Genomic DNA, 57,671 nt, shown 5'->3' with positions numbered 1-57,671 from the left:
CTATACAAAAACAAAAAAATTACAGATAAAAAGGACTTCGGCATCTTCATTTGCCGAAGTCCTTTCTTTAGCTAGGGTTTTGTCCCAGCCTCTTCTTTTTTATATTATTGAAAATTAATTTGCTGGCAAAATTCATAACCTCTGCGAGCGGCAATTTTAATATCTTTTTGGAAGTAATCAATTGATTTAGTTTTCGTTGGTATTGCACCTTCAGTAAATGCTACTGCTAAATCAATCATCATAACTAAACCTTTATTTGGTCCATCGGAAGAAATAGATTTTAAACTTCTTGTTCTAGCTTGGTTGTGAATAACACCTTTTGCAATTAAGTTTCCTAATAAGGATTCTTGTTTACGAGGACAAACAAAGTAGAAATTAATAGGTACATATTTTTCTTTCGTTGAAGATTCTGTTTCTACTTTTTTATTTCTTTTCTTTAAAGCAGCGACAATTTTTTCTAAAGTATCAAAATTATCTTCTGATAATTTTGATTTAGTTAATAAAGAGCCAGTAACAATTCTATCGATAGCTGAAGATATATCGCTAAATCTTATTTTATACACTTTTGATTGTGTTTCTGGTTGAGATGCAGCAAATTCTTTCAAGTTTTCATAAGATTGATGAAGAATTTCAAAAAACCTTCTTGGTAAACCGTGAGCAGCATAAGTAGCTAATAAAAGTGCTTTATCATCCTCAAAATAATCAAGAATTTGAGTATTGCTACTAACATTAATTTTGTCCATTTTTTTTATAAATAATCGTTTGAAAAAATCTTCATATACAGTAGATTGAATATCTAATTCTAGATACTCTATTGAACAGTCATCTCCAGGTTCAAAATCAAAAGAATCACCATTTACTTTAGAAGGATATTCTGTTGCTTGAGGGGGATATACTGCTCCAATGAAATAAACAGAATTACGAGAATTATCTACTCGAGTACCGCCTCTTAATAGTTTAAAAAACTTAAAAATCTCTTTTTGAGCTTCTTTTGGAAGATCTGAACATTCATCAATTAACAGTACAGTATGTTCCAGACTAAATAATTCATATAAATGATTGTAAAAATTTGTGATAAATTGTGATGCATTCATATGACTTAATTGAACCGTGAGATATTCTACATTTGTTGCAGTAGCTTCAGTTAAATTACTACCTAAATTAGCTACGGGTGTTTTTAGTTGCCCATTAACTCCAGCGGTTTTAGTTATATTTTCCGTTAATTTACTTTTATTATTTAGAACATTATCATGTAACTCATTTGCGTATTGTTCAATTTCATCAATTAATTTGTTTATATCAGTTTGCTCTTTCAACCTGAATAAATTAATCAATTTGTCAAAAAAACTTATTGAAGTATTTTCGATAATGTATTTATTTCGTTTAATTGTTGAGATAGTTTCAAGAATAAGTTTACTATAGACATGCATTCTAAATAAATCTTCGTCTTTTGAAACAAACTCAGATACTTCTGCCATTGATATGTATACAGGTAAAATTCTTAATTCTTTGAAATTTTCTAAAAGTCTAGTGCTAATCATTTTTAATATATGAGTTTTACCAGTACCTCTAATGCCTTCAATTAGCACATTGGACCCTTCTTTAACTATATATTTGTTAATATCAAAGCCAGGGTCAATATGAACATCAGGGTCAAATTTAGATTGAGCATCATGTTGGAAGAAACTGTTAGGTATATTTACTACTGTCAATTAATTAACCTCCCTTTAAATTCTTAATAATATAATACCATATTTTACTTTATTACTTATAAAGAGGGATAAAGGTAATTAATATAAAAATAAACGTACGAAGAGGATATCATCACAATTTGGCGACGTTAATCATTAAAGATATAAAGTTGAATGAAAAACGTGAAGTCGATAGCATTCAAATACAATTCAATAATACGGTATTAGATTACTTAACAGAACAAGGAGCGGATAGGTCATTAGCAGATGACTTGTCTGCTCCTTTTTTAATTACAATAAATGTATAATGAAGTGGGAGGTGTTGAAATGAAAAAGACTATAACTATACTTATAGTTTTTATACTGGGATATCTTTTAGGTGAGATAGATGTTAAGCTAATTTTAAAGGATTTAGAGAATGAATTTATTGAGCTTAATACCATTTCAATAATAGGTTTAACTTCATCTGTTACGACTCTATTAGTATTTTTAATGTATTTAATAGGTAAAGTTTATGCCATCAAGAAAGCTGAAATGTTTCTTACAGAATCATTCTTTGTAAGACATAATAACAATAATGATGATTTAAATATTGGTAAAGAAATAACTTTAGATAAAGATTTGGAAGAATGTGAAATAATATATTTAGTTCCTAATGATCCAATTAGGGAGATAAAATTTTATACTTATGATGGGGATTATCATAAGGAAGGGCAATTAATTGAAAGTGTTGGGTCATTAAAAGCTGGAGAAACCCTTCGTATCAATACTTATCTTCCATGTGGAATGCCTAATTATATAATTAAGTATGAACGCTTTGATTATGTTATTGGAACATTAGTACTTCAAGAGGATGGTCGAGGTCTTACAAATTTCAGAACACCTGAAATTAAACATACATGGAGAAGTTATTTTTATCATTTAGTAAAAGCATAATAACCGTACTTACATCATTTACGGTGAACCGTATCATAAATAAGTGCGGTTACTAGTAAAGGCACATAAAACAAGCTATTTCCTGTTTTATGTGCCTTTTTATATTATTTAAATTCTATATCAATCACAGTAGAAGTTGCGTTTAAATACAACTAATAGTTTCTTCTTTTAAGTAAGAGAAGTCATCAATATTAGCAGATAAGAGAAGGTCACCAATCGATATGTCGTAGCGACCTTCACCTCTAGCGCTAGGTTCAAAGTAATGAATTTCGCAATTCCCTTCAGCTATAGAGAAATTCCCCTGATGGAAGTTGAAAATATCGATGACGCTAATAGTAAATAAATAGAATGCTAGCAACAAGAACGCGGAGCATGAAATTACTACAAAATAAAAATCTTTATGAGAACGTTTTTTCTTTAAAAAATGATATATAGTAGGAATTAAAATGATTAACCCAACGATAGAGTAACCAAAAGTAATATAAATATCAGACATATTAAAACCTCCTTCCGATAATTAATTTACAGTATAAAACGGTAAAAGGTTTCATGGAAAATCTAAGAGTCATTAGACCAATAATCTACATAAGCACTAAACAAAACCCCTCCCCGTTCACCAACAGGGAGGGGTTTTCAATTCAACGATATTGTTGGCCTTTACCTAGCTTATTTTCCTTCACCCAACCCTTATATTTCATCCACTCAATCAGCAGCGTAGAGAACACAACAGCAATAGACGGTACCAAATAATGAATGGGCGCTGCGATAAATAATCTAATCAGCCATACGCCAGCAACAATCGACAGCCAATACAGTAAAATCCACTTTATACGTGAACGAAGGTATTGTTTCGTAGTCATAGATTATCTTCCCGTTTCGGCATCAGTACATAGGCTAGCATTTTCGTTTCAGCATCATACGTAAGGAAAACCTTTTTTTCACTTGAATAAAAGTTAACTGCTTCAATATGAAGAATATGCTTGTCCCAATGTTTAAATTGGATGTAATCTACCTCGCCATTAAGCGTGCTAGAAATGGATTGTACTACGTTATATACCTCGCCTTCTATGTCACATAAGGGCTTTTCTAGTATGTAAATTTGATAGTAACTTGCAATGAGCAATGTGCCTTCAGGTGTCAGTGTAATATCACGCATTGTCCCACCAAAGGAGTAATAGTCACAGATAGCATAGCTGTCAGGATTTTGACGATTGATTTCGTAGAGCAGGATATCTGTTAGCACATAGCAGTAATCGTTATTTGGTGATAGAGCTGTCGCAACTGGTTTTCCTCTAAACTGACCATAGGTATCATGATAAAATTCATCCTCAAATTTTACCCATGTCCATGTATCATTTTCGTGCGGACCCTCATAAACTTTTTCCTCATACATCCCTGCTAGGGGCATCTCTGTTAGTTGCGCTGTTTGAATCATTATCCATGCTCCTTTTTCAATCTAGTGACCTCCATTATATAGAATAATAGGCGTGCTTTCGAATTTCCGTTATAATCCTAGTAACAAAGGGAGGAGAATTTCATGACTACACTTGCACTAATCGGTACCGGCGTCGTAGGGGAGCGCATTATTAATCAGGCACTGAAGCTCGGTACATATGACATCGTCGGGATTTTTGATGAAAATACAGCGCGTATGGAGAAGCTTGCGGCAACGTATAATTTACCAATAGCAGCGTCACTTGAAGCACTACTTGATCTCACACCGGACTGGGTTTATATCGGCACACCACCAGTAAGCCATGCACCGCTCGCGGAGAAAATCGCTGCGCGTGGGCTGCATGTTTTATCAGAAAAGCCGCTTGCACATGATGCATCAGACGGTGAAAAAATGGTTGCGGCAGTTCAAGAAGCAGGCGTAAAATCTGCGATGAATTTTCCGCTTATGTACGGCGCGGCTGTTCAAAAGCTACGTGATATTTTAGCGGCACAGGAGCTTGGTGAAGTTACGCGTATTGAGCTTCATACGCATTTCCCGCACTGGCCACGTCCTTGGCAGCAAAATCCATGGATTGCGACGCGTGAGCAGGGTGGCTTTATTCGTGAGATTTTTCCGCATTATCTACAGCTGACAAACCACTTATTCGGTGGCATCAACATCATTGTGCATGATACGACTTATCCAGAGGACAGCACACGTTGTGAGACAAGTGTTGCAGCTTTTGCGAAAACGGATGCCGGGATTCCAGTTATCATCAATGGCATGTCGGGTGCAGCGCAAATTGAGCGCATTGATTATAAAATCTTTGGTACGAAAAAAATGCTGTCATTACGTAACTGGGGCGATGTATTGGTAAGTGAGGCAGATGCGCCTGAAGTACAGCTTGAGCTTGGTGCCGAAAAGCAGTTACTAGAAGCAGTCGCAAATGACGGCTTTGTGGTGACCTTTGAAGAGGGCTTAAAAGTGCAGCAGTGGATTGATGAATTACTCAAATAGGTGTACGCTAGAATGGTTCAACCAAGGAGGTATAGAACATGAAATACGATGCACATCAGATGAATCAATTAGTAAAGAAACACCCTGAATTACAAAAAGAATTAAAATCATTGATGAAAGATATGGGATTAGAACGTCATCTTGCGGTAAAAGCACTTTACCACTCACAAGTATCAGATGGCGGTACGTACCAAACTCAATATCAAGATTTAAATAAATAATCGTTTTGGAGTCCACTTCGGGGGACTCTTTTTTAATGCGCAAAAACGGGTATAGATACATATGAAAAAATGGATAGTCCTTATTGCCGTATGTTTTTTAGTCGCGTGCCAACAACAGAAGGGAGACAATAAAATGTCACTTATTGAAGCAGTAGAACAGCAAAATGAACAGCAAGTACAGGAGCTCTTAGCGCAATCTACCGAGGTTGATATCCAAAATGATAAGGGAGAAACACCACTCCTTATTGCGACGCATCAAAATAATGTCGCCATCGCGAAGGCACTCATCGATGCCGGCGCAGATATTAATAAGCAAGATGCCATTCAGGATAGCCCGTATTTATACGCAGGCGCACAGGGCAAGACCGAGATTTTGGCGTATATGCTAGCGCATCGTGAGCCAGATCAAACGGTTGTCAATCGCTATGGTGGCAATGCACTTATCCCTGCTGCTGAGAAGGGACATCTTGAGAATGTGAAGCAATTACTTGAGGATGGACGTGCCGATATTAACCATCAAAATAACTTTGGCTATACAGCACTCATTGAAGCAGTAGCGCTGACAGATGGCTCCCCGCTTTATCAAGATATTGTCGCAGAGCTGTTAAAACATGATGCCAATACCGAGCTACGTGATAATAACGACAAAACGGCACTCGATTATGCGAAGGAAAAAGGCTATACAGAAATCGAAGCCATGCTTAAAAAGTAACATTGTCTAATATCTTGATGTTATGATAAGAATAATTATGATATCGAGAAGAGGGACATATATGAATTTGACGACGATTAAAACCCAGCTTCAACAGACTCAGCCGGCATTTATTGGGGAAGACTCAGCCTTTCGCTCAGCCGTTGTCGTGCCACTCGTTGAAGTGAATGACGAGCTGCATGTATTGTTTGAGGTACGCTCACTCACTATGCGTAAGCAACCGGGGGATATTAGCTTTCCAGGTGGTAAAATCGACCCGACGGATGCCAATCCACAAGAGGCGGCACTGCGTGAATTATATGAGGAATTAAGTGTACCGCCATCATCGGTAGACGTATTATCAGAGCTTAGCCCACTCATTATTTCGCCAACCTTTGTCATTTATCCATTTGTTGCGAAGGTGGATATACGTGAAGTGAATACATTCAATCGAGATGAGGTCGCAGAAGTTTTCACCGTGCCACTTAATTGGCTACTTGAATGTGACCCAGAGCTTCACCATGTGATGATGAAACCAACGCCAAGTGAGGGATTCCCCTTTGATAAAATCATGAAGGGCGAAGACTACGAATGGCGTGCTCGTGCGATTGATGAATGGTTTTTTGAATACAATGATTATGTTATTTGGGGTCTTACGGCGCGTATTTTAAAATATTTCTTAGAGCGTATCGAAGCATAAAAAACAGCGGACTTTTTAGCAGTTCGCTGTTTTTAATCATGGCTGTAGCAGAAGACGCCCACCTCAAGGAGCGAAGTGAGTAGGTGGGCGATGCATGCTATGCTTTTGGCGAACAGCGCGTTTCAAGAGATGCTCGTTAAAATACTCGTTAATAGGGTCTGTTACTGATCAAAAAAGGGTATGGAAAGACTAGAACTGTTTTGCTCTAAAAACGCCTGTCGGATCTCTACTGGCGGTATTTCAATCGAAACGATTAAAAACTAACGAGCGGAAGAGGTGAATGTCATGTCACAAAATAAAGCCTACAAATTTAGATTATATCCAAATAAGGAGCAGCAAGCACGCATCCATCAAACGCATGGTCATTGTCGTTTTGTCTACAATCATTTCCTTGAACTTTGGAACACTTCCTATAAAGAAGAAGGTAAAGGGCTCAATCGCTCATTGATGTCTAAAGTCCTCACCAAAATGAAAAAACAAGATGAAACGGCTTGGCTGCGCAATGTAGACAGTGTGGCATTACAAGCCTCCTACGAACACTTATTAGCTGCTTTTGATCGTTTCTTTAAGAAACAAAATAACTATCCTCGTTTCAAAAGTAAAAAAAATCCCGTACAAAGCTATACAACCAAAAATACAAATAACAATATCGCGATTGTCGGTAACCACATCAAACTACCGAAACTTGGGCTTGTGAAGTTCAAACAAACTTGTGTAGTAGAAGGACGCATTATGCGCGCAACCATTAAATACAATGCAAGTGGTCATTTTTACGTATCGATTACATGTGAAGTGCCTAATTTTAAGACGTTACCGAAAACCAACAAAGCGATTGGGGTTGATTTAGGCATCACCGATTTTGCGATTCTGTCTGATGGACGTAAAGTGGATAACCAACGTTTTACGGTGAAGATGGAGAAGAAGCTCAAGCGTGAACAACGGAAATTATCACGTCGCTACGAACAAGCAAAAAAAGAAAACCGCGATGTACGTGCCTGTATGAATTACCAAAAGCAACGCATGAAAGTTGCGCGCTTGCGTGAACGTGTTGCGTTTCAGCGGGAAGACTTTTTGAATAAGTTATCAACGGAACTCATTCGCCAATATGACGTTATTTGTCTAGAAGACTTGAATACAAAAGGATTACTAAAGAATCATAAACTAGCAAAAGCGATTAGTGACGTTTCGTGGTCTTCGTTTGTGCAAAAACTGATGTATAAAGCGAAGTGGTATGGCCGAAAAATCGTAAAGATTTCACGCTTCTATCCATCAAGCCAACTTTGTCATGTCTGTGGGCATCGAGATGGCAAGAAGTCCCTCGACATTCGCAAGTGGGTTTGCCCATCTTGCGGCACAGTACTCGACCGAGACCTCAACGCAAGTCGGAATATTTTAGCCGAAGGGCTCACGCTGTTAACCCAACAACCGTAGGAACTACGGGGCTCGCCTACTCAAGAAGTGAAGCCACTGTTCGAGCTGTCGGAACAAGCAAGCACTGTTCGTAGGAATCCCCCACTTCAAGCGCATTCAAAGAACGGCTAAGTGGGGGTAGTTCAAATGTACGGTAAGCAAACACTAAGCTTTTTGTGCCACTTCAACATCGACTTAAGCTATAATAGATAGAAAGCGCTTTAATTTTAACGTTCTAGTTAAATAAAGTGTTGGATAGATTGTCATCTCTTTACGTAATAGATTAGGGGATTTGGTCATTTAATAGGTAGAAATCGTACGTATTAAATGATTAACTGTTTTTAGAAAGTACGAAAAATGCACGAATTTCTCACTTTTTGCTAGATTAAATAGTGTATAAACCGGGTATCGTACAATTTATTTTAATCAATAAATAATTATGATACACTGTAGTAAGGTAAATTATTGATACAGAAATGGTGTGTGACTGAGTCGCGCTTTGGCTAGCTTGTTGCGGTAACATGGATAGCTCGCCAACATCCTTTCTGCAAATCTTATGGTATAAGGAAGGTAAACATGAGTAACAAACAAACTACAACAGACGTTATCTTAGTTGGTGCTGGTATCATGAGTGCGACATTAGGTACTCTTCTTAAAGAATTAGCACCTGATTGGAAAATCAAAGTATTTGAAAAGTTAGACAAACCAGGTCTTGAAAGCTCAAACGAATGGAACAACGCGGGTACAGGTCACTCAGCTTTATGTGAACTTAACTACACTCCTGAAAAAGACGGTGTAATTGATACAACAAAAGCAATCAATGTAAACGAACAATTCCAACTTTCTCGTCAATTCTGGTCTTATTTAGTAGATCAAGGTCGTATTGCTGACCCAACAGAATTCATCATGCCAATCCCACACATCAGTATGGTACAAGGCGCTGATAAAGTTGAATTCTTGAAAAAACGTTTCGCTGCTCTTAAAGACAACCACCTATTTGAAGGTATGGAGTTCTCTGAAGACCCAGAAACATTAAAAGAATGGTTCCCATTAATTATGAATGGCCGTACTAGCCAAAGCCCAATCGCTGCAACTCGCATCGAATCAGGTACTGACGTAAACTTCGGTTCATTAACTCGTATTTTAATGGATAGCTTCGAAAAACAACCAGGCGTTGAAGCAACTTATAACGCTACAGTTCAAGACGTTAAGCAAAATGCTGATGGTCTTTGGGAAGTTAAAGTAAAAACTGCAGATGGTAAACTAGAATATGTAACATCTAAATTCGTATTCTTAGGCGCTGGTGGCGGTAGCTTACACCTATTACAAAAAACAGGTATTCCTGAAAGCAAACATGTTGGTGGTTTCCCAGTAAGTGGTCTTTGGTTAGTATGTAACAACCAAGAAGTTATCGATCAACATCATGGTAAAGTTTACAGCACAGCTGAAGTAGGTGCTCCTCCAATGTCAGTACCTCACTTAGATACTCGTTACATCGACGGTAAAAAATCGTTACTATTCGGACCTTTCGGTGGATTCTCACCTAAGTTCTTAAAAACAGGTTCTAACATGGATTTAATTAACTCAGTTAAACCAAATAATATCTTAACTTTACTTGCTTGTGGCGCGAAAGAAATGGGCTTAACTAAATATTTAGTACAACAAGTTATGTTAAACAAAGAACAACGCGTAGATGAATTACGTAAATTCGTTCCAGAAGCAAAAGATTCTGAATGGGAAATCGTAGTTGCAGGTCAACGTGTACAAGTAATTAAAGATACTGAAAAAGGCGGTAAAGGTACGCTTCAATTCGGTACAGAAGTAATCACTGGCGCAGGCGGTTCAGTTGCAGCATTACTAGGTGCATCTCCAGGTGCTTCTACAGCTGTTAAAGTTATGCTTGACGTTATGAGCAAATGTTTCCCAGAACAAATGCCAGAATGGGAACCAAAAATCAAAGAAATGATTCCTTCATACGGTCAAAAACTAATCGACAATCCAGAATTATTCAAAGAATTACACGCAGCTTCAAACAAATCACTTAAATTACATGACTAATTAAGTGGATTAAGCCCCTCGTTTTTGGACGAGGGGCTTTTTCTATATTTTTGTTAATTTCCCATCAAATGTATATGGAAAATAAAATTTTTTAATATTAGTAAAACACTGTTTCTGTCTAAAGCTCCACGTTGTATGATAAAGGTTAGAGCAAAAGCTCATTTTTAATAAATGGAGGTAATTTTATGTTCGCAGCAATTAATGGCACGAAGATATATTTTGATGTTGAAGGCTCAGGCTATATCCCCGTTGGCCCGCGCATGATTAAAAAACCGGTGCTATTTGCCGTCCACGGTGGACCAGGTAGTGACCATTCAGATTTTAAGCCATGGTTAACACCTTTAGCAGAAGACTATCAAATTGTTTATTTAGACCAACGCTCAAATGGTCAATCAGAGCGTGTTGACCCAGCGACTTGCACATACGATCAATTAGCCGCTGATATTGAGGCATTGCGTAACTATTTAGGCTTAGAAAAAATTAGTGTGCTCGGCCACTCATTTGGCGGTATGATTGCACAGGAATATGCGACGCGTTATCCAGATTCAGTTGAGAAGTTACTATTAATCGATACAGCACCAAGCTATGAGTTTTACAAAGAGGCATTAGCTTTTGCGAAAAATACCGCAACACCAGAGCAATATGCGAAAATCCCTGAATTATTTGAAGGAAATATTCGTGATGATGAACATTTAGAAGAATGGTGGAGCGTGTGCTGGGACCTATACTGGTACGAATTTAAAGAAGAAATCGGCAATGACACCGGGGCACGTCCAATCGGTTCACTAGATGTATGTAATTATACATTCAAACATTTAATGCCGAAGTATGATGTGCGCGCGGCGATTGCTGAGCTAGACATTCCTACATTAATTACAGTCGGTCGCCATGACTGGATTACACCCGTGACACAGGCTGAAGAAATGCATCGTTTAATTAAAGGTTCTGAGCTTGTTATCTTTGAAAAATCAGGTCACCAACCATTTATCGAAGAGCATGCAGATTTTCTGCACACAGTACGTACTTTCTTATTAGCAGGTACAAAATAATGACAGCATTTGAAAAATGGAAGGCATCGCGACAAGCAGATATACTTGCCGCGCAAGGTGACGTCTCATTGATTGCGATGCATGACATTAAAGAAGCTATGTCTGTTGCTGAAGTAGCGGGTACATGGGCGCCAACTTCTGAGAATCCTGGCTTGACGTTAACGGCGACAGCGGCGGATGGTCTGAAGATAAATGGAGAGCTAGTAGACGGTGTATATAAAATCATTGCAGATGAAACGATTGTGGAGGCTGCAGACGGTCGTACGATGATGGCCACAAGTCAGCCAGAGTCGAATCATTTATTAGCCATTTGGGATATGACATGTGCGGCACGCCAAAATTATGTAGCGATTGATACGTATGCCTATAACGAAAATGCTGTATTTGAAGGACAGCTTGAGCGTGATGAGCAGCAAACTTTTTCATTCAGTCATACGAGTGATTCAGCCGGCACACGTCAGCATGAGTCAATCGGTGAAATCGTTGTAGAGATTGAAGGACAGACGTATCGCTTACGTCCATTCGCAGTAGGCGCTTACTCCATTATCGTCTTTCGCGATATGACAAGTGGCAGCGAAACGTATGGTACAGGGCGCATGCTTTTAATTAAGCCGGACGCAAATGGTCGCGTGACGCTTGATTTCAACTATTCATTTTTACCACCATGTGCATTTTCACCGCATTTCAATTGCCCAATGCCCCCATTTTCAAATCGTTTGAAAATGGCGATGACAGCGGGTGAAAAAAACGTCATTTGGAAATGAAAGCAAAAGATGTGACAGCGCAAAAATAATTGCAAAAAATTCGAGATAATTAAGTTAATTTTTTAAATCGAATAATGTATAGTAGGTTAGTATGAATTGAAGCCTAAAGGAAGTATTATCAAATCCTTTTACTAATAGAAATGTAATACCACTTTTTCGCTTTGAGACAATCAAAAAGGAGTGAAAGATATGTTTAAAAAAGTATGGCTAATGATGACGGTGATGACAATCGTCTTCGTTTTAGCTGCCTGTGGCGGTAAAGACGATAAACAAGAGCAAGGTCAAAGCAGTGATAAAAACGTAATTAATGTCGGAGTAACGTATGCACCAAGTAATATTAATCCACTACAACCGGTGGGCTTAGTATCAACGTATGTTTCCAATTTATTATTCCTACCATTAGTTGATTTAGATTCAGATTTAAAATACCAACCAATGCTAGCAGATTCAATCGAAACAAAAGACAATAAAACATTTACAATCAACTTAAATAAAGAGGCAAAATGGACAAACGGCAAAGACATTACAGCCGACGATGTTGTGTTCACAATGGAATTGATGGCGAACCCAACTGTTGCATCAAACTACGCATACATGTTTGCGATTGTGGATGGCTTAGATGACGCTGGTTTCCTTCCTAAAGGAAAAGAATCTATCAAAGGCGTGAAAAAAGTCGATGATAAAACAGTTGAAGTCACAACGAAAAAACCAACAACCTTAACAATTTTTGAAGATACAGTAGGTCGCTACCTATTAACACTTCCAAAATCAGAGCTTGAAAAAATCGATGTTGCAGAAATTAACAAAAGCGATTTCATGAAAAATCCAACAGTCACATCAGGTCCATTCAAATTATCAAAAATTGATACAGATCACTATGTAGAAATGGTACCAAACAAAGATTACTTCAAAGGCGCTTCTAAATTAGAGCAACTAAATTTTAAAGTATTACAAGGTAACCAAATCGCAGCACAACTTAAAAGCGGCGAAATCGATATGAACATTCCATCTGCGGGTGTTGTACCAGTATCCGATTTCGAAACAGTAAAAGGTCTAGATACATTAACAACAAACTACGGTCAACCACTTGCGACGCAATTCATGTATATCAATGAAGATGTTGTGAGCGACGAAAAAACACGCCAAGCAATTTCTTATGCGATGAATCGTCAACAAATCGTTGATAGTTTACTAAAAGGTGCTGGCGAAGTGACAGATGGTTTCTTCACAAGCATGAGTCCGTATTTAGATGAAAATATTAAACCAGTTGCATATGATGCAGCGAAAGCAAAATCATTAGTAGAAGAATCAAAATGGGATAAAACGAAGAAATTAAAATTAGCGGTACTGTCAGGTGATGCAACGCTAGAAAAGGCAGCGAATATCATGGCTGAAAACTTACGTTCAGCTGGTATTGAAACACAAATCCAAATGACAGATTTAAGCACATTACTAGATGATATTGTGAAAAAAGATTATGACTTAGCAGTATTAACGGTATCAATTACACCAGTGAACCCATTACCAGACATTGCGTACTTTATCGGTGAAGGCAATCCAAATGGCTATGACAACAAACGTGTAAATGAAATTTTAGCAGCATTATCAACAGAAGTAGACGAAGCGAAAATCGAAAAACTTTATAGCGAGCTACAAGAAATTACACAACAAGAAGTACCAATGCCATCAATTTACGCAACGAAAGCTTTAGGTGCAGTGAATAAACGCATTCAAGGCGCAACTCCTAGCGACTTTGGTATGTTCATTAACGTAAACGAATGGACAGTTAAATAATTAAGATAGGCGGTATGAAAATGGAAAGTTTACTAAGTGTAAAGCATGTAACGACGGCTTTTGATACAGAGCATGGGAAAGTTACCAGTACATCTGATGTTAGCTTTGATGTAAAGCATGGTGAAACGCTCGCTATCGTAGGCGAGTCGGGTAGTGGTAAAAGCGTTACGGCACTTTCCATCATGCGTCTCTTAGGGAAGAATGGGCATATTGCAGAAGGAGAAGTACGGTTAAATGGCGTTGATTTAGCAAAATTATCAGATGCAGACATGCAGAAACTGCGTGGTAATGACGTATCGATGATCTTCCAAGAGCCGATGACGGCACTAAACCCAGTCCTGACGATTGGCTATCAATTAGTCGAGGCTATTCGTCTGCATATGCCACTCGATAAAAAAGAAGCAAAAAAACTCGCAATTGAAATGCTTACAAAGGTAGGCATCCCTCAAGCAGAGCGCGTGATTAAACAATTCCCGTTCGCTTTATCTGGTGGGATGCGCCAGCGCGTCATGATTGCGATGGCGCTCGTTTGTAAGCCCAAGCTTTTAATTGCGGATGAACCGACAACAGCACTTGATGTGACCGTGCAGGCACAAATTATTCGCCTGCTACATGCATTATGTAAAGAGTATGACACAGCCGTTATGCTCATTACCCATGACTTAGGTGTTGTTGCTGAAATGGCTGACCGCGTCGTTGTCATGTATGCCGGGCAAGTCGTAGAAACGACTGATGTCTATACATTATTTGAACAACCGCTTCATCCGTATACAGTAGGGCTACTCAACTCGATTCCATCGATGGATTTCGATGACAAGGAATTACAAGCCATTCCAGGAACCATTCCCTCAAATTATAATGCGCTTCCTGGCTGCCGTTTTGCGAATCGTTGTCCACTTGCGACGGAGTATTGCCACAGTAATAAACCAGAGCTAATGGATACCGGTGACGGGCATTTAACACGCTGCTTTGAATGGCGTAAGCTTCAGCAAGGAGGACATCTACAATGAGCCAACAAACGAAGACGCCATTATTAACCGTTAAAAACGTCAAAACGTATTACCCGGTGAAAACGGGCTTTATGAATTTACAAAAGAGTTATGTACGAGCAGTTGATGATGTATCCTTTGAGATTTATGAAGGGGAGACACTCGGATTAGTTGGAGAATCAGGCTGTGGTAAATCGACGCTAGGGCGTACGATTATCGGCCTAGAACCACTAACAGATGGCACGATTTTATTCGACGGAAAGCCGATGAATTTCCGTACGGACCGCGTAAGCCTAAGCAAGCAAATCCAAATCGTTTTTCAGGACCCGTATTCTTCACTGAATCCGCGTCTGACGATTGGAGATTTATTAGCAGAGCCACTGACGGTGCATAAAATTGTGCCGCATCATGAAATTCAGCAAGAGGTTAGTCGTTTACTAGCGCTTGTTGGTTTATCGGATTCGGCGAAATCGCGCTATCCACATGAGTTCTCAGGTGGTCAGCGTCAGCGTATTGGTATTGCGCGAGCACTAGCGCTTCGTCCACGACTAATTATTTGTGACGAGCCGGTATCTGCGCTCGATGTATCGATTCAAGCTCAAATCATGAACCTCTTTAAAAAATTACAGCGTGAGCTTGGCCTAACGTATTTATTTATTGCGCATGGTCTTGGCGCTGTAAAATATATTTCTGATCGCATTGCGGTCATGTTTGCTGGCAAGATTGTTGAAATGGGCACAACCGAAGAAATTTTTAAAAATCCTCAACATGAATATACGAAAAAATTACTCGGTGCCTATCCAATTCCAGATCCGAAAAAACGTAGTATTTTAACAAAACCATAGGAGGGGAATTTGCATGTTTGGTTATATTTTACGTCGTTTACTCATCGCAGTCCCTGTCCTATTTGGGGTAACGATTATTAATTTTATTATTATGCGTATGGCACCGGGGAATCCGATTGATATGCTTGTCAGTCCAAAGCTCCCCGATGCGGCGCGTGAGGCCAAGGCTATTGAACTTGGCTTGAATGACCCAGTGTATATGCAGTACTGGAACTGGTTGAAAAATCTCGTGATGCACGGCGACCTTGGTTATTCGATGTACACATCTGAGCCAGTTGTATCGATGATTTTAGAGCGCATGGGGCCGACATTAATTTTAATGGGCACCGCGCTTGTACTTGGTTTATTAATTGCCATTCCACTTGGGATTTTAAGTGCCACAAAACAATATTCAAAACTTGATTATATTTTCGTCACAGGGTCATTTTTAGGGATTTCAATTCCGAACTTCTTCTTAGGCTTAATTCTTGTTTATGTCTTTGCGGTTCAACTGAATTGGTTGCCATCAGGTGGTATGAAGGAAGTTGGCGCTGATGGAGGATTTGGCACATTACTTATGCATATGATTTTACCAATCATCGTTTTAGTAGCGAATGTGGCAGGGCGTAATATCCGCTATGTTCGTTCAAGTATGCTCGAGATTTTAGGACAAGATTATTTACGTACAGCACGCGCGAAAGGATTGAAAGAAGTATTCGTCGTCAATCGCCATGCACTACGTAATGCGCTAATTCCAATTGTTACAATCATCGGTTTAGAAATTCCAATTTTATTCGGTGGCGCGGTTGTCATCGAGCAAATTTTCTCATGGCCAGGTATTGGTCAATTGACACTCTCATCCATTATGAATCGTGATTACTCAACATTAATGGGCTTAAACCTTGTTGCAGCCTTCGTTGTTATCGCAGCAAATATTTTAACAGATATTGTGTATGCCTTCGTTGACCCACGTATTCGAAAAAGCTATGTTGGGGGTGCGAAATAGTGAGTCTCTTTAAGCGTTACTTTAATAAAAAGAAATATGATGCAGCGCACACGGTGACATGGTCAGAGGATATGCCATCGAAGGGTTTGTTTTTCAAACGCTTTAAAAAGCATAAGCTTGCGGTCATTGGCTTCTTTTACTTAGCTATTATTTTATTAGCAGCCATCTTCGCACCGCTTCTTGCACCATATAATCCAAATGAAATTACCGATGCTTTCGGTGAGGGGCCTTCAATGGCGCACTGGCTCGGTACAGATGATATCGGCCGAGATATTTTAAGCCGCGTTCTTTATGCAGCACGTGTCTCGCTATCTGTCGGTATCGGTGCCGTCGTTATTTCTTCTGCGATTGGGGCTGTACTCGGTTTAATCGCCGGTTATTTTGGCGGTATTATCGATGGCATTATTATGCGAATTACCGACATTTTCATGTCATTCCCATATATTATGTTTATCCTTGTTGTTGCAAGTATCGTAGGACCTGGCCTGACAAATATCATTCTTATACTCGGGATTCTTGGCTGGCCAGGCATCGCGCGTCTTGTGCGAGGAAATGTACTCGCTATTAAACAATCTGATTATGTGAAAGCAGGCATGGCGCTTGGCTATAGCACACCACGTATATTATTTAAGCACATCCTGCCAAATACCATCGCACCGATTTTAATTTATGCGACGTCAGGTGTGGCGGGTGCTATTTTAGATGAAGCCGCATTAAGTTTCTTAGGGCTTGGCGTACAGCCACCCGATGCGAGCTGGGGGAATATGTTGTCGAGTGCACAATCGATTACGATTTTGACCGACCAACCATGGCTATGGATTCCACCAGGTATTTTCATTTTACTCACAGTATTATCGATCAACTATATCGGTGATGCACTGCGTGATGCGCTTGATCCACGTAATGTAAAATAGCTCCTTCAAGGAAGCTAAGACAGATTTGTCTTAGCTTCTTTTTTTATTAGATAATAAGATTTTAATCCTAATATAACGGCGATTTATTAGGTGTGACGGTTTATATAGATAAAATAAGAGCTAGGGGAAATGAATACGGGGATAAAGTAGCAGTAGCACTCATGGTAGGCTTGTCAGTTGTATTGGTAAGCAATCTCATCATGACATACATATGCTTCCAATTTTCACAATAGATTGAACCATTTAGATATAGCGCACTATAAGAAATTTCTTGAAAAATCAATTGAGAGTGAGCGCTACTAGAAGCCACAATCAACCGTTTCGTTTTATAATAAGGTGAATAGGAGGCGTTTTAGATGAAATTTATGCATATACTAGGATTCGTTGTCGGTATTTTAACCGTACTTGATATTCAACAAAAAGGAATGGGCTATAAGATGTTGCCATCCAAAACACAAAAATGCTTAACAAAAATCTTCGCTAAATAAGGTATGTTTTTAAAAGTAGGCCACGCAACTAGAGTGCATGACCTACTTTTTTAATGCGTTTATGCTCGTTTAAAGAGATTAGCTGTAGAATTTAGCTGATTATATCCTATAAAAAGCATATAATAGAGAAAAAAGTAATATGAGGTGGCGCTAATGAATGTCATTAGTTTGCGGAATAATGTAAATATAGTAGGGCAAGGGAATCAACTGTTAATATTTGCCCATGGTTTTGGTTGTGAGCAGTCGATGTGGCAATACATTACTCCTGCTTTTCTGTCGGAGTATAAAATTGTATTATTTGATTATGTAGGGGCAGGCAATTCAGATTTAGCAGCTTATAACGCAAGCTATCGCACTGCTGATGGCTATGTACAAGATGTATTAAATATTATCGATGAGTTTCAATTAGAAGACGTTATTTTTATCGGTCATTCTGTTAGCTCGATGATTGGTATGTTAGCAGCGATTGAGCGTCCAGAAGCATTCAAAAAAGTGATTATGATTGGGCCATCTCCTTGTTATTTAAATGATGGAGACTATGAAGGTGGCTTCGATGAAGAAGACATCCAAGAGCTTTTACAAACGATGGAAATGAACTTTAGCGGCTGGGCGAGCTATATGGCACCTTTTGCACTTGGACAAGAAAATAACACACCTAATGTTCAAAATCTAGAGCGTGTTTTTGTATCACAAAATCCACATATTGCACGTGAATTTGCAGATATGACCTTTCATCTAGATTGTCGTAGTCGTTTACATGAAATGACGGTGCCATCAGTGATTTTACAATGTGCAGAGGATAGTATTGTGCCAGGTCCAATCGGACATTATTTACATGAGCATTTGCCGCATAGTTCGTTTGAGATATTAGATGTGAAAGGACATTACCCACATATTAGTCATCCAGAGGTGACCATTGAACGTCTGAAACATTATATAAAAGAGGGATAAGCGATGGATATTCGTTTGAAAAAAGCACCATGTGGCTTTTTAAGTACGAACGATGAAGGCAAAATAACAGAAGTGAATGAGACATTTTTACGTTGGACGGATTATACAGAGCAACAACTACTCGGAAAGCATATCGAGTTTTTGCTGAGTCCAACGAATAAGCTACTGTTCCATTCGTACTTCTATCCGGCGATTCAACTTAAAAATCTTGTAGAAGAATTTTTTATTTCGTTGCGTGATAAAAACAAAAAAGCCGTACCACTTTTAATGAATGCCAAACGTTATATTCGTGATGGTGAAGAGGTTATTGATTATATGATGATGAAAATGCAGCATCGCCTGGAATATGAGCGCGAGGTGCAATCATTAAAAATCCAAGCAGAAGAAGCGTACGAAAAGAAATCACAAGCATTTGACCATCTCGAGGAAATTTATGCAGAAATTGAACAAAAGCAAAATGAGCTCATGGCAATTAATTTAGGCCTGATTGAATTATCGAATACAGATAAGCTGACAGGACTCTATAATCGCCGCTACTTTAGCCAAAAGATGAGTGAATTTATTCGTGCCTTTGACATGGAATCTGTGCAATTTTCATTACTTATTATTGATATTGATCACTTCAAGCGTGTGAATGACACATATGGTCATCAAGTAGGGGATATTGTCCTTGAACAACTTGCCAAGCTTTTAAAGGAAACGGTTAGTGAGCAAGGCATTGTTTGTCGATTTGGTGGTGAGGAGTTCACGATTATTTTGATTGGTCATAATGAACAAATCGCACATAATATTATTGAGCGTGTGCAACAAAAAGAATGGCCAGCAATTGGCGACTTAACAGTGAGTGTTGGCATGGCGAAATTCACAGCGCGCGATAATGAGCAGACGATTATTGAGCGCGCAGATAAGGCACTCTATTCATCGAAAGAAAATGGACGTAACCGCGTCACTATATTTGAACACTAAAAGGAGGAATGGCGATTGACGCGATTCCTCCTTTTTGTATGCTATTTACGGACGATAAAGCTTAAATGACGTCCGGCTTTTTTATCTTGTCGATAAGAGAAGCCCTGCGCACTTTTGAAAGTGCACACATCCTCTATCGTAATATTCGATGCAGGAATACCTGCCAGCTCACATTGCTTTTTCACCGTTAATTGATTATCGATATGATATTTCTTAGTCGCGTCTTTGAAGTACATAAAGTCATCTGCATATCCAAGGGCTTTAAATTTAGTATAGACATCCGCATCAACCTCAAATTTTTCCTGACTAAGCGCTGTACCGATATGTACATGCACATTTTGTAAGTCTACATTTTCTGCCTCACGTAAATACGTGAATGTCTTGAGTGAAATTTCCTTCACTGTACCTTGCCAGCCGGAATGAATTGCACCCACAAGTGTTGTGTCCGTCGCATAAAATAGTACAGGCACACAGTCCGCTGTAAAGGAGCTAAGGACAATATTTGGCTCAAATGTATAAAGTGCATCCGTCTCCGGAATCGCATCCTCTGCGCGTAGCGTGCCGCGTCCTTTATCCTCAGCAGTTACTTTATAGTAAGTTGCACTATGTGTTTGATTTGCGCAGACAAAATCTTGTAAGGAATGCCCAATAGTCGCCGCAAGTGCTTCGCGGTTTTTAATAATATTTTCAGGGTTCTCACAAACATGAAGTGCCATATTATTCTGTTCAAGCTGTGTATCATCTTGCAAAGAAATGCCCATTAAAAGCTTGGCATCGTTTTTATAAATCGTCGTTGTCATCCAATCACCTCTACTTCTATTATATTATGATTCATCGCTAATTTTCGCGTTTTTAATTTCATAGCGCGCTTTTTTAGGACGTTCAAGCGGCGTGATATTAATGATGAAATAGCCAATGATTAGAAGGAGCACAACCGCACCATACAATAAGGTATGCATTGCGCTAGAGTGGTCGATAATAATTAAACGAATCATAGCCGTAATACCGATGTAAATGAAATAACGAAGAGGGAAATGATAATCTTCCTTAAAGTATTTTACAATCATTGTGATGAACTCAAAGTATAAGAAGAATGCTAAAACATTTGCTAGAAACTCTTCGTGCGTATGTTTGGAATCTTTCTCAAACAATAGAATATCTGCAAAAATAAAAATCTCTTTTGCCATTAATAGTACTAAAAAGATTGATAAACCAACTAATGAGACATTTAAAATCCACTGTAATACTTTTGGGAAGACAACTTTAAATTCTGTACTTTTCATAAATTTCGCCTCGCTTTCATTGTTCTTAAAATAATTTTCACATAAAGAAAAAGAATGTGCAAAGCATACATATTTTGTAAGCGTTTTTAATTTTGAAGAAATATTTTGACTTTTTAATTTTAGATGTTATAATTCTTATAAGATAACTTGGTATTAACAAAAGGGAGCGATAGACATGAATACGAATACATTTTTCCGTACCACAAAAGCGAATACATTTACAGTACGCAAATTTTTCAAACACGTTGCATCAGATATGGAAGCGCAATTACGTGAATGGGATGAAAACTTCTCTGTAGAAGTAGAAACGTGGAGAACGTATACATTGTCGGTGACAAACGGTGCACAGAAATTCCGTGTTGCACTATCAAAAAATGAAGTGGAATTGTTACAACATGCGCACCCTTATGCCCTTGATGAAAAGCTATGGACATCGCTTGAAAAACAAGGATTAGAAGTCCAAGATATTAGCGAATATATGTACATCATTTTAAATTATGATTTATATCGTCGCGATCGTTTACGCGTCGCACGTTAATAAAAAAAATGAAATCCCCCCGATTTCATTTAGATTTGAATAGAACAAAAGAGGCTAGGATCTAAAAACCCTAAGCCTCTTTTTTGTTAGATTTTAAATTGTGTAATGGAATGTTCAAGTGATGCGGCAAGTAGTGCAAGACGCTTCATTTCAGCCTGCATATCATTCATTGAATGCAGTGTATTCTGAGCAGAGGCCGTCACTTCCTCCGTCATTGCATTCGTCGTTTGGGCATGGCTTGAGACATTGTCGATACTATTCGCTAATTGGTCGGTAACAGAAGCGATTTCTTCCGTTGTAGCAGACACCCCTTCAAGCTTCGGTGTCATGCCCTCAATTTGCGTCATAATATTAGCGAAGCGTTGCTCAGCTGTTTGTGTAACGCTGACCCCTTCATCTACTTTTTGTAGCGTGGTCGCCATTTGCTCAACAGATTGTTTCGTACTTGTTTGGATTGTCGTAACGAGTGCGGCAATTTGATTGGCAGAATGCTGTGAGCTTTCAGCAAGCTTACGAACTTCATCTGCAACAACAGCAAATCCTTTGCCGTGTTCACCAGCACGTGCCGCTTCAATGGAAGCATTGAGAGCGAGTAAATTCGTTTGATCGGCAATTTCCTTAATCATATCAAGCATTTTTCCAATTTCAGCGGTATGCGTATGCAGTGTATGAATTTGCGCATTCGACATCGTTACAGAGTCTTTAATGCCTTCCATTGTCGACACAGCCTCATAAATCGCTTGCTGTCCTGAGTGAGCATGCTGTAGTGAAGTTGTTGAAAATTCGGTAACATCTGTTATGCTCTGTGCAATTGTTGTAACACCTTTCGCAACGTCATTTATCGAATAAGAGGCTTCTTGTAAATCATTCGCCTGACGCTCTGTCGTTTCACTGACCTGTGTAATGGCGGTCGTCACATCCGTTGTGCTCAGCATATTTTGTGCAATATGTTGCTCCATTTCTACACTCGATTGTGTCACTTGCTGCGTATTTTCACCAACATTACGTACAAGCGTCGCTAAATTATCCTTCATCTCATTTAATGTCATCGCAAGTTGACCTACTTCATTGCGACTTGTCACATCGGTTGATACCGTTAAATCACCGTGCCGCATTTGGTCCGCCTTCTGTGCCATCGTTTGCAGTGGGCGTGTAATCGAGCGGACAAGCCATAAAATAATGGCAAGGCTAATAAGAATCACAACGATTGCAAAGAAAATATTTATTACCGCAATACTTTTCGCAGCCTCTGTTGTTTCGGATTTATATAGGGTGCTCATGACTTTCCAGCCAGTCGCAGAGTTTGTGGCATATAAAGTAATTGTCTCTTCTTGTTCAAATTGCCCCTTCGCTTCTTTTAACTGTGAAGAGAGGGTATTCGAGACTGCCTCACCGCCATCATGCTTTTTGTCGGCAATGTAGCGATTCGATAAATCAATAATAGAGGTATAGCCATGGTCACCAATTTTGACGCTACTCGCAATATCTCCAAGTTTTGAAATCGACATATCAATGCCAATAACACCGCTATTATCAGCAAGTTTTTTCGATAAAGTAACGACTAAATCGCCACTCGTTTTTGAAATGTATGGGTCTGTAATTGTAATGTCGCTATCCTTTGCTTGCTTATACCACGGGCGTTCGCGCGGATCGTATTCAGCTTTGTTATAAAGATGATAGGGCATACGAATCATGTCACCCTTTATGGTGCCAACATAGGCCATTGCGACTTCAGGATGCTCCTGAATATATTGTTCAAGTACAGTGCGTGCATTACTTGATTTTGAAATCGATAAATCCTTTGATGTGAGACGTTTCGATAAATACGACACATCATGTATTTTCGGCTCGATTAAATCATTGATGCTATTGTTTAGTAGTACCATATTAGAAGAAGCAGCAGTGAGCTGTTCTTCTTTAATTTGTTCTTTACTTGAGATGTACCAGAATACTCCGCTTAATAAAATAGGAATAACAATGAGTGGGAGTAAGAAAATTAACATTTTATTCCTTAATTTTGTACCTTTATCCATTGAGATGCTCCTTATTATAGTCTTAAAGTTCGTAACCAATCGTATCATAAAAAGTTGTTAATTGTTATTTATTTTAACAAAATAAAGGTATTTTAGATGACTTTTGAATCGGTTCTTAGGAATCAATAAGATGTTTCGGCAAAAAAAGGAGTAACCTACAAAAAAATGATATTCTCAAAAATTTATTAACTCCCATGCAGAAGATGCTAGATATTTACGATAGAAACAAATAAAAGACGCAGCCTCCCCAAGCTGCGTCTTTCTTTATATAGAGAACCCCTAAGTTTTAGTAAACTTTGTCACCATTGAAGATTGAGTTTTTAACGATTACGTAATCCACGTTGCGGATTGATTCTAATTTTGTACCACCAGCGTATGAAATCGATGATTGTAAATCTTGTTCCATTTCAATAAGTGTATCTTTTAAAGAACCTTTATGTTCTACAAACATTTTTTTACCTTCAACGTTTTTCTTTTCGCCTTTTTGGAATTCAGATGCTGAGCCGAAGTATTCTTTTACTTTTTTACCTTCAACTTCGATTGTTTCACCCGGAGATTCTTCATGTCCAGCGAATAGAGAGCCGATCATTACCATTGATGCACCGAAGCGCACTGATTTCGCGATGTCACCGTTTGTACGGATACCACCATCAGCAATGATTGGTTTTGTAGCGGCTTTAGAGCACCAACGAAGTGCCGCTAATTGCCAGCCACCCGTACCGAAACCAGTTTTGATTTTTGTGATACATACTTTACCAGGTCCGATACCTACTTTTGTTGCATCAGCGCCAGCGTTTTCAAGCTCACGCACAGCTTCTGGTGTACCAACATTCCCAGCGATAACGAAAGCGTTTGGTACTAATTTTTTAATATGTTGAATCATTGAGATAACCGCATTTGAATGACCGTGTGCGATATCAATTGTAATGAATTCAGGTGTTAAACCTTGTTGTGCTAATTCTTCAACGAAAGCATATTCTTCGTCTTTTACACCAACACTAATAGAAGCGATTAAGCCTTTACTTTGCATATCTTTAACGAAACCAATGCGTTTTTCAGGATTAAAGCGGTGCATGATGTAGAAGTAACCGCCTTCAGCTAATTTCGTCGCGATTGATTCGTCGATGATTGTTTGCATATTTGCAGGTACAACAGGAAGGCGGAATTTATGCCCACCTAATTCTACTGATGTATCACATTCTGAGCGGCTATTTACGATACATTTAGCCGGGATTAATTGAATATCTTCGTAGTCAAATACATTATCCATTTAAAAACACTCCTAAAAGCGAATATTATTTTTTTTTTTAATTAAATTGTTCGTCCTTTGGTAATTTACAATATTTTGATAGCGCTGTCAAATGATTTTTCAGATATTTTGAGAAAAATGAACGTTAGCTACAAAAAACATGCTAAAAAGCAAAAAAATATCACAAACTCCGAAAAGAGCTTGTGACATTTTAAGTCTTATAAATACTAGCGACTATGAGGTTTTTGAAAAAATTACAAATTGCTTTGTTCGTCTACTAGCTTTTTAGTGAATTGAATAAAGTTTCGTACTGCAGGAGAAATGTAACGATCTTTTGCCCATGTGAGCTGTGTACGATGATGTACTGGCTGATTTAAAATCTTCAGTGGCACAACAGGGAAATCGAATAATGGAATGCCTATAGGTACAATAGCAACGCCAAAATTTTTACTGACTAGGTCAATAATCGACTTCTCAGCAATACCCTCAAAAACAATTGTCGGTTCAAAGCCTGCTTCGTGACAAATATAATCTGTTACTTCTCGTACAGAAGTATCTTCTTTAAAGACGATAAATTTTTCGAGCGCAAATTCATCTAAATGAACTTCTTTTTGTTTGCTAAGTGGATGATTTTTGGGTACGAGCATAATTAGCTCTTCCTCTAATATCGTATATTTTTCAATTGTTGTGTTTGCAGAAAAGGGCGAACAGAAACCGATGTCAATTTCATCTCGGTTCAGCTGTTTTAAAATCTTTCGAGTAGTATCTTGTGATAATTTAAATTGAATATTAGGGTATTTTTCTGTGAATGCAGAAATCAACATTGGGATATAGTCAGAGCCAAGCGGTTGTGTAAATGCGAGACGAATCGTGCCATGCGTTGGATTAATTAAATCCTGAATTTTATGCTCAGCGGTTTGAATTTCATTAATCGCATTTGTCGCATGCTCTAAAAAAACTTCACCGTAAGTATTTAACGTCACGCCGCGACTTTCTCGTGTGAAAAGTGGTGCTCCTACTTCTTTTTCTAAGTTCTGTATTGAGCGACTAAGCGCAGACTGTGATAAATTTAAACGTTCGGCAGCGTGCGAAATGTTGCCTACTTTTGCGAGTGTTTCAAAGTATAATAATTGATAAAATTCCATGACGCACCTCCATATGTACAGTATGCATAGATAATATGCAAAAGACAATTATTTATCATACCTTGAGTAGGCGTATACTATTTCTGTTAGATGGCTCATCTTATGAGGAGCTTAAAAAGGAGATGCATAGATTGTCTACAAAAAAAGAGCCACTATGGACAAAAAGTTTTATTAACATTACGTTGATGAGCTTATTTATCTTTTTAGTGTTCTATATTTTATTAACGGCGCTGCCACTTTTTATTACAGAAAAGCTTGGCACTTCAGCAGATAAGGCAGGCTGGTTATTAACGGTATTTTTAATTTTTGCGATTATTGTACGACCGGTTGCTGGGGGTTGGATTAGTCGTTTCTCTCAAAAGAAAATTTTAATTTATTCAACTACTGCGTTTTTCGTAGCTTGTTTATTCTATTTCTTCGTACATTCATTTGCCGTATTATTAGTTGTTCGTGCAATTCACGGGATTATCTTTGGAATTATTACAACCGTTAAAGGTGCCGTTAGTGCCGAGCTTATTCCGATGACACGCCGTGCAGAAGGGCTAAGTTATTATTCAATGGCAATGGGACTTGCGATGGTGCTTGGTCCTGTTATCGGTCTACAATTTGCGAGTGCATCCTCATACAATGCGATGTTTGTTATTTGTGCAGTGCTATCCGTCTTTAATGTCTTGTTAGCAATGATTATTACGATTCCTGGTGACAACGCAGACAAACATGCACAAAAAGGAAAATTCTCATTTAGCAATATTGTTGATCCGCGAACCGTTCCATACGCGGCAATGACGTTCATTTCAGCAATTGCGTATTCAAGTATTTCAGCTTTCCTATCACTTTATGCGAAAGAGTTAGATCTAGTGACAGCAGCAAGTTATTTCTTTATTGTTTATGCGGTTTGTATGTTATTATGTCGTCCGTTTGTTGGGAAAGCAGCCGATCAATATGGGCCAAAATATATCATTTTTAGTTGCCTAGCGATTTTTGCAATTGGTTTATTTGTTCTTCAAATGACGACTGCAGGTTGGATGTTAATCGTTGCGGGTGCGATTATGGGAATTGGTTACGGCTCTATCACACCAATTTATCAAACAGAGGTCATGTCATCTGTTCCACCAGAACGCGTTGGGGTTGCAAGTTCTGTGTTCTTCAACTCAATGGATTTAGGGATGGCAGTTGGTGCAGCTGTGATGGGTATCATCGCAGGTGCGAGTAGCTATTCAACTATGTATTTAACAGCATGTATCATTATCGTCGTTGCTTTCTTCTTATATATGTACGTATCAAAAAAAGGACGTCGTTATCAACAATAATGCCTGTTCGCTGTCAGCAAATAGGCATTACAACTCCATTTTCGAATGATGGAAATACTAGCGGAAAAGAGAGCAGGATTTGAGCCTACTCTCTTTTTTTACGTAAAAATAAGGAGTTTTACGATAATTAACAAAAAATTCAATTTTTTATTATGTTTACGTAGCTATTGTTTGTGGCAAATACATATACTAATTACAATTTATGTAACAAGGGGGATTTGGTATGACAGTTACAGCACAATATCGCACACGTATTGAAAAGACGGTGGACCAATTATCTAACCGTTTAATTGATATTAGTCATAAAATACATGCACGACCAGAAGTCGGCAATGAAGAATTTTTTGCGTCGCGAACATTGATTGATTTATTAGAGGATTTTGGCTTTGAAATTGAAAAAAATATTTCAAGCTACGATACAGGTTTTATCGCAAGCTACAAGGCAGAAAAGGAAGGTCCGACCATTGCCTTTTTAGCAGAGTATGACGCGCTACCAGGACTTGGTCATGCGTGTGGGCACAATTTAATCGGTACCGCTTCTAGTGCAGCAGGCATTGCGCTGAAGCAAGTCGTAGATAAAGTGGGCGGGCAATTACGTATTTATGGTACACCTGCAGAAGAAGGTGGCGTTAATGGCAGTGCAAAAGCCGCTTATGTAAAAGATGGACGTTTTGCAGATGTCGACGTTGCACTCATGGTACATCCCGGACATGATTCTTATGAAACGATTCCGACGCTTGCGGTAGATGTTTTTGAAGTGGAGTTTTTTGGTAAGCCAGCACATGCCTCTGAAAATCCACATGACGGTATCAATGCACTCGACGCAATGCTTCAATTTTATGCCGGTATTAATGCATACCGTCAGCAAATGCTCGATACAGACCGTGTACATGGCGTTATTTTAGAAGGTGGCCAGGCACCAAATATTATTCCGGAATATACGAAGGCGCGCTTCTTTACCCGCGCACGTAGTCGAGGTCATTTAAATGACTTAACACGCCGTATTAAAGCGATTGCAGAAGGAGCAGCCTTACAAACTGGTGCTCGTATGGAATTTAGCTTTATCCAAAATGGCGTCGATGACTTTTTCATTAATAAAACGTTAGATGGCGTCTTTAGAGAAATGGCCGAAAGCTTAGGTGAACAATTCCATGATGATAATTTTGGATTCGGAGCTACCGATACAGGGAATGTTAGTCAAGTAGTACCTACAATTCATCCACATATCAAAATCGGATCCTCTACATTAATTGGTCATACAAAAGAATTCTGTGAGGCAGCCGCTTCACCAAAAGCAGATGAGGCGCTTCTTATGTCAGCAAAGGCTCTTGCACTTACAGGACTGGCGCTTATGGAGGATGCGGAATTATTAGAAAGTATTAAAGCAACTCATAAAGATGTAGTGGAACAACAAACCTTTACAGATTGGAGTATTTAATATGCTAAAACCAAAATATACGATGAGAGATATTTATGGCGATGTTGTTTTCTCAGCGCGACCAGCACATGAAATCAATCCTTGGATGCCAAGCAACGAAAAACTCAATGCCCTATCTGCACGTGAAACATTAATTGCAGACGTGCCTGTACTTGTTCACGAGGCAACACAAACAGATAAAGCAAAAAAGCTATTCGATTTAGCAAGTATTCCATTTCCAGAACAGCCCTATACGTATAAAAATAAAGAAGATTACAATGCGATTTTAAAGCAATGGGGTGACGAGAAAAAAGAAGTCGTTTTACAATATATTCATGGTAAGAAAACAATTGACCGCGATGCTTACTGGATGGATGCAAAACTGTTAAATTATTTAAATAGCAAAGCCTATTTACGAGAAATCGTTCCAGAAAAATATGTACCTGAACGTGAAGTGATTGATAGTAAAGATTTAGAAAAGGCACTAGAGCACTGGGAATTACCATTTGTTTTAAAGCCAGGCGATGAAACGCCAACTGCTGGTGGTTATGGTGTGCAAATTTGTCATACAGAAGAGCAGCTTGCTGAGGCCAAAAAGCTCTTTACGCAAGAAGGCGCAGATCATGTCATCATTGAAAAATATGTTAAAGAAATTGAAAATTATTCGTGCCAGTATGCCTATAGTGAAAATATTGGTCTTCAGTATCTCGGTACCTCTGTACAAATTACAGATGACGAGGGGGTTTATGCAGGTAATGTAATGATTGATAATGTTCCGGAAGCAGTCATTCAAGCAGGACGTGAAATTATGCAGGCGGGTGTGGATAAAGGCTATGTAGGCATTGCAGGCTTCGATTTGTTATGGACGGAGGAAGGCGAAGTAAAAGCCATTGACTTAAATTTCCGTTTAAATGGCTCTACATCGATGCTCATGTATGCTGAGGCATTAGACAGTCACTGTATGAAATTTTATACCTATGATGCGATAGATAAGGAACATAACGACGCATTCTATAATCTGATGGCAGATTATATTGCACAAGATGTATTATTACCGCTTAGTTATTACGACGGCGATGCAGTTGAAGGCGGTGCCCCATCATCCTTTGTCTGCATTTGGCATGCCTTTTCTTTAGAAGATATTGAGCTTTATGAGGAAAGTTTATTTAAAAGTGGTGCAGTAGCACGTTAACGACAGAGGAAGGCGAAAGCTTTCCTTTTTTCAATTTCATTACATATGCAAAAATAAAGAAGAAACATGATATGATAGTAACAAATCTATAGAACAAGCAATGAGAGGATTAAGTATAATGATGGAATTAGAAATGGCAATTAGAGAGTACATGCTTGGTCGTCCAGTTATAAAAATCGAACGCGAAGAAGAAGATTTCATGGGCGAAATCGTTGATGCCAATCGTGGTATTATATACGGTCAAATTGAAGTGTCAGATGAAGGTAAACTAACGAATATTATGATCGATATCGAAGAAATTACAGACAATAATGATATTTCATTAGATGAATACGAAGAACTTGAACTCGAAGACTTAAAAGAAATGGCCGAAGAATTTGCGGAAGAATTTTGTTCAGGAGACTTACGTTATGTAAATGTACAACAATGGATTGGCGATACGATTTTAGTAACCTTTGAACAATTTGATCACCAATTAAATCTGCCACTGCCAAACTCTGGTGCACAGGTCGAAATCAATCGACAAGGCTTTATCGTGTCAGCAACGCTAAACCAAACGTATTACCAATTAACGTATCCAGAAATAACTGTAACCGCCGAGCAAGCAAAAGCAACTTTAGCAAATGAACTGTTATTAAAACGTGAAATTGAAGAAACGCCAGACAAGCTGCATATTGTTTATGTGCCTAAAAATCGTTTCACCGCAGTAGGTGTTGATGGCAAAGTAACGACTGTATTCGACCCAGACGCGGAAGAAGAATTACCAAAAAAAGCAATCGAAGCGGTAACTGTTACAAAATCATTACCTGAATTATTGGGTATTGACTCAGACATGGTATTTACTGATGAAGAAGATGTACAAACATGGACATCACCAACAGATGACAGCATTTATGTGCGCATCGATCGCAGTGATGCCTACGAAACCATGTACGAATCTGTGAAACCTTGGGATGAAACGCAACCAGAACTTTCAATTGCAGAGCTAGAAGATAATGCAAAACAATTTTTAGAACTAGTTGTTGGTGAAATTCATACGAAGTTTGAGCTTGAAGAACAGCTTGAAGAAGAAGAGCCAGAGCTGACAGAAGAAGAGCTTGCCTATTTCCGTGCAATAGAAGAGGCAATGGCTGAAGAAGATGACGAGTTTGATGACGATGATGAATTTGAAGATGAAGACGACAATGATTTCGAGCCATTCCGTACATTCTCATTCCTGCGTACCGTACAAGGAATCCCAGTGGATGAATACAATATTCATGTCGATATTGGCACGTACACGGGACATATTAAAGACTGTACAGTGACACGCGTAAATGAAGCAGTTATTGAGAATTTCTCAACAGATGATGTAGAAGTATCATTAGAAGAGGCGAATAAACGTTATATTGACGCATTACAACTTCGTTTAGCACGTGCCATTGAAAGTCAGGATGATTTCCCGATTTACACGTTAGTTTATGAAATTATCTTTAATGATGGTCAATCAATACTAGAAAAAATTGAAAGCAATACGGGTGAATTCATTTTCGAAGATTTATATTTAGAAGACTAATCGCCTCCTAGGGAAGAGCAGCATCCAAATGCTGTTCTTCTTTTTTTTGTGAGGAAAGTATCGGTCCTGCAGATTTTTTATAATAAAAAAGTCGAAAAATTCAAATAACTTTGCTTATAATAGAAGAAAAGGGGGCTACTTTATGACAACAACGACTGAGCTAAATATTTCCGCACTTATTGAAGAGTTAAAAGAAGACAATCATGAAATGCAAAAAGTGATGCAAAAAATTCAAAGCATTTCGATGCAATCAAAGATTTTATCACTTAATTCAGGTATTGAAGCTGCTAGAGCAGGTGAGGCAGGACGTGGTTTTGCGGTCGTCGCTAAGGAAATCGATAAATTTGCGACGTCGAGCATGGAAGCTAGTAAGTCGAGTGAAGACATTATTCAGCGCATGCATAATAAAGCGAATGAAATCATTGCGGTGCGTACCGTCGATGTTGCCTACGATACGATCGATAAAATTGAACGCAACTTATTCGAGCGTAATTGTGATGCACAGGCATGGGCAACTTTTTCAGCTGTGAAAAATGTTGTGAAAAATCATTCAATAGAAAATCAACGAATTGCAAATCAGTTTTTAGCACATACACTAAAAATTTATGAAGTATATTTCGAATTACTCGTTGTCGATTTAACTGGTCACGTCGTTGCAACCGCAAAAAACCATCAATTAATCGGTGAAGATTTATCAGGACATGAATGGTTTGAGCAGGTCATAAAAACAAATCAGCCGTATGTGACAGACCTTTATTATTCAAAAACCATTCAAGCGCATACGATGAATTATTCAAGTCCAATTCAGGACGATACAGGAAAAACCATTGGTGTGATATCAACAAGGTTTAACTGGCAATATGTCATGGAAATTATTGAACGCGCAAATGTAGGTCAGGATTCATCCTTATACATAATCAATAAAGATGGCATTGTCATTGCTTCTAAGGATGCTACAGACGTTTTGAAAAAAGACTTAGCACATTACGCCACCGTGCAAAAGTCTATAAGAGGTATCGAAAAAAGTGGCTATCAAATGGAACGAAATGAGCTCGTTGCGTTTAGTGTCTCGCAAGGATATAACGCGTATAAGGGTAAGCAGTGGTGTGCAATTGTCGTAGAGCCAATGCATTAAAAGCTATAATGACATAGTGAATGAAATAGGTCTTGACGTGACATCGATAACAAAAAAATGATATTAACGAGAAAAAGCATGGGTTTTTAGCGTATTTCGCAAAAATCCATCGCTTTTTATTTTTTTCTGAAAATTTAATTGACAATGATTCTCATTAGCTTGTATGATGAATTCAACATGTTTTAAATGATAATGTTTATCAATTATAAGCGGCGAGGAGGAACAAAAACATGCGTAAATACATAGGACTTTCTATTGTAGCGTGTTTGACGCTCGGATTAGCTGCTTGTGGTAGTGGGTCATCAAGCGATACAAACACAGCAGCTGGGAAAGTTCACATTTCAACAACTGATCGTCTCAATAATAAAGTGGAGCTTACAAAAGCACCAACATCTGTGGCAGCACTTAGCCCGGGAGACGCAGAAACGTTAATGGAACTAGAGGCGAATGTTGTGGGCGTTCCAACCATGACAGGTAAAAAACCAGCCAGCTTTGAAGGCCTTCAAGAAATCGGCAATCCTCATTCACCTTCACTAGAAAAAATTGCACAAGTACATCCTGATGTTTTCTTCGCACAGAAATCATTTAAGCAATATGCCAACACACTTGAAAATCAAGGTTCCAAAGTAGTGTATACGAAAGCTGATTCCATTGAGGATATTCAAGAGAATATTACATTATTTGGGGATGTACTCGAAAAAGAGCAGCAGGCAAGTGATTTAAACGATGAGATCACAGAGCACGTAGAGACGCTAGAAAAAAACACGGATAAAGTACGTGCATTACTCGTTTACGGTGCACCAGGGACATTTTTAGCAGCATTACCATCTTCACTATCAGGTGATATTTTAGCGAAAGCTGGTGGCAAAAATATTGCGGCAGACTTCCCGAAAGCAGATCAATATCCAAACTATGCAAGTATGAGTACCGAAAAAATTGTTGAAGCAAATCCAGAAATCGTCATGCTCATCACACATAGCGATCCAGAGGCAGTAAAAAAAGCCTTTGAGAAAGAAATGAATCAAAATGCGGCTTGGAAAAACTTAGATGCCGTTAAAGAGAAACGCGTTGTTGTGTTATCCGCAGAATTATTTGGCCAAAACCCAGGAACGAAAATTACGGAAGCACTGGATGAAATGAAAAAACAACTAGATGAGGTGCGCTAATGGTCGCGATACAATCTTCAGTAAAAGTTCATCCATTAGCAAAAAAACGGCGGTGGACATTTATTGTATTAACGGCTTTACTGCTCATCGTCTCCATCGCTAGTTTAATGATTGGCCCCGTACGCTTTTCATTAACCGAAATTTGGCATGGCTTAACCGTTGCAGATAGTTCATTAGAGCGTCGTGTCATTTGGGAGCTACGCTTTCCACGTGTGCTGGTCGGAATGTTAGTGGGCGCTTGCTTAGCAATAGCTGGTGCGATTTTACAAGCAATTATGCGAAATCCACTCGCTGACCCTGGCATCATCGGTGTGTCATCAGGTGCCGGTATTGCAGCCATTACGATTATGATTATTTTTCCTGCATACATCACATTATTACCGTTAGCCGCATTTTTAGGTGCGTTAATTACCGCATTACTGATTTACCTATTAGCATGGAAGGGTGGTGCAACACCCGTCAAAATCGTGCTAGTCGGTGTCGCAGTGAATGCAATTGTCGGTGCAGGAACAAATGCTTTAATGCTACTTTATAGCGACCGTGTACAGGCCGCACTACCATGGCTATCAGGTGGTATTGCCGGCGTTGGCTGGTCTCATTTTCAACTGATTGTCTATTATGCAATCGGTGCCATCATCATTTCGATGTTTTCTGTGAAATATATTCGGATGCTACGCCTAGGGGATGATGTAGCAAAGTTATTAGGGCAACGCGTGGAAGTTATACGCTTTTTATTAATTGTACTTAGTGCATTACTTGCAGGTATTGCGGTTAGTGTTTCAGGCTTAATCGGCTTTGTTGGCTTAGTCATTCCACATATTCTACGCCTTATCATCGGTAGTGATGACCGCTTCTTAGTACCAGCATCAGCCATTGGCGGCGCTTTTATCGTCGTCTTTGCAGATATGATTGCACGTACGGTATTTGATCCAATTGAGTTGCCGGTTGGTATTTTATTAGCCTTCATTGGTGGGCCATTCTTCTTGTATTTAATTCAACGAAATAGAAAGGGCGATGCACGTGCTTAAAGCAGAAAATATTCAATTCGTACGCAATCCTGCTTTTTCATTAAAGGACATCAATTTAACTATTGAAAAAGGCGAAGTGATTAGTTTAATCGGTCCGAATGGTTCTGGGAAGTCGACGCTACTACGTGTGATTGCTAATTTATTAAAGCCAGAAGAAGGCAATATCATCATTGATGGCAAGAATGTAAAAGCCATACCCAAAAAGGAACTCCCAAAAAATCTTGCGATGCTCCCACAAATGAATGACCATCTCTTAGATTTAACAGTTGGTGAGCTTGTTGAATTTGGTCGTGCACCATTTCAGCGGGGCATCGGGAAGTTATCACACGAAAATCAAGAAATCGTCGAATGGGCGTTGAATGTAACCGGCTTGACGCATATGAAAAATCGCTTATTGCCAGGTCTATCTGGTGGTGAACGTCAGCGTGCATGGATTGCAATGGCCGTTGCGCAGCGCTCCAAAGTATTGCTTCTTGATGAGCCAACAACCTATTTAGATATTGCACATCAGATGGAAGTACTAGAGCTTGTGAAATATTTAAACGAGGAATTCGGCATTACTGTTGTGATGGTACTACATGATATTAACCAAGCTGCTACCTATAGCGATCGCCTAATTGTTATGAAAAATGGCCAAATTCATTATGATGGCATCCCCCAATGCGTGCTTTGTACAGAAATGTTTCAAACTGTTTTTAATATCGACGCAGAGGTTCATAGCAATAATGATGGTGTTTACTTTACACCACTGAGAAGGAGGAACGGATAAATGAAAGAATTGATTCGACCATTTATCATTGCGGCGCATGGCGATTATGACATAGTAGAGCATCTTTTAAATATTGAACCGTCCCTCGCCTTTGTAGAGATGGACTGGGGTGCGGGGGATATTGAAAGTGGTCTTGCCGCCGCGGCGCATACAGGAAGTAGGGACATTGCAGAACTGTTACTTAAAAAAGGCGCAAAGAAAACCTTATTTTCACAAGCAATGCTCGGGGATTTAAATTTTGTTGAAATGGCGTTGGATGACAATCCCATGCTACTACATGCTAAGGGAGCACATGGTATCGCACTGATTCGTCATGCTGAGCGTGGTGGATTTGAAGCAGAGCCGGTGCTTGAATACTTAAATCAATTAATGGAGAGGGAGAAATTTCAATGCCAGTAAAATTAGTGAATACAATTCGTACAAAAAAAGGATTTGGGGAAGCCGTAGCACAACGTTTTGCTACACCAAAATCAGTCGCATCAGCACAAGGCTTTATTCGCATGGAAGTATTAATTAATGAAAAAAATCATGACTACGATGAAGTGAAGATTTGCACGAATTGGGATACAAAATCAGATTTCAATGCTTGGTTCACATCAGAAGAAGCGGTGAATACACATAAACGTGTCGCAAAAGAAGAAGATTCACCAATGCTAGGAAATGATGTTAGCATTTACGAAGTAAAATATGAACATTATCCAGCTGTACCAGCAAAATAATACATTTTTAAAGTAAAGGCCACGCTTATAACGTGGCCTTTTTATATGCAAAAGGATATAAATATTTTATACTTTTAAGCAGAACATTCGTCATTTCTAATAATTTCGTGACATCCGTTCAGAGTGAGATAAGATACAATAAGGGAGATGGCGCACAATGCTTCAAACGAAATACAATTTTTTAAATGCCGAATGGCTTTGGATTTTAATCGTTGCCGTTGTAACGACATTATTAGGTGAAATTAAATTACTGCCCTTTAGTAGTACAGAAAATTTTCGATTTGCTTTAGGGAGTATTGTTTTCTTGCTCTTTTTATTAGTACGCCCTGTGAAGTCTGTCATCCTTGTTGGCGTGCTAACAGGCATCGTCACGATTCTCTTTCGTATGGGCTTAGAGTTAATAAATCATGGCTTTTCATCAGAGGTACTCATTAATAATTACCCGGCTTTCTTCTATTATGTGGTCTTTGCATGCGCATTCCAGTTTTTCAATTTACGCATGTATAGCAACCAACCATTATTATTAGGGGTTTTCGCCTCTATTATTGAATTTATTAGTAATAGTGCTGAGCATGTACTCCGATTTTTATTAATCCCAGACATATCGTTAAGTTTTTTTGATTTTGTCTTAGTGGCATGTGTCGCGATTTTCCGTAGCTTTTTTGTTATCGGAATTTATAGTACAGTTATTTTATCTGAGCAACGAAAGCACCTTCAAGAGCAATTAACGATGGGGTCTGATTTATATGTAGAAGCACTGTATTTACAAAAATCAATGAATCATATTGAGCAAATTATGGCAGAAAGCTACGAGTTATACCGTGAGCTGAAGAAAAATGAAAATCGTAAATTAGGCTTAAAAGCACTACATATTGCACAGGAGATTCATGAGGTGAAAAAAGATTCCCAGCGTATTTTTTCGAGCATTTCAGAAATGACGATGCATAAAACGGAAGAGTACTATTCACTATCAGATGTCATGAATCTTGTACAAGTAGCCAACGAAAAGTACGGTGCAATGCTTGGTCGAAATATAATGTTTCATGTGGAACAATCTGTTGATTTCTATACAAACCAACACATTCCACTACTCGCTATTTTAAATAATATTGTTGCGAATGGAATTGAAGCATTAGAGGGACAAGGAACAATTGACTTAAAAGTTTTTGAAAAAAATGATAACGTTTATTTTATTATTCAAGATGATGGCAAAGGAATTCCACCGGAAGATTTAGATATTATTTTTGAACCAGGATTTACGACAAAATATAATGAACAAGGAGTAGCCGCTACAGGTATTGGTCTTTCGCATGTACAAGAAGTAATTCAAACATTAAATGGCCATATTAAAGTGGAGCTACCAGAAAAGGGCACTATTTTCATTGTCGATATTCCAATGCAAATGATTTTGCAAAAGGGGGAAAAGTAAAATGCGCTATTTTATTGTCGATGATGATGCGGCAAGTCGACGCATGTTGAAACAAATTATTTTAGAAGGCGATATGGGTGTTGTATTAGGAGAAGCCGATAGCGGAGAAAATGCATTAGAGCCCATTCTTTCGAGCGATCCCGATTTTGTATTAATTGATTTATTAATGCCAGATTTGGATGGCATTGAAACAATGGACCAGCTTCGTCGCCAAGGCTTTAAAGGTCATTTTATTATGATTTCACAAGTAGTTAATAAGGAAATGATTGGAGAAGCCTATGAAAAGGATGTTGAGTTTTTCATTAACAAGCCAATCAATCGTATAGAAGTGCAAAGTATCTTACGTAAAACGAGTGAACGCTTTATTTTGAAAAAATCGCTGATGACGATCCGTAAATCGATTCTTCATTTTGAAGAAGAAACGAAAGAAGAAACACATTTAACGATGAAAGATGTTGTGCTTTCTATTCTAAGTGAAATGGGTATTGTCGGCGAAGTAGGGAGTGATGATATCGTACGAATCATTATGCTACTATCAGAACGTGAAGAAGCAACGATGCAAGTTCCTTCCTTAAAAGGACTGTATGAAGAAATTGCTTCTAAGACACGTTTTAGTGGACCAGAGATTGCAAAAGAAAGTAAAGCAATTGAGCAACGGATTCGTCGTACCATCCTTGCAGCAATGAATAACATTGCTACATTAGGTGTTGTAGACTACACCAATCCTGAATTCGAATACTATGCACCACGTTATTTTGACTTCGCAGAAATTCGTGTAGCAATGAAAGAAGTTCAAGAAAGCGGTTCCATGCCGAAAAAGATAAAAGTAAATATTAAAAAGTTTATTCAAGTTCTATTTGTGGATTCTATGGATAAATTTAGGAGAAAGCCTTCAAAATGAGATGAATTTCATCGCATAATGAGATATATGCATCGGTAATTATCAAAAAAAACTATGAAGAAATAATTATTTTGAAAATTTTATTTAATAAAACTGTCGGATAATGTCGGATTTTATAAGTCAACTATAGAATAAGATTATAGTTTTAAAAGTAGATATGAAAAATAATTATATACTCTCAAAGGGGGCTTCATAGATGGAGAAGAAAAAACGTAAAAAATTAGGCCTGGCATGGCAAATTTTAATCGGTCTTATCCTAGGTATTATCGTGGGTGCCATTTTTTATGGTAACGAAAACATTACGAAATATGTTTACCCACTAGGAACAATCTTCATGAGCATGATCAAAATGATCGTTGTGCCAATCATTGTTTCTACATTAATCGTAGGTGTAGCGGGTCAAGGTAGTTTAGAAAAAGTAGGTAAATTAGGTCTTAAAACATTAATCTACTTCGAAATCATTACGACAATTGCGATTATCTTAGGTATTTTCTTAGCTGACATTACAAAATTCGGTAAAGGCATCGACATGAGTCAGTTATCAAAAGGTGATATTTCATCTTATGTTGATTCATCACATAAAATGGCTGAAGAGCATCACGGTATCATGGATACAATTGTTAGCATCGTACCAACAAACATCGTGTCATCAATGGCAAATGGAGATATGTTACCAATCATCTTCTTCTCTGTGTTGTTCGGTCTTGGAGTAGCTGCAATTGGCGATAAAGGTAAACCAGTATTAGCATTTGCACAAGGTGTAGCAGATGCAATGTTCTGGGTAACAAATACAATTATGAAATTTGCTCCAATCGGTGTATTTGCATTAATCGCTAATACAGTAGCAACATTTGGCTTATCTTCATTAATTCCATTAGGTAAATTAATGATTCTTGTATACTTCGCAATGATTTTCTTCATTGTTGTCGTATTAGGTATTATAGCGAAAATTGCTGGGGTTAGCATGTTCCGTATTATTAAAATTATGAAAGATGAGTTAATTTTAGCTTACTCAACTTCAAGTTCGGAATCTGTATTACCACGTATTATGATTAAAACAGAAAAAGCCGGTGTACCAAAAGATATTGGTTCATTCGTTATTCCAACAGGTTATTCATTTAACCTAGATGGTTCTACTTTATATCAAGCAATTGCAGCATTATTTATTGCTCAAATGTATAATATTGATTTAACATTAACTGAACAAATTATTTTAGTTCTAACATTAATGGTTACTTCTAAAGGTATCGCAGGTGTACCAGGCGTATCATTCGTTGTTCTTTTATCAACACTTGGCGCGGTAGGTATTCCATTAGAAGGTTTAGCATTCATTCTTGGTGTTGACCGTCTACTAGATATGATGCGTACAGTAGTTAACGTATGTGGTAACACATTAGCAGCATTCGTTATGGCGAAATGGGAAGGCCGTCTTGATATGGATAAGTACAACAATTACTTTGAAAATGAAGCAGCTGAACTTGCAGCCAAACAGAAATAACAATTCCAAGAGCTTGGGCTTCGGCCTGAGCTCTTTTTTTATGCATTTATTGACATGCAGTGGACATAAAGTGATGCTAGAATAAATGCACGATAAAAAAGGTGGGATATAGATGGAAAAAATTTTAATTGTAGAAGACGAATTTGCCATCAGTCAAGTACTCAAAGCGTATTTGACAAAAGTGCAATTTTTAACGGAGCAAGCTTATACAGGAACAGAGGCTATGCAAAAATTTCATTCATGGAATCCAGATCTAGTGTTACTTGATGTCATGTTACCAGAAAAAAATGGTTGGCAAATTCTTGAGGAAATTCGACAAGTGAGTAAATGCCCCGTCATTATGCTGACAGCACTTGGTGATGTGAATTATCGCTTGGATGGTCTTAATGGAGGTGCAGATGATTATATCGCTAAACCATTCGAGGCAGAAGAAGTTGTGGCACGCGTCAAAGCCGTCTTACGCCGAACAATAGCAGATAGTGGGCCAACAAAACAATTCGGGGCACTTGAAATTAATCTACAATCACATGATGTTACATTAAACGGTTATAAAGTAGAACTAACACCTCGGGATTTATCGGTGCTTATCTTTTTAGCAGAAAATCCAAACCAAACCTTTACACGCGATCAACTAATCGACAAAGTGTGGGGCTGGGAATACGACGGAAGTGACCGTGCAGTGGATTTAGCGGTAAAACGTCTTCGTAAATCATTACAGGACTGGCCTGAGGAACAAGGCGAAATTAAAACATTACGTGGGTTGGGGTATCAATTTAGTGTCAAAAAATAAAGAAATGAAGCGTGTTCCACTGGCACGTTATTGGACACTGCGTTATTTAGCAGCGCTGATTATTGGTTTACTTGTTGTATTCATCCTATCCATTACATGGTTACGTCATAACACGATGACAAACCGCGTAGACATGTTAGAAGTAGTAGCAGATGAAATGGCTAGTCGAATTACAGAAAGTATTACGAGTGAAGAAGCACAGCCTGGTATATTTCGGGAGCGTACACCCTTAGCGAATTTAGGAATTAATCCTAAAATCTATTTAGTGAATGCAACAGGGAATATTATTTCGAGTAATGAGCCAAAAAATGCGCCGCAAAAAATGAATGAAGCGCAGCCAAATTTACCAGCACCACCAGAATCTTTATTTGAGCAGACATTGCCTAAAACGATTATGGCTAGCAAGAAAGATATTATAAAAGTTCAATTAAATAATGACAGCTACTATGCAGTTAAAAAAGCAATTAACAGTAATAAAAAAACGGTCGGCTATGTGGTCTTACTAGAATCTAAAAAAAATCTAGCACATGTCGACCAGGAATACTCACAACTTGCGGCCATCATTATTGCACTTGCTCTTATTGGAACAATCGCCATCTATTTATTATCACGACGATTATCAAAACCGATTAAAGATGTTGCACAGGCCGCCCAACAAATTCAAAGCGGTGATTATAATGTGGCACTCGCCAATGATGTGAAGGAAAAAGAAGTGTATGATTTAATTGAATCCTTCCGAGATATGGCAGCACGTTTAAAGCAACTCGAGGCAACACGTACGGAACTTCTGGCAGGTGTAACACATGAACTGAAAACACCTGTCACATCGATCAGTGGCTTATTACAAGCTGTGAAGGACGGCGTTGTGACAGGAGAAGATGAAAAAGAGTTTGTGAAAATGGCATTGAATGAAACGACAAAGCTCAAAACAATGGTAGGTGACTTGCTCGCATTTAATTCATTTGCAGTGAATGCTATTCCAGTACACATTCAGCCATACGCTATTAATCATTATGTACAAGAGTCTGTTGTACAATGGTTGATGTCACAGCCAGAAAAAGGCGTACAGGTTGATGTGGAAATCTTACCTGAGGAAAGAACTGTACAATTAGATGGTGTTCGCTTCCAGCAAATCTTGACGAATCTTTTAACGAATGCAAAGCAAGCAATGGAAGGTAGCGGCCATATCCAATTAACCATGCAAGATGAAGAAAAGGATATTGTAATTTTTGTTGCAGATACAGGAAAAGGTATTCCTATAGAAGAGCAGCCTTTTATATTTGAGCGCTTTTACCGCGGTGAAAATAAAAAGTATGCAGTTCGTGGTCTCGGTCTCGGTCTCGCATTAAGTAAAATGATGGCCCAGTCCCTTCAAGGAGATTTACAACTTATTTCAAGTACAACAAACGGTACAACATTTAAAATCACGTTACCAAAAGTGATTTCAGAAACAACAGAATAATAGTAAAGAGATTTAGGTAATCAATATGAATCTCTTTTTTTTATTTTTTCGCTGACATTTACCTGACACATTCACTTCATATAATAAACGTATCGAAAGACAGGAAGTGAAGGGAGTTTTACCAAATGAATAAGCAGCCTAAAAAGAAAAAAGGGCTTGTTATAACAAGTATTATCGCCGCAGTCATCGTAGTTGGTGTAATTGTTTATGCACTAATTGGCAATAGCAGTAACTATGTCGCGAAGGTTGGTGATGAGAAGATTTCGCAAGATGAATTAAACGAAGCAATGCAAAAACAATATGGTTCAACAGTCGCTCAATCACTAATTACAACGAGTGTCATTGAACAAGAAGCGAAGAAACAAGATGTGACAGTTACACAAAAAGAAATTGATGCAGAAGTAAAAACTCAGGCAACACAATATGGTGGCACTGAAGGATTAGAATCTGCACTAGAATCAAGTAATATGACAATGGATGATTTTGAAGAAAGCGTGAAAACATACATTCAAACACAAAAACTAATGGAACCAGCATTAGAAATTACAGATGCAAAATTAAAAGCATACTTCAAAGAAAATAAATCTTCATACGATACAGCAAAACAAGTGAAAGCTAGTCATATTTTAGTTGAAGATAAAAAGACAGCGAAAAAAGTTGCCAAATTACTTGCTGATGGCAGTGATTGGGATAAATTAGCGAAGAAATATTCTACAGATACAAGCAACGCTTCTGATGGTGGTAACCTGGGATATTTTGATAAATCATCAATGGATGAGAACTTTGCTGATGCGGCATTCTCTATGAAAAAAGGAGAAATCAGTGATCCAGTAAAATCTTCATATGGCTATCACATTATTAAAGTGACAGGTATCAAATCAGCTAAGGAAGCAACATATGCAGATGTGAAAGACGAAGTTCGTACAGCTTATGTAAATGAGCAAATGAATGCGAACTACTCAACTTGGTTAGCAGATTTAGAAAAAGATTATGATATCGATAACACATTAGCAACAACATCAACAACTGAAGAATAATTCCCTGGGCGACTACTAGTATCTACGTAGTGCCTGCTACAAAGAGTAGTGTCGCCCTTATATAGAAAAAATAATCATTATGTATCGGCATTGAAACAACGAGGTTTCTTGCTTAGTGAAAGTGTACAAATTATAGGACTGTCCACTCTTATAAATTCTATGCTTTGACAATGTAATGATTATAGAAATATGAGGTCTCCTTGTGAGTCCTGAAGAAGCCATATTTCGTTCTATCCAATTGAATAATTGCTAGATTAGTCTACTTAATGTCCACTAAGTATGACTTCCGCACACTCTAGTTGATTATTCATCCATCTTTCAGTAGTGTATGTCCACACACTGCTAAAAGAATACTCAAAGAAATCGACTCGTCATCGAAGACAGCGAGTAGCCTATTTTTTCATACCTGCTAATAAGCAGGAATAACCCACCCAACTTATATTTACGCTTGAAAAACCCATCTTACATCGGAAAGCACACCGATGTATAGATGGGTTTTTTCGTATATAATCAATAAAAAAAGGGTAGGTGAATCACATGAGCGATTATCAATTTGAAAAAATATTAGGTATTCAAACAACGGCAGATGAGCCATTAGCAATTCACCTTGCAGACAATCATTCATATGAACCAACTGCCTACAGTGTGTTAGAGTTACTTGCAAATGAGGTAGAGGTAAAAGATGAAGATAGTTTTGTGGATTTTGGAAGTGGTAAAGGACGCGTTGCTATTTATGCAAATTACCGCTGGGGTATTCCAGTGACAGGAATTGAATATGACGAGCTATGTGTTGAAGTAGCAAATATGAATCGACATTTATATTGTAAAAAGTATGGCGAAAAAGAGATTACCTTTCATCATCAATTAGCACAAAATTATCGTATTCAAAAAACGGATTCTATTTTCTTCTTTTTTAATCCATTTAGCCCTGCGGTTTTTGAGAAGGTATTAGCAAATATCAATAAGTCCTATGAACGTTATCCTCGGAATATGAAAATTATCGTTTATTTTCCAATGTTCGAATACGTTGATTTATTAGATTGGTCGTCTTTTCAGTTTGTAAAAGAACTGCTAATGCCTCCACAAATGATTATGTCACCGAATGATCGTTTGTTAATTTATGAGCGAAATTCTTTTTAGTTTAAAATTAAATATTTTAATGTTAAAATATAATTAATTAAACATTAAGGAGTGTTTTGAATGGGTAAATTAGAGAATAAAGTAGTCATCATCACAGGTGGAGCAGGTGGCATTGGTAGCGGTATGGCGAAAGCGATGGTTAAAGAAGGCGCTATCGTAACAATCGTCGATTTAAACGAAGAAACTGGTAAAGCAATGGAGAAAGAACTACAACAATATTCTCCAGAGTCTATGTTCATGCAAGCAAACTTAATGGATCGAGATAACTTAGGAAACATCGTCGAAACAGTTGTTAAAAAATATGGTAAACTAGATGTCTTAGTAAATAATGCACATGCATCAAAACAAAAACCATTAATGGAAACAACACAAGAAGATATCGATCTTTCATTCGGTACAGGTTTTTATCCAACTTTCTATTTAATGCAAGCAGCATTCCCTTACTTAAAAGAATCACAAGGTAATATTATTAACTTCGCATCAGGTGCAGGGTTAAAAGGCGATCCAACTCAAGGCGCGTATGCAGCAGCAAAAGAAGCAATTCGTGGTATTTCACGTGTCGCTGCAAATGAGTGGGGTCAATTTGGCATCAACGTTAATATGATTAGCCCAATTGCTTATTCACCAGGCGTTGAAGCATGGTCTAAAGCTCAACCTGAATACTATGAAGCAGTAAAAAACAAAATTCCATTAGGTCGTTTTGGCGATGTTGAACAAGATATCGGTCGCGTGGCAGTATTCTTAGCTTCTGAAGATTCTCAATACATTACTGGTCAAACAATCATGACGGATGGCGGTTCAATTATGCTTCGATAGTTATGCGAGAAGGAGGCATAGTTTTGAAAAACAAAAACATCTTTCAACTCATTCATGCGACAGAAATCATCAACAATTCGAACATCGTTTACTTTATGAAACGATTCCCTCATAAAATTGGTGTAACACCTGTCCTTGTATTAGCTGAATTGAGAAATAGTGGTGCGCAAAAGCAAACGGTATTAGCAGATAAAATTGGCTGTACACCTGGCGCTATGACGAATATTTCGAATAAACTTGTAAAAGCAGGTTATGCAGTTCGTAAATATAACGATGATGATCGTCGCCATGTATTGCTCGATATTACGGAAGAAGGCCTGAAAGTATTCAATGAAGCTCAAGCATTTGGTCGCGAGTTTCAAACAGAATTATTCGATGCACTGACAGACGAAGAAATCGAACAATATGTTAATATTCAAGATAAACTCCTTGCAGCAGCTATTCAACGTAATGAAAAATAATATATAAAGACAGCGCAAATAATCGTATGTCTGCGTATAAAAAAGCAGGAACCGCCGATGAGCGATTCCTGCTTTTTTAATGTTTTTTAATATGCTCAAAGCCTTCAAGCGCAAGCTTTCGTGCTGTTGCATGGTCCACAATTGGCTGTGGATAACTTATCTGATGCGCTGCTACATATTTTTCAGGGCTGTGGATAACATCAAGTGGAACATCCTTTAGCTCTGGAATCCAACGTTTAATGTAAAAAGCGCCACTATCAAATTTTTGAGCTTGTCCAGTAGGATTGAAAACGCGGAAATAAGGCGCAGCATCAATACCACTACCGGTAACCCATTGCCATCCCATCGCATTATTTGCGGTATCAAAATCGACGAGCGTTTCTTTAAACCAGTCATAGCCGTACTGCCAAGGGATGCGTAGATGTTTAACAAGGAAAGAAGCTACAACCATTCGAACACGGTTGTGTATAATGCCAGTCTCCCACAGTTCACGCATCCCAGCGTCCACTAGCGGGTAACCAGTTTGACCGGTTTTCCACGCTGTGAATAAGTCTTCATTGAAAGCCCAAGGATAATGCTGAAAGGCTTTACGCACAGGAATACGGTCAAGGTCAGGAAACTGTGCTAACTGTTCATAAGCAAAGTCTCGCCAGGCTAGTTGTCTTAAATAGCTATCAGCAGCATCTGCATGTTCTGGCTGTTCATCAATAAATCGCTTTACACGGTACCACATCGAGCGAATACTAATATTCCCCCAAGCTAAATAAGGAGAAATATCAGACGTTCCCTGCTTTCCTGGGAAATCTCTCAGCTTATTATAAGAAGCTAAATCTTGTTCGATAAAATCCTCAAATTTTTGAATGGCTTGCTGTTCGCCAGGAGTCCAATATGCTCCAAATTTTTTCATCCAATGATGATTATCGATTAATTTTAAGTCATCTAATGCCAAAGAATCAAATGTATCTTTCGAAAAAGTACTATTTTTATTTTGTGGAAAAGTAATATATTGCAACTTTGCTATTTTCCAATAAGACGAGAATACCTTATATGGTGTCTGATTCTTCGTAACAATCTTATGATGATAAAATAGTAATCGATCATCAAAACACTTCACATATGTTGTTTTAGTAGAATATTTTTCAACGAGTTCTTGTTCAAGTAGTACATCTTTAGGTAGGAGACTACGATTGAAAAATAGGGCATCTATTTGGAATGTATTCATCAATTCTTCAATAATGAGTTGTGGATTTCCTTGGCGTATAATAAGTGAACCACCACATGATTTAATTGATTCTGCTAGTGCTTCTAATGAATAATGTAGCCACCAATCAGAGGCAGTAGCAGCTGAATTTGTTTTTTCATAGATGAACACAGGAATGACTTCATCAAAGTCGCTTGCAGCAAGTAATGCTAGATTATCATGCAACCGTAAATCATAACGAAACCACATTAACGCTTTTGTCATTGTGAAACCTCCTTTATCTAATTATAGCAATAAATCATTCGAACGTTAAATTCTAGAAAAAACAGTTAAATTCTAGAAAAAACGCTAATATATTATTTTTTTAATTTTTAGAATTAATAGAAAATTATGTTTACTTATTTGTTTTTAGAATATAAAATATGGAATTAGAAAACATATTTTAAAGTTATGTTATCAATAGTCAGAATTATCAAATAAAATTCGGCGCAAGGGGGATGGAGTTTAATGAAGAATAACAATTTAAAGAAGTACGGTGCATTGATTGTTTCATCTGCACTATTGTTAGGAACATTAACAGCGTGTGGCTCGAAAGATTCAGGTTCAGGTAGTGGGTCATCAGATGGTGACACAATTAAAATAGGCTTGAACTTAGAGCTGTCAGGCGCTGTAGCATCATATGGTTCGGGAATTTCAAAGGGTGCGGAACTTGCAATTAAAGAAATTAATGATGCAGGTGGTATCGATGGTAAAAAAATCGAGGCAGTAAAAATTGATAACAAATCAGAAAACTCTGAGGCGACATCAGCGGCATTAAAATTAGCGACACAAGAAAAAGTAGTAGCGCAAATTGGTTCAGCAACATCTGGTAATACAGTGGCGGCTGTACAAGTAGCGGACCAAAATAAAATGCCACTTATTTCACCATCAGGTACTTCACAAACAGTAACAGTAAATGACGACGGTGCTGTAAATGAATATGCATTCCGTACATGCTTCATTGACCCATTCCAAGGGAAAATTGCGGCGGACTTTGCATCAAATGATTTGAAAGCGAAAAACGTAGCGATTTTTGCGGATAGCTCAAGTGACTATGCAAAAGGCTTAGCTGAAGCATTCAAAAAGCAAATTGAAGCAAATGGTGGCAAGGTTGTGGCTGAAGAATCGTATGTAGCAAAAGATACGGACTTTAAATCAACACTTACACGCTTAAAATCAAAAAATCCTGACTTCATTTATGTACCAGGTTATTACGAAGAAGTAGGCTTAATTGTGAAGCAAGCACGTTCAATTGGTATTGACGCTCCAATGATGGGTGGCGATGGATGGGATTCACCAAAAATTGTTGAGCTTGCGGGTGCAAAATCACTTGATAACACATTCTTTACAAACCACTATTCTGCAGAAGATCCAGATGAAAAAATCCAAAAATTCGTAAAATCATTTAAAGAAGCCAATGATGATAAATCACCGGATGCCTTCAATGCACTTGGCTATGACTCAGTGTACTGGTTGAAAGATGCGATTGAACGAGCAGGATCAACAAAAGGTGAAGATATTCAAAAAGCATTAGCGGAGACGAAGGATTTAAGTCTTGTAACAGGTGAAATTTCTGTGGATGAAGAACATAACACAATCAAATCGGCAACAGTTCTTGAATTTAAAGACGGCAAACAAGTGTTCAAAACAAAAGTGGAACCTTAAGCGACAAGTCTTTTATGAAGGGGGGCACTTGTCCTCCTTTTTTTAATTTGACAAAAAGGAGTGAAAATTATGGAGTGGCTTCAACAACTCGTAAACGGTATATCAATTGGTAGTATTTATGCGTTGATTGCACTTGGATATACGATGGTATACGGCATCATTAAATTAATTAACTTCGCACATGGTGATGTTTTTATGATTGGTGCATTTGTTGGATTTTACGGCTTAACACATTGGCATATCGGATTTATTCCGTCGCTACTTGCCGCAATGATTATTTGTTCTATTTTAGGTGTTGTTATTGAACGCCTTGCTTATAAACGCTTACGTAATGCGACGCGTATTGCCGCGTTAATTACAGCTATCGGGATGTCGTTATTAATTGAATATACGACGATTTTCTTCCGCGGCGCACAGCCGGAAGCTTACCCTGATAATGCAGTTATTTCAAAAACATTTACTGTTTTTGGTACACAAATTAGCTCAGAATCAATCATTATACTAGTCACAACAATTGTTTTAATGTTATTACTACAATTTATTGTGCATAAAACAAAAATTGGTAAAGCAATGCGTGCTGTTTCTCATGATATGGAAGCTGCTCGCTTAATGGGGATTAATGTGAATAATACAATCTCAGCAACGTTTGCAATTGGTTCTGCATTAGCAGGTGCTGCTGGCGTAGTATTCGGTTTATACTACACAAAAATTGATCCATTAATGGGGATTATCCCTGGCGTAAAAGCATTCATTGCAGCTGTACTAGGTGGTATTGGTAGTATTCCAGGTGCTATGACAGGTGGTATGGTGCTAGGTATTGTGGAGACAGTTGTTAGTGCGCTTGGCTTCTCAATGTGGCGCGATGCAGCAGCATTTATCATTCTTATTTTAATTTTAATCTTTAAACCAGCGGGTATTTTTGGTAAAAATACGCGCGAGAAAGTGTAGGTGGTCATGATGAAAATTTCAAAAACATTTTGGATCTACACGATTATAGCGATTATTGGCTATGCAATTATTCAAGTGATGATTTCAAGTGGTCAATTAGATATGTATTATTCAAATTTACTTATTACGATTGCGATTAATGTAATGTTAGCTGTCAGTCTTCACTTAGTTATTGGTATTACAGGACAGTTTTCAATCGGCCATGCAGGGTTTTTAGCAGTAGGGGCCTACATTTCAGCGATTTGTACGATGCAGCTACATTTACCATTTATCGTTGGATTACTTGCAGGTGCTATTGTAGCTGCGATTGCAGGATTAATCGTTGGGATTCCAACGCTTCGTTTACGCGGAGATTACTTAGCCATTGCCACATTAGGCTTTGCAGAAATCATCCGTATTATCTTCTTAAACTGGGAGTATGTTGGTGGCGCGGCAGGGATGCAAGTTATGCAACAAACAACGTGGACGTATGCATTCTTCGGCATGTTAATTACGATTATTGTCATTTCGAACTTTACACGCTCACGTCATGGTCGTGCTTGTATTGCGATTCGAGAAGATGAAATTGCTGCTGATGCGATGGGAATTAATATCACGTATTATAAAGTACTCGCATTTGCGATTGGTTCGTTATTTGCAGGGCTTGCAGGTGGTTTATTCTCTCACAATTTCTTCATCATTCAACCAGCTCAGTTCGGGTTCTTAAAATCATTTGATATTTTAATTTATGTTGTACTAGGTGGTCTTGGTAGCCTATCAGGTGCAGTGATTGCGGCAGTTGCATTAACAATTATTTCACTTTACCTACAAGACTTCCCAGAAACACGAATGATTATTTACAGCCTTGTGTTAATTCTTGTCATGCTTTATCGCCCAGTAGGTTTAATGGGTACAAAAGAAATTACAGATTTATTCAAACGTAAACGCAAGGGAGGAGACGCACATGAGTAACTCTCTTTTAAAAGTAGAAAATGTCGGTATTCAGTTTGGTGGGTTAAAGGCTGTACAAGGCTTTGATATGGAATTATTTGAAGGAGAACTAATCGGTCTAATCGGTCCAAATGGTGCCGGAAAAACGACAAGTTTTAATATGCTAACAGGTGTATATAAACCAACAGAGGGACAGATTACGTTTGATGGAAAAGTGACCAATAATATGTCACCACACCAAGTAACAAAAAGTGGTATGAGCCGTACATTCCAAAATATTCGTCTGTTCAAAGAATTAACTGTTCTTGATAATGTAAAAGTAGCGAACCATTCTCTAGCAAATCATTCGGTACTAAGCTCAATATTACGTTTACCAACTTATTTCAAAGGTGAAGCAAAAATGGAGAAGGAATCACTCGAATTTTTAAAGATTTTCGAGCTAGATAAATATAAAGATGAGCTAGCAAAAAATTTACCTTATGGGATGCAGCGCCGCCTTGAAATTGCACGTGCATTAGCTGCCGGGCCTAAGCTTTTATTATTAGATGAACCAGCTGCTGGTATGAATCCAAAAGAGACGAGTGCATTGATGGATTTAATTGCATTGATTCGTAAAAAATTTGATTTAACAATTTTATTAATCGAGCATGATATGGGACTTGTTATGGGAATCTGTGAGCGAATTTATGTACTAGACCATGGGCAACTTATCGCATCAGGCACACCAGAAGAAATTCGTAGCAACAAGAAAGTAATCGAGGCGTATTTAGGTGAGGAGGTAACGGTTTAATGCTAAAAGTTGAAAATATCGATGTATTTTACGGCAATATTCAAGCATTGCGTGAAGTATCACTAGAAGTAAATGAGGGTGAAATCGTTACATTAATCGGTGCAAATGGTGCCGGGAAAACAACGTTACTTAAGACGTTATCTGGCTTATTAAAACCGAAAAAAGGCAAAATTGAATACCTCGGAAACTCAATCGCAGGAAAAGCAGCGCAAGGAATTGTGAAGAGTGGCATCTCGCAAGTACCAGAAGGTCGTCGTGTTTTTGCAAACATGAGTGTAGAGGAAAATTTAGATTTAGGTGCTTATTTACGCAAAGACCGCGATGGTATTAAAAGAGATATGGAACGAGTTTATGAGCTATTTCCGCGATTGCTTGAACGAAAAAGTCAGTCTGCAGGAACGTTATCTGGTGGTGAGCAACAAATGCTTGCGATGGGTCGCGCAATCATGGCGAAGCCTAAGTTATTGTTGCTAGATGAACCTTCGATGGGCCTAGCACCTTTAATGGTTCAAACGATTTTTAGTATTATTAAAGAAATTAACGAAGCAGGTACAACGATTTTATTAGTTGAACAAAACGCACATATGGCACTGTCAGTTGCGCAGCGAGCCTACGTTATTGAAACCGGTAAAGTTGTATTATCTGGCGATGCTAAGGAACTACAAGAAAGTGATGAAGTACGTGCAGCATATTTAGGTGGTTTATAGACTCAGAAAGGACAAGTATGATGCTTGTCCTTTTTTAATGCGGGTAAAGATAAATAAGGGGTGATGAAAATGGTAGAACGTGTAATCGCAACTGAGGAAGCACTGACTGTTATTCAAGAATTAAAAGCATCACATGGAGCACTAGTATTTCACTTATCTGGTGGGTGCTGTGATGGAACTGCACCGATGTGCTATGAGCAGGGTGAATTTAAAGAAGGCAGCGTGGATTTATTGCTTGGTACATTAGACGAGGATATTCCATTTTACATGCATGAAAGCTTATATGAATATATGAAGCACACGCAAATCATTGTCGATGTTACGAATGGGATGGGTGGCTTTTCACTTGAAGCAGAATTAGGAAAAGCATTTCTAACACGAAGTCGACCTTTTACAGAAGATGAGGAAAGAGAATTAGCAGAAATCCATTGACCTATTATTTGAAAAAATATGTTTTTTGTTAGATAATATATGTACGAAACAGAAAATTCTGGGAATTTGACGTTTTAAAATAATCGTAAGGGAGCGGATAGTGTAATGATCTATGCAAATCCAAACACTGAAGGCGCAGTAATCCAATTTAAGGAAAAATACGATAACTATATTGGTGGTGAATGGGTAGCACCAGTAAAGGGTGAGTATTTTGATAATGTAACGCCAGTAACAGGTGAAGTTTTCACTAAAGCTGCAAAGTCAACTGCTGAAGATATCGAATTAGCACTTGAGGCTGCACATAAAGCGAAAGAAGCTTGGGGTAAAACTTCAGCAACTGAACGTGCTAATATTCTAAATAAAATTGCTGATCGCATTGAAGAAAACTTAGAATTAATTGCGGTTGCTGAAACTTGGGATAATGGTAAAGCAGTTCGAGAAACATTAAATGCAGATATTCCATTAGCAGTAGATCATTTCCGTTATTTCGCTTCTGCTATTCGTGCACAAGAGGGTAGTCTTACGCAATTAGATGATGATACAGTAGCGTATCACTTCCAAGAGCCTCTAGGCGTTGTTGGTCAAATTATTCCTTGGAACTTCCCGATTTTAATGGCAGTTTGGAAGCTAGCTCCTGCATTAGCAGCTGGTAACTGTGTCGTATTAAAACCGGCAGAGCAAACACCAGTATCGATTATGGTTGTAATGGAATTAATCGAAGACTTACTACCACCAGGTGTTGTAAACATCGTTAATGGCTTTGGTGCAACAGTAGGTAAAGCCTTAGCAACAAACAAAAAAATTGCGAAAGTGGCATTCACAGGTTCTACAGCAGTAGGGCGTTTAATTATGCAATACGCAACTGAAAATATCATTCCTGTAACATTAGAGTTAGGTGGTAAGTCACCTAATGTATTCTTTGAAGATGTTATGGATGAAGATGATGAATTCTTAGATAAAGCAATTGAAGGTCTTGTTATGTTTGCGCTAAACTCAGGTGAGATTTGTACTTGTCCATCACGTGCATTAATCCAAGAATCAATTTACGATAAATTCATTGAGCGTGCAATTGAGCGCGTAAAAGCAATCAAAATTGGTAATCCATTAGATACAGAAGTAATGATGGGTGCACAAAACTCAAATGAACAACAAGAAAAAATCAAGTCTTATTTACAAATTGGTAAAGATGAAGGTGCGGAAGTGTTAGTCGGCGGTGAAGCTAATCGTGTAGAAGGATTAGAAAATGGTTTCTACATCCAACCTACTATCTTCAAAGGAAACAACAAAATGCGTATTTTCCAAGAAGAAATCTTCGGCCCTGTATTATCGCTTACAACATTCAAAGATTACGACGAAGCAATTGAAATTGCGAATGATACAGAGTACGGCTTAGGTGCTGGGGTATGGTCTCGTTCAGGTGACATTGCCTACCGTGCAGGTCGTGCAATCCAAGCAGGTCGCGTATGGACAAACACATATCACCAATATCCAGCAGGTGCAGCATTCGGTGGTTACAAGCTATCAGGTATCGGTCGCGAAAACCACAAAATGATGTTAGATCATTATCAACAAACGAAAAACTTGCTAGTTAGCTATAACCGTAAGCCTCAAGGTTTCTTCTAAACCGAAAGGAGAGAGCAACATGGTTGAACGTGTTGTTGCAACGGATAAAGCAATTGAATTAATTCATTTTTTGAAAGATAAATATGGAAAAGGACTAGCTTTTCATCAGTCAGGTGGTTGTTGTGAAGGTTCGAAACCATTATGCTTTTTGGAGGATGAATTTAAAGTAGGACAAATCGATGTACTCCTTGGATATGTGGATGGAGACGTGCCATTTTATATGCATGAAAACCTCTACAATTATTCGAAGCATACACAACATGTATTAGATGTTGTGGATAGTTTTGGGAGTGGATTTTCAATTGAATCCATCGAAAATAAAAGTTTCCTTATACGCGCTCGTGTGTTTACAGATGAGGAATATGCGGAAGTGAAACAAATTATTGCCAATGAAAAAGCAGTGGGGTGATCCACTGCTTTTTTCTGTTATATTAATATTAGTTTTTAAATAAATACAGATTAAAGTCTATTTTGTGAACTTTAATTGTTGAAATGATACAGAATGTGTTTTATGATAGATACAGATGAAAGAGACGAAGGAGCGGTTGCAATGTTAGAAGCAGTGCCAATGAGCCAATCAAGAACGGTGCAAACACATCTTGTGTTACCACCAGATACAAATCATATGAATACAATATTCGGTGGGAAAGTTTTAGCTTATATTGACGAAATCGCAGCAGTTACATCAATGAAGCATGCTAAAATGCAAACTGTTACAGCATCATTTGACTCAGTTGATTTCTTTGCGCCGGTACATTCGGGTGAAATTTTAGAATTAGAAGCAGTTGTCAGTAACACAGGGCGTTCTTCAATGGAAATTTATATTCGGGTACAAGCTCGTGATATTGAAACACGCGATACTAAACTAACAACAGAATCATTTGTCACGATGGTTGCTGTCGATACAAATGGAAAACCACAAGAAGTTGCCCCGGTTTATCCAGAAACAAATGAAGAACGTCGATTGTTTGAATCGGGTCCAGCACGTCGCGCACATCGTAAAGCAAAACGTGAAATGCCACATTCATTCTTTTAAAAAAGAGGCTAGGACAAACTCATTCTAGTCGATAAAAGGATTAACAAAAAGAAGGAACCATAAGCGTGGTTCCTTCTTTTTGTTGCGAACCTATTAGAAATAAGTTCTCGCTCAATCTATTTTTAATGAGAAAATCTAGTTTTTGGTGGCATATGTTCAACACAACCAACTTTTTCAATTGTTGCATGCCCGTTTTCAAGATGAACAATTGTTAAACTTGTGCCATCGATATGGGGCGAATCACAAAGCTGGTCTATCGAGTGTCCGAGGAAATAATTGATAAGTACTTTTTTAACGATACTATGTGTTACAACGAGTATATTGTCATCCTGCTCATACTTACCTTCAATTTTATCGATAATTTTTTTTGCACGTTCGAGTACATCGTAGTAATTTTCACCTTCTAGTGATTCAAAGCATTCGGCGTGATGGATGTAATTATCATAGGCTTCAGGGTACTGTTGTTTAATTTTTTGAACGAGCATTCCTTGCCATTCTGCTACATTAATCTCTTTTAATTCATGCTTAATAAAAAGAGGCGTTTGATGACCCTGTAAAATCAATTTTGCCGTTTCTAAAGCTCGGCCGCTTGGACTTGAGTAAGCAGCGATGAATGGTGTACTGCTAAGGCGTTTACACAGAGCGTTTGCTTGATCCTTCCCGTAATTTGTAAGCGGTGAATCAAACCATCCCTGTATACGTTCTTGGACGTTCCATTCGGTTTGCCCATGGCGCGTAATATAGAGCGTTACCATATCATCCTTCCTTTCAAGTGAAATCCAAACAAGTATAGAAGATTCCTTTTAGAATGTCAAAATAATAAAAAAATCGCCCTTCTAAGAGGACGATTTTTCAGTGGCATTATTCCGTTAATTCTGTTGCTACTTCTAATAAGCGTTCTGCAGAATCTGCCACTTGGAATGTCGCATTTGAAATTTCGTCTAATATTATTGTGATGTTAGATACATCATTTGTTGTCGATGTGTGATTTGTTTTAATACCTGAAACAGCGCGTGCAATCGTTTGGAATGAGTCGGATAATTCTTTTTGCATTTCAACGCCAGATAAAATTTGTGTATCTACTTCTTTAACAGACGCGGACATATTGGCGATATTACATTCGGTTTCATGAATTAATGAAGAAACGTTTTGCACAGCACTTTTTGTTTCCTCAGCTAACTTACGAACTTCATCTGCTACGACTGCAAAGCCTTTTCCATGCTCCCCTGCACGTGCCGCCTCAATTGATGCATTTAGTGCTAAAAGGTTTGTCTGATCAGCTATATCTGTCACGAGACGTACGATTTCTGAGATTTTGTGTGAAGAAATACGCAGATGCCCCATCGTCGAATCTAATTGTTTAACAGATGTCGACATACGTGCCATTAAATCATTTTGTTGTACGAGTAAACGTGTGCCATTCTCAGATTTTTGCTCGGTTTCATTCACGAAGTTTAGCCCTTTTTTTGTAGCATCTGAAATATCTTCAGATTGTGTTACAAGAGATTGAATCGATGCAGTTGTTTCCTCACTAATGGCACTTAATTCTTCTGCAGTACTTTGTACAGAAACCATAATTTCTGCTTTTTCATCAATGTGGCGCTGCTGTATATCTGCTTGCCCCTCATCATATGCTTCAATGACGATTTGCTGTTCGAGATTGATGACTTTTGCAAATGCATTCACTGCGCGTTTAAAGTCATCTAATGGTAATCCAAGTTCTGCACAGTACGTCATAAACGTACTATTTAATGCTTGGAATGAATTTAAATACCATTTTGATGGTAAACCAATTACAACATGAACATGTGCAATTCGTTTACGATCTAATACATAGTTATGATTGAACTGCCCATTGAAAATTGCCGTTATATGACGTGTCAATGTCACTTTCAAACGCTCAATTGAAGAGTTGTGATTAATAATTGATGTAAGCTCACTTGCTTTGCTAATTGTGGTGTAGAATTCATTAACCATTAATGGTACAAGTTCATTTGTATATTGCTTGAAATGAGAAATAATTGCTAAGTCTTCTTTTGTTAAACTTAATAATTCTACTTGCTTTGATAAACCAGGGAATGTTGATAAATCAAGCTCCACTTCATTTAGCGCTGCGTCTAAATCAAAATATGATGAGGGCTGTTTCGGCTTTGAAAAATTCCAAATACTCAAGAGATTGTCTCCTATCTTTATGTAAAAATAATGTTGATAATTTTGTATTAACTTTTAAAAAAAGTATATTTTCATTAGTTATATCGGTTGGAGTATTTGTTTTAATGTATTAATTACAAAAAAACTTTAAAATTCACAAAAAATATGTGTA

Annotated in this window: 59 protein-coding genes; 47 read left to right on the top strand and 12 right to left on the bottom strand. The window is 38.1% G+C overall.

What is annotated here, in order from left to right:
- Nucleotides 1–104: 104 nt before the first annotated feature.
- Nucleotides 105–1,712 carry a hypothetical protein gene (locus QI30_RS18495; RefSeq protein ID WP_126992052.1) on the bottom strand — a complete coding sequence of 536 codons (1,608 nt, stop codon included), beginning with the start codon at nucleotides 1,710–1,712 and terminating at the stop codon, nucleotides 105–107.
- Nucleotides 1,713–1,831: 119 nt separating this feature from the next.
- On the opposite strand from QI30_RS18495, the gene QI30_RS20520 reads away from it, so the two are divergent.
- Both QI30_RS20520 and QI30_RS18490 read left to right on the top strand, forming a co-directional pair.
- A complete protein-coding gene (locus QI30_RS20520; protein ID WP_158621068.1) occupies nucleotides 1,832–1,999 on the top strand; it encodes a hypothetical protein in 168 nt (55 codons plus the stop codon).
- A gap of 19 nt (nucleotides 2,000–2,018) precedes the next feature.
- Nucleotides 2,019–2,627: a hypothetical protein gene (locus QI30_RS18490; RefSeq protein WP_126992051.1), complete on the top strand. Its 609-nt coding sequence runs from the start codon at nucleotides 2,019–2,021 to the stop codon at nucleotides 2,625–2,627.
- Nucleotides 2,628–2,769: 142 nt separating this feature from the next.
- Here QI30_RS18490 and QI30_RS18485 read toward each other — a convergent pair whose 3' ends face one another.
- From QI30_RS18485 to QI30_RS18475, 3 genes are all read right to left on the bottom strand, one after another.
- Nucleotides 2,770–3,123 carry a hypothetical protein gene (locus tag QI30_RS18485; protein WP_126992050.1) on the bottom strand — a complete coding sequence of 118 codons (354 nt, stop codon included), beginning with the start codon at nucleotides 3,121–3,123 and terminating at the stop codon, nucleotides 2,770–2,772.
- A gap of 142 nt (nucleotides 3,124–3,265) precedes the next feature.
- The gene (locus QI30_RS18480) at nucleotides 3,266–3,487 is read right to left on the bottom strand and encodes a hypothetical protein (protein ID WP_126992049.1); all 222 of its coding nucleotides are present in this window, start codon (nucleotides 3,485–3,487) and stop codon (nucleotides 3,266–3,268) included.
- Nucleotides 3,484–4,062, bottom strand: coding sequence for a hypothetical protein (locus QI30_RS18475; RefSeq protein ID WP_126992048.1), 579 nt, complete (start codon nucleotides 4,060–4,062; stop codon nucleotides 3,484–3,486). The genes QI30_RS18480 and QI30_RS18475 overlap by 4 nt, the downstream gene beginning before the upstream one ends.
- Nucleotides 4,063–4,164: 102 nt before the next feature.
- Here QI30_RS18475 and QI30_RS18470 point away from each other — a divergent pair, with 102 nt between their 5' ends.
- From QI30_RS18470 to QI30_RS18400, 16 genes are all read left to right on the top strand, one after another.
- Entirely contained in the window at nucleotides 4,165–5,079 is a 915-nt protein-coding gene (locus tag QI30_RS18470) for a Gfo/Idh/MocA family protein (protein ID WP_126992047.1), read from the top strand.
- A 38-nt stretch (nucleotides 5,080–5,117) separates the two neighbouring features.
- Nucleotides 5,118–5,300, top strand: coding sequence for a hypothetical protein (locus QI30_RS18465; protein ID WP_126992046.1), 183 nt, complete (start codon nucleotides 5,118–5,120; stop codon nucleotides 5,298–5,300).
- Nucleotides 5,301–5,361: 61 nt separating this feature from the next.
- On the top strand, nucleotides 5,362–6,012 hold the full coding sequence (locus tag QI30_RS18460; RefSeq protein WP_126992045.1) for an ankyrin repeat domain-containing protein: 651 nt from the start codon (nucleotides 5,362–5,364) through the stop codon (nucleotides 6,010–6,012).
- A 61-nt stretch (nucleotides 6,013–6,073) separates the two neighbouring features.
- Nucleotides 6,074–6,691 carry an NUDIX hydrolase gene (locus QI30_RS18455; protein ID WP_126992044.1) on the top strand — a complete coding sequence of 206 codons (618 nt, stop codon included), beginning with the start codon at nucleotides 6,074–6,076 and terminating at the stop codon, nucleotides 6,689–6,691.
- Between the two features lie 285 nt (nucleotides 6,692–6,976).
- Nucleotides 6,977–8,122 (top strand): IS200/IS605 family element RNA-guided endonuclease TnpB, encoded by a 1,146-nt coding sequence (gene tnpB / locus QI30_RS18450; protein WP_126992043.1) that lies wholly within the window; start codon nucleotides 6,977–6,979, stop codon nucleotides 8,120–8,122.
- A 540-nt stretch (nucleotides 8,123–8,662) separates the two neighbouring features.
- Entirely contained in the window at nucleotides 8,663–10,159 is a 1,497-nt protein-coding gene (gene mqo, locus QI30_RS18445; RefSeq protein WP_126992042.1) for a malate dehydrogenase (quinone), read from the top strand.
- A 185-nt stretch (nucleotides 10,160–10,344) separates the two neighbouring features.
- Nucleotides 10,345–11,208, top strand: coding sequence for an alpha/beta fold hydrolase (locus QI30_RS18440; RefSeq protein ID WP_126992041.1), 864 nt, complete (start codon nucleotides 10,345–10,347; stop codon nucleotides 11,206–11,208).
- Complete coding sequence (locus tag QI30_RS18435) at nucleotides 11,208–11,972, top strand: DUF1684 domain-containing protein (RefSeq protein ID WP_126992040.1); 765 nt, start codon at nucleotides 11,208–11,210, stop codon at nucleotides 11,970–11,972. Before QI30_RS18440 ends, QI30_RS18435 begins: the two co-directional genes overlap by 1 nt.
- A 189-nt stretch (nucleotides 11,973–12,161) precedes the next feature.
- On the top strand, nucleotides 12,162–13,766 hold the full coding sequence (locus QI30_RS18430) for an ABC transporter substrate-binding protein (protein ID WP_126992039.1): 1,605 nt from the start codon (nucleotides 12,162–12,164) through the stop codon (nucleotides 13,764–13,766).
- Between the two features lie 20 nt (nucleotides 13,767–13,786).
- Nucleotides 13,787–14,776 carry an ABC transporter ATP-binding protein gene (locus tag QI30_RS18425; RefSeq protein WP_126992038.1) on the top strand — a complete coding sequence of 330 codons (990 nt, stop codon included), beginning with the start codon at nucleotides 13,787–13,789 and terminating at the stop codon, nucleotides 14,774–14,776.
- Nucleotides 14,773–15,600: an ABC transporter ATP-binding protein gene (locus tag QI30_RS18420; RefSeq protein ID WP_126992037.1), complete on the top strand. Its 828-nt coding sequence runs from the start codon at nucleotides 14,773–14,775 to the stop codon at nucleotides 15,598–15,600. The genes QI30_RS18425 and QI30_RS18420 overlap by 4 nt, the downstream gene beginning before the upstream one ends.
- A gap of 13 nt (nucleotides 15,601–15,613) precedes the next feature.
- A complete protein-coding gene (locus QI30_RS18415; protein ID WP_126992036.1) occupies nucleotides 15,614–16,585 on the top strand; it encodes an ABC transporter permease in 972 nt (323 codons plus the stop codon).
- Nucleotides 16,585–17,499 (top strand): oligopeptide ABC transporter permease, encoded by a 915-nt coding sequence (gene opp4C / locus QI30_RS18410; RefSeq protein WP_370323637.1) that lies wholly within the window; start codon nucleotides 16,585–16,587, stop codon nucleotides 17,497–17,499. The genes QI30_RS18415 and opp4C overlap by 1 nt, the downstream gene beginning before the upstream one ends.
- 356 nt (nucleotides 17,500–17,855) lie before the next feature.
- On the top strand, nucleotides 17,856–17,987 hold the full coding sequence (locus QI30_RS21155; protein WP_255411590.1) for a hypothetical protein: 132 nt from the start codon (nucleotides 17,856–17,858) through the stop codon (nucleotides 17,985–17,987).
- A gap of 153 nt (nucleotides 17,988–18,140) precedes the next feature.
- Nucleotides 18,141–18,938 (top strand): alpha/beta fold hydrolase, encoded by a 798-nt coding sequence (locus QI30_RS18405; protein ID WP_126992035.1) that lies wholly within the window; start codon nucleotides 18,141–18,143, stop codon nucleotides 18,936–18,938.
- 3 nt (nucleotides 18,939–18,941) lie between these two features.
- On the top strand, nucleotides 18,942–19,904 hold the full coding sequence (locus QI30_RS18400; protein ID WP_126992034.1) for a sensor domain-containing diguanylate cyclase: 963 nt from the start codon (nucleotides 18,942–18,944) through the stop codon (nucleotides 19,902–19,904).
- Between the two features lie 41 nt (nucleotides 19,905–19,945).
- On the opposite strand, the gene pgeF is transcribed toward QI30_RS18400, so the two are convergent.
- Nucleotides 19,946–20,704, bottom strand: a complete 759-nt coding sequence (pgeF, locus tag QI30_RS18395) for a peptidoglycan editing factor PgeF (RefSeq protein ID WP_126992033.1) — start codon at nucleotides 20,702–20,704, stop codon at nucleotides 19,946–19,948.
- 24 nt (nucleotides 20,705–20,728) lie between these two features.
- The gene (gene psiE / locus QI30_RS18390) at nucleotides 20,729–21,187 is read right to left on the bottom strand and encodes a phosphate-starvation-inducible protein PsiE (RefSeq protein WP_126992032.1); all 459 of its coding nucleotides are present in this window, start codon (nucleotides 21,185–21,187) and stop codon (nucleotides 20,729–20,731) included.
- Nucleotides 21,188–21,362: 175 nt separating this feature from the next.
- Here psiE and QI30_RS18385 point away from each other — a divergent pair, with 175 nt between their 5' ends.
- The gene (locus QI30_RS18385; protein WP_126992031.1) at nucleotides 21,363–21,725 is read left to right on the top strand and encodes a hypothetical protein; all 363 of its coding nucleotides are present in this window, start codon (nucleotides 21,363–21,365) and stop codon (nucleotides 21,723–21,725) included.
- A gap of 86 nt (nucleotides 21,726–21,811) precedes the next feature.
- Here QI30_RS18385 and QI30_RS18380 read toward each other — a convergent pair whose 3' ends face one another.
- The 3 genes from QI30_RS18380 to QI30_RS18370 all read right to left on the bottom strand — a co-directional run bounded on the left by QI30_RS18380 (nucleotide 21,812) and on the right by QI30_RS18370 (nucleotide 26,152).
- A complete protein-coding gene (locus QI30_RS18380) occupies nucleotides 21,812–23,758 on the bottom strand; it encodes a methyl-accepting chemotaxis protein (protein WP_158621067.1) in 1,947 nt (648 codons plus the stop codon).
- A gap of 286 nt (nucleotides 23,759–24,044) precedes the next feature.
- On the bottom strand, nucleotides 24,045–25,028 hold the full coding sequence (gene guaC / locus QI30_RS18375; protein WP_126992029.1) for a GMP reductase: 984 nt from the start codon (nucleotides 25,026–25,028) through the stop codon (nucleotides 24,045–24,047).
- 233 nt (nucleotides 25,029–25,261) lie between these two features.
- A complete protein-coding gene (locus QI30_RS18370; protein WP_126992028.1) occupies nucleotides 25,262–26,152 on the bottom strand; it encodes a LysR substrate-binding domain-containing protein in 891 nt (296 codons plus the stop codon).
- A gap of 131 nt (nucleotides 26,153–26,283) precedes the next feature.
- Here QI30_RS18370 and QI30_RS18365 point away from each other — a divergent pair, with 131 nt between their 5' ends.
- From QI30_RS18365 to QI30_RS18275, 19 genes are all read left to right on the top strand, one after another.
- The gene (locus QI30_RS18365) at nucleotides 26,284–27,462 is read left to right on the top strand and encodes an MFS transporter (protein WP_126992027.1); all 1,179 of its coding nucleotides are present in this window, start codon (nucleotides 26,284–26,286) and stop codon (nucleotides 27,460–27,462) included.
- 223 nt (nucleotides 27,463–27,685) lie between these two features.
- Nucleotides 27,686–28,900, top strand: coding sequence for a M20 family metallopeptidase (locus QI30_RS18360; RefSeq protein ID WP_126992026.1), 1,215 nt, complete (start codon nucleotides 27,686–27,688; stop codon nucleotides 28,898–28,900).
- A gap of 1 nt (nucleotide 28,901) precedes the next feature.
- Nucleotides 28,902–30,071 carry an L-aspartate--L-methionine ligase LdmS gene (ldmS, locus tag QI30_RS18355; protein WP_126992025.1) on the top strand — a complete coding sequence of 390 codons (1,170 nt, stop codon included), beginning with the start codon at nucleotides 28,902–28,904 and terminating at the stop codon, nucleotides 30,069–30,071.
- Nucleotides 30,072–30,189: 118 nt separating this feature from the next.
- Nucleotides 30,190–31,626: a YcdB/YcdC domain-containing protein gene (locus tag QI30_RS18350; protein WP_126992024.1), complete on the top strand. Its 1,437-nt coding sequence runs from the start codon at nucleotides 30,190–30,192 to the stop codon at nucleotides 31,624–31,626.
- Between the two features lie 142 nt (nucleotides 31,627–31,768).
- Entirely contained in the window at nucleotides 31,769–32,761 is a 993-nt protein-coding gene (locus QI30_RS18345) for a cache domain-containing protein (RefSeq protein ID WP_126992023.1), read from the top strand.
- Nucleotides 32,762–32,991: 230 nt separating this feature from the next.
- Entirely contained in the window at nucleotides 32,992–33,927 is a 936-nt protein-coding gene (locus QI30_RS18340) for an ABC transporter substrate-binding protein (protein ID WP_126992022.1), read from the top strand.
- Complete coding sequence (locus QI30_RS18335; protein WP_126992021.1) at nucleotides 33,927–34,955, top strand: FecCD family ABC transporter permease; 1,029 nt, start codon at nucleotides 33,927–33,929, stop codon at nucleotides 34,953–34,955. The genes QI30_RS18340 and QI30_RS18335 overlap by 1 nt, the downstream gene beginning before the upstream one ends.
- Nucleotides 34,948–35,724 carry an ABC transporter ATP-binding protein gene (locus QI30_RS18330; protein WP_370323636.1) on the top strand — a complete coding sequence of 259 codons (777 nt, stop codon included), beginning with the start codon at nucleotides 34,948–34,950 and terminating at the stop codon, nucleotides 35,722–35,724. The genes QI30_RS18335 and QI30_RS18330 overlap by 8 nt, the downstream gene beginning before the upstream one ends.
- Entirely contained in the window at nucleotides 35,725–36,123 is a 399-nt protein-coding gene (locus QI30_RS18325; RefSeq protein WP_126992019.1) for an ankyrin repeat domain-containing protein, read from the top strand. It abuts the gene before it with no gap.
- Entirely contained in the window at nucleotides 36,114–36,443 is a 330-nt protein-coding gene (locus tag QI30_RS18320) for an antibiotic biosynthesis monooxygenase (protein WP_126992018.1), read from the top strand. Before QI30_RS18325 ends, QI30_RS18320 begins: the two co-directional genes overlap by 10 nt.
- A gap of 157 nt (nucleotides 36,444–36,600) precedes the next feature.
- Nucleotides 36,601–37,872, top strand: a complete 1,272-nt coding sequence (locus QI30_RS18315; protein WP_126992017.1) for an ATP-binding protein — start codon at nucleotides 36,601–36,603, stop codon at nucleotides 37,870–37,872.
- 1 nt (nucleotide 37,873) lies between these two features.
- A complete protein-coding gene (locus QI30_RS18310) occupies nucleotides 37,874–38,773 on the top strand; it encodes a response regulator (protein ID WP_126992016.1) in 900 nt (299 codons plus the stop codon).
- 196 nt (nucleotides 38,774–38,969) lie between these two features.
- Nucleotides 38,970–40,271: a cation:dicarboxylate symporter family transporter gene (locus QI30_RS18305; RefSeq protein WP_126992015.1), complete on the top strand. Its 1,302-nt coding sequence runs from the start codon at nucleotides 38,970–38,972 to the stop codon at nucleotides 40,269–40,271.
- A 112-nt stretch (nucleotides 40,272–40,383) separates the two neighbouring features.
- Nucleotides 40,384–41,061: a response regulator transcription factor gene (locus QI30_RS18300; protein ID WP_126992014.1), complete on the top strand. Its 678-nt coding sequence runs from the start codon at nucleotides 40,384–40,386 to the stop codon at nucleotides 41,059–41,061.
- Nucleotides 41,048–42,523: a HAMP domain-containing sensor histidine kinase gene (locus tag QI30_RS18295; protein ID WP_233600630.1), complete on the top strand. Its 1,476-nt coding sequence runs from the start codon at nucleotides 41,048–41,050 to the stop codon at nucleotides 42,521–42,523. Before QI30_RS18300 ends, QI30_RS18295 begins: the two co-directional genes overlap by 14 nt.
- Before the next feature lie 125 nt (nucleotides 42,524–42,648).
- Nucleotides 42,649–43,560: a peptidylprolyl isomerase gene (locus tag QI30_RS18290; protein ID WP_126992013.1), complete on the top strand. Its 912-nt coding sequence runs from the start codon at nucleotides 42,649–42,651 to the stop codon at nucleotides 43,558–43,560.
- 537 nt (nucleotides 43,561–44,097) lie between these two features.
- A complete protein-coding gene (locus tag QI30_RS18285; RefSeq protein WP_126992012.1) occupies nucleotides 44,098–44,700 on the top strand; it encodes a class I SAM-dependent methyltransferase in 603 nt (200 codons plus the stop codon).
- 60 nt (nucleotides 44,701–44,760) lie between these two features.
- Nucleotides 44,761–45,516, top strand: coding sequence for an SDR family NAD(P)-dependent oxidoreductase (locus QI30_RS18280; RefSeq protein WP_126992011.1), 756 nt, complete (start codon nucleotides 44,761–44,763; stop codon nucleotides 45,514–45,516).
- A gap of 23 nt (nucleotides 45,517–45,539) precedes the next feature.
- Complete coding sequence (locus tag QI30_RS18275) at nucleotides 45,540–45,977, top strand: MarR family winged helix-turn-helix transcriptional regulator (RefSeq protein WP_126992010.1); 438 nt, start codon at nucleotides 45,540–45,542, stop codon at nucleotides 45,975–45,977.
- A 76-nt stretch (nucleotides 45,978–46,053) separates the two neighbouring features.
- Here the strand turns inward: QI30_RS18275 and QI30_RS18270 are convergent, their stop codons facing one another.
- Nucleotides 46,054–47,442 carry a cryptochrome/photolyase family protein gene (locus tag QI30_RS18270; protein WP_126992009.1) on the bottom strand — a complete coding sequence of 463 codons (1,389 nt, stop codon included), beginning with the start codon at nucleotides 47,440–47,442 and terminating at the stop codon, nucleotides 46,054–46,056.
- Nucleotides 47,443–47,685: 243 nt separating this feature from the next.
- Between QI30_RS18270 and QI30_RS18265 the strand changes: the two genes are divergently transcribed.
- The 9 genes from QI30_RS18265 to QI30_RS18225 all read left to right on the top strand — a co-directional run bounded on the left by QI30_RS18265 (nucleotide 47,686) and on the right by QI30_RS18225 (nucleotide 55,348).
- Nucleotides 47,686–48,882, top strand: coding sequence for an ABC transporter substrate-binding protein (locus tag QI30_RS18265; RefSeq protein WP_126992008.1), 1,197 nt, complete (start codon nucleotides 47,686–47,688; stop codon nucleotides 48,880–48,882).
- A gap of 69 nt (nucleotides 48,883–48,951) precedes the next feature.
- On the top strand, nucleotides 48,952–49,830 hold the full coding sequence (locus QI30_RS18260; RefSeq protein ID WP_126992007.1) for a branched-chain amino acid ABC transporter permease: 879 nt from the start codon (nucleotides 48,952–48,954) through the stop codon (nucleotides 49,828–49,830).
- A gap of 9 nt (nucleotides 49,831–49,839) precedes the next feature.
- Complete coding sequence (locus tag QI30_RS18255; RefSeq protein WP_126992056.1) at nucleotides 49,840–50,781, top strand: branched-chain amino acid ABC transporter permease; 942 nt, start codon at nucleotides 49,840–49,842, stop codon at nucleotides 50,779–50,781.
- Nucleotides 50,774–51,550 (top strand): ABC transporter ATP-binding protein, encoded by a 777-nt coding sequence (locus QI30_RS18250; RefSeq protein WP_126992006.1) that lies wholly within the window; start codon nucleotides 50,774–50,776, stop codon nucleotides 51,548–51,550. Before QI30_RS18255 ends, QI30_RS18250 begins: the two co-directional genes overlap by 8 nt.
- Nucleotides 51,550–52,257: an ABC transporter ATP-binding protein gene (locus QI30_RS18245; protein ID WP_126992005.1), complete on the top strand. Its 708-nt coding sequence runs from the start codon at nucleotides 51,550–51,552 to the stop codon at nucleotides 52,255–52,257. Before QI30_RS18250 ends, QI30_RS18245 begins: the two co-directional genes overlap by 1 nt.
- A 69-nt stretch (nucleotides 52,258–52,326) precedes the next feature.
- The gene (locus QI30_RS18240; protein WP_126992004.1) at nucleotides 52,327–52,689 is read left to right on the top strand and encodes a DUF779 domain-containing protein; all 363 of its coding nucleotides are present in this window, start codon (nucleotides 52,327–52,329) and stop codon (nucleotides 52,687–52,689) included.
- Between the two features lie 105 nt (nucleotides 52,690–52,794).
- Complete coding sequence (exaC, locus tag QI30_RS18235) at nucleotides 52,795–54,312, top strand: acetaldehyde dehydrogenase ExaC (RefSeq protein ID WP_126992003.1); 1,518 nt, start codon at nucleotides 52,795–52,797, stop codon at nucleotides 54,310–54,312.
- A 19-nt stretch (nucleotides 54,313–54,331) separates the two neighbouring features.
- Complete coding sequence (locus tag QI30_RS18230; protein WP_126992002.1) at nucleotides 54,332–54,721, top strand: DUF779 domain-containing protein; 390 nt, start codon at nucleotides 54,332–54,334, stop codon at nucleotides 54,719–54,721.
- A gap of 141 nt (nucleotides 54,722–54,862) precedes the next feature.
- Nucleotides 54,863–55,348 (top strand): acyl-CoA thioesterase, encoded by a 486-nt coding sequence (locus tag QI30_RS18225; protein WP_126992001.1) that lies wholly within the window; start codon nucleotides 54,863–54,865, stop codon nucleotides 55,346–55,348.
- 122 nt (nucleotides 55,349–55,470) lie between these two features.
- Here QI30_RS18225 and QI30_RS18220 read toward each other — a convergent pair whose 3' ends face one another.
- Together QI30_RS18220 and QI30_RS18215 are read right to left on the bottom strand one after the other, a co-directional pair.
- Nucleotides 55,471–56,103 (bottom strand): histidine phosphatase family protein, encoded by a 633-nt coding sequence (locus QI30_RS18220; protein WP_126992000.1) that lies wholly within the window; start codon nucleotides 56,101–56,103, stop codon nucleotides 55,471–55,473.
- A 106-nt stretch (nucleotides 56,104–56,209) separates the two neighbouring features.
- Nucleotides 56,210–57,520 carry a globin-coupled sensor protein gene (locus tag QI30_RS18215; RefSeq protein ID WP_126991999.1) on the bottom strand — a complete coding sequence of 437 codons (1,311 nt, stop codon included), beginning with the start codon at nucleotides 57,518–57,520 and terminating at the stop codon, nucleotides 56,210–56,212.
- Between the last annotated feature and the right edge of the window lie 151 nt (nucleotides 57,521–57,671).

Source organism: Candidatus Kurthia intestinigallinarum (genome assembly GCF_003991225.1).
Taxonomy (GTDB): domain Bacteria; phylum Bacillota; class Bacilli; order Bacillales_A; family Planococcaceae; genus Kurthia; species Kurthia populi.
This window is presented reverse-complemented; position numbering and strand designations above follow the sequence as displayed.

Coding starts and splice junctions, on each gene's coding strand:
- QI30_RS18490 (WP_126992051.1), top strand. CDS start 2,019: ATGAAAAAGACTATAACTATACTTATAGTTTTTATACTGGGATATCTT.
- QI30_RS18485 (WP_126992050.1), bottom strand. CDS start 3,123: ATGTCTGATATTTATATTACTTTTGGTTACTCTATCGTTGGGTTAATC.
- QI30_RS18480 (WP_126992049.1), bottom strand. CDS start 3,487: ATGACTACGAAACAATACCTTCGTTCACGTATAAAGTGGATTTTACTG.
- QI30_RS18475 (WP_126992048.1), bottom strand. CDS start 4,062: ATGATTCAAACAGCGCAACTAACAGAGATGCCCCTAGCAGGGATGTAT.
- QI30_RS18470 (WP_126992047.1), top strand. CDS start 4,165: ATGACTACACTTGCACTAATCGGTACCGGCGTCGTAGGGGAGCGCATT.
- QI30_RS18465 (WP_126992046.1), top strand. CDS start 5,118: ATGAAATACGATGCACATCAGATGAATCAATTAGTAAAGAAACACCCT.
- QI30_RS18460 (WP_126992045.1), top strand. CDS start 5,362: ATGAAAAAATGGATAGTCCTTATTGCCGTATGTTTTTTAGTCGCGTGC.
- QI30_RS18455 (WP_126992044.1), top strand. CDS start 6,074: ATGAATTTGACGACGATTAAAACCCAGCTTCAACAGACTCAGCCGGCA.
- tnpB (WP_126992043.1), top strand. CDS start 6,977: ATGTCACAAAATAAAGCCTACAAATTTAGATTATATCCAAATAAGGAG.
- QI30_RS18440 (WP_126992041.1), top strand. CDS start 10,345: ATGTTCGCAGCAATTAATGGCACGAAGATATATTTTGATGTTGAAGGC.
- QI30_RS18435 (WP_126992040.1), top strand. CDS start 11,208: ATGACAGCATTTGAAAAATGGAAGGCATCGCGACAAGCAGATATACTT.
- QI30_RS18430 (WP_126992039.1), top strand. CDS start 12,162: ATGTTTAAAAAAGTATGGCTAATGATGACGGTGATGACAATCGTCTTC.
- QI30_RS18425 (WP_126992038.1), top strand. CDS start 13,787: ATGGAAAGTTTACTAAGTGTAAAGCATGTAACGACGGCTTTTGATACA.
- QI30_RS18420 (WP_126992037.1), top strand. CDS start 14,773: ATGAGCCAACAAACGAAGACGCCATTATTAACCGTTAAAAACGTCAAA.
- QI30_RS18415 (WP_126992036.1), top strand. CDS start 15,614: ATGTTTGGTTATATTTTACGTCGTTTACTCATCGCAGTCCCTGTCCTA.
- QI30_RS21155 (WP_255411590.1), top strand. CDS start 17,856: ATGAAATTTATGCATATACTAGGATTCGTTGTCGGTATTTTAACCGTA.
- QI30_RS18405 (WP_126992035.1), top strand. CDS start 18,141: ATGAATGTCATTAGTTTGCGGAATAATGTAAATATAGTAGGGCAAGGG.
- QI30_RS18400 (WP_126992034.1), top strand. CDS start 18,942: ATGGATATTCGTTTGAAAAAAGCACCATGTGGCTTTTTAAGTACGAAC.
- pgeF (WP_126992033.1), bottom strand. CDS start 20,704: ATGACAACGACGATTTATAAAAACGATGCCAAGCTTTTAATGGGCATT.
- psiE (WP_126992032.1), bottom strand. CDS start 21,187: ATGAAAAGTACAGAATTTAAAGTTGTCTTCCCAAAAGTATTACAGTGG.
- QI30_RS18385 (WP_126992031.1), top strand. CDS start 21,363: ATGAATACGAATACATTTTTCCGTACCACAAAAGCGAATACATTTACA.
- QI30_RS18380 (WP_158621067.1), bottom strand. CDS start 23,758: ATGGATAAAGGTACAAAATTAAGGAATAAAATGTTAATTTTCTTACTC.
- guaC (WP_126992029.1), bottom strand. CDS start 25,028: ATGGATAATGTATTTGACTACGAAGATATTCAATTAATCCCGGCTAAA.
- QI30_RS18370 (WP_126992028.1), bottom strand. CDS start 26,152: ATGGAATTTTATCAATTATTATACTTTGAAACACTCGCAAAAGTAGGC.
- QI30_RS18360 (WP_126992026.1), top strand. CDS start 27,686: ATGACAGTTACAGCACAATATCGCACACGTATTGAAAAGACGGTGGAC.
- ldmS (WP_126992025.1), top strand. CDS start 28,902: ATGCTAAAACCAAAATATACGATGAGAGATATTTATGGCGATGTTGTT.
- QI30_RS18350 (WP_126992024.1), top strand. CDS start 30,190: ATGATGGAATTAGAAATGGCAATTAGAGAGTACATGCTTGGTCGTCCA.
- QI30_RS18345 (WP_126992023.1), top strand. CDS start 31,769: ATGACAACAACGACTGAGCTAAATATTTCCGCACTTATTGAAGAGTTA.
- QI30_RS18340 (WP_126992022.1), top strand. CDS start 32,992: ATGCGTAAATACATAGGACTTTCTATTGTAGCGTGTTTGACGCTCGGA.
- QI30_RS18335 (WP_126992021.1), top strand. CDS start 33,927: ATGGTCGCGATACAATCTTCAGTAAAAGTTCATCCATTAGCAAAAAAA.
- QI30_RS18325 (WP_126992019.1), top strand. CDS start 35,725: ATGAAAGAATTGATTCGACCATTTATCATTGCGGCGCATGGCGATTAT.
- QI30_RS18320 (WP_126992018.1), top strand. CDS start 36,114: ATGCCAGTAAAATTAGTGAATACAATTCGTACAAAAAAAGGATTTGGG.
- QI30_RS18315 (WP_126992017.1), top strand. CDS start 36,601: ATGCTTCAAACGAAATACAATTTTTTAAATGCCGAATGGCTTTGGATT.
- QI30_RS18310 (WP_126992016.1), top strand. CDS start 37,874: ATGCGCTATTTTATTGTCGATGATGATGCGGCAAGTCGACGCATGTTG.
- QI30_RS18305 (WP_126992015.1), top strand. CDS start 38,970: ATGGAGAAGAAAAAACGTAAAAAATTAGGCCTGGCATGGCAAATTTTA.
- QI30_RS18300 (WP_126992014.1), top strand. CDS start 40,384: ATGGAAAAAATTTTAATTGTAGAAGACGAATTTGCCATCAGTCAAGTA.
- QI30_RS18290 (WP_126992013.1), top strand. CDS start 42,649: ATGAATAAGCAGCCTAAAAAGAAAAAAGGGCTTGTTATAACAAGTATT.
- QI30_RS18285 (WP_126992012.1), top strand. CDS start 44,098: ATGAGCGATTATCAATTTGAAAAAATATTAGGTATTCAAACAACGGCA.
- QI30_RS18280 (WP_126992011.1), top strand. CDS start 44,761: ATGGGTAAATTAGAGAATAAAGTAGTCATCATCACAGGTGGAGCAGGT.
- QI30_RS18270 (WP_126992009.1), bottom strand. CDS start 47,442: ATGACAAAAGCGTTAATGTGGTTTCGTTATGATTTACGGTTGCATGAT.
- QI30_RS18265 (WP_126992008.1), top strand. CDS start 47,686: ATGAAGAATAACAATTTAAAGAAGTACGGTGCATTGATTGTTTCATCT.
- QI30_RS18260 (WP_126992007.1), top strand. CDS start 48,952: ATGGAGTGGCTTCAACAACTCGTAAACGGTATATCAATTGGTAGTATT.
- QI30_RS18255 (WP_126992056.1), top strand. CDS start 49,840: ATGAAAATTTCAAAAACATTTTGGATCTACACGATTATAGCGATTATT.
- QI30_RS18250 (WP_126992006.1), top strand. CDS start 50,774: ATGAGTAACTCTCTTTTAAAAGTAGAAAATGTCGGTATTCAGTTTGGT.
- QI30_RS18245 (WP_126992005.1), top strand. CDS start 51,550: ATGCTAAAAGTTGAAAATATCGATGTATTTTACGGCAATATTCAAGCA.
- QI30_RS18240 (WP_126992004.1), top strand. CDS start 52,327: ATGGTAGAACGTGTAATCGCAACTGAGGAAGCACTGACTGTTATTCAA.
- exaC (WP_126992003.1), top strand. CDS start 52,795: ATGATCTATGCAAATCCAAACACTGAAGGCGCAGTAATCCAATTTAAG.
- QI30_RS18230 (WP_126992002.1), top strand. CDS start 54,332: ATGGTTGAACGTGTTGTTGCAACGGATAAAGCAATTGAATTAATTCAT.
- QI30_RS18225 (WP_126992001.1), top strand. CDS start 54,863: ATGTTAGAAGCAGTGCCAATGAGCCAATCAAGAACGGTGCAAACACAT.
- QI30_RS18220 (WP_126992000.1), bottom strand. CDS start 56,103: ATGGTAACGCTCTATATTACGCGCCATGGGCAAACCGAATGGAACGTC.